Below are 57,671 nucleotides of genomic sequence, written 5' to 3' on the forward strand. Positions count from 1 at the left end.
TTTTACAGTTAATCGGCTCAAAGTGGGAAATACAGCAGAATTAGCTACATGAAATCCATTTATTTTAAATATCTCTAGTATGCGGGGGCGGATGGGGATGCTGAAGCTCCTCCACCACCGACAAAAAAGCCGAGCCCCATCCCTAGGATGAAGCTCGACTCTGTTACATCAGCTGACGTTCCTCGCCATAGCGGCGCTTGAGCTGATTCAAGAAAAATTGCAATGAAAGGAATAACAACGCAAAGCTTGTCCCTGCGCTGAGAATAATCCAAGGGTGCAGCCGGATATATCGCGCGCCGTAAGCGATCAGCGACAGCCATTCCCCAGAGGTGCTGATCGTGATCTGGAAGCCGGCTTCCTCGTCGCCAATCGTCTCGGTACCACCGAGCACGATATTGAAAACGGCAAGCTGGCCCAGCAGGAACAGCACCTGCATGAACTCGCTTAAGAAGATGAACATCATTTCATTCCGCATCGAAGGGAATATGTGCCGAAGCGTCCGATGCCAGAACGAACCGCCCATGAGGCGGGACGCTTCAATGAACATTTTGCCACTATAATAGCGTGTCCGATCTGCGATCTGATGTGCCAACGGGAACATCCCAATCAGTGTAATTAAGATAATAAAGGTGATGCTAAACAACAACTTGTTGTGCGGATCCGCTTTGGCCCCGAGATCGAGCCTTAGCCCGTAATACATCCCCGCCAGCGGTGGATAAAGGAAAATAAATGCCGGCACTGCGGCAACCGCCCACTGCAAGGAACGTAGAAGGCCTCTCCCCTTGCCCGTCATTCCGCTCCATAATCCCCAAGGCAACGCCACCGCAAACCGAAGCAAAGTCAGACCGAGCGCCGTGCCTAGTGTGTACTTTAACCCATTCAATAATAAGCTGAGCATGTCGAACCCACGGTGATCGGTACCAAGCAGGAAGGTGCTATTGGGAGCGTACGGCGGGATTGCGTACCTGGTTTTCCCGTCTTCTTGGTATTGGATCATGTTGATTTTGTCCTCTGGAGAGATTCCATGCGGCTTCAACCAAGACCCGAACACCATCACCAGCAGGAATAGCGCCATGAAAGCAATGGATATATAAAAGGCTGTAGAAGGACGCTTTCTCATGGTCTAGCCACCTCCTCCGCACGAACCACGAACCGCTTCCGCAGCAGCGCATACAGGATATGAAAAGCCATGGCAACCACACCAAGCACCACACAGATCGCCGACATGGAAGTAATCCCCTGGTAGATCGGCAAAATGATGAAGCCACCTAAACCTCCAATGCCACAAATCGCCTCCGCAACTGCCATACTAGCAAGGGCTAATGTCGTAGCTCTTGGCAAAATAGCCAACACATCCTCCATCACATTCCGCAGCACATGGAAAAAGAGCACCTCGCGCCGCGTCAGTCCTTTGGCCAGTGCAGTGACAACATAATCCTGCCCCAGCTCACGTACAATGGCGACACGCAGTGTCCCATAAATCGTAACCGACGGAATCAACGCAATCGTAAGAAACGGAATGAGAAACGGCGTTCGGTCTCCCACTTGAACGATCAACAGTACATAATGACCGAGGAGCTTAGTCGCGTAAATCGCCGCCAATTGAATCAACACGATCAAGAAAAAGTCTGGTAATCCAACAAGCAGCGCATGAATACCATCCAGCACGACGCCAACCCGCCTTGATATGGACGCCCACAGAGCAACTAGCATACTGAGCAGGATGGCGAGCAGCAAGCCAGGTATGAAATAGGTGCAGGTTTTGAGCAGCATCTTAGGAATAGCCGTTGTCATCGCAACTTCCTTACGCGTATAAGGATCACGATATTTCCCAAAATCGCCATGCAAGAAGCCTTTAAGCTGATCTTTGACGGTGTAACCATAATAGCGCCACGAAATGATCGGCTTTTCTAGCGGAACGACCGAGGATCGCAGCACACCTTTGATCGTCATAGCCGTACCTTGGTACTCCCAGAACTTGCCGTAGGGGACTTCTATCAGACCACTTTTCTCATTCAAAATCTTACTGCCAGGCAGCATCTCACTTAGCTTCTGCATGCTAATACTGGCATTGACCGACACTTTGATCTGATCGGGCTGGACGGACAAGAACATCTGCCTAATATTACTCAGCAAAAAAATACCGATCAGCGTGATCGCACCCAGCAATAGCCATCGTCCTATTGACTTCACTCCGTGCCACCTCTTTTGTAATTTACCTTAGGTAAATAATCATTGTATGGTCATAGTTTATCACGAAGGTTTTGGGCAGGACTAGTCTATTCTATTGAAAAAAGAAAAAGCCTCCGCCTCCCCTAACAAACAGGGAGGCGAAAGCTTCCTAAGAACTGAACTGCGCCTGATGCAGGCGGCTGTACACACCGCCAACAGCGATGAGTTCCTCATGCGCGCCTTGCTCGGTGATGCCCTCTTCCGTCACAACGACGATGCGGTCCGCGTTCTTGATCGTCGCGAGTCGATGCGCAATGACGAGTGTCGTGCGGCCCTTCGACAGCTCCGCCAAGGACTGCTGGATCGCCGCTTCGGTCTCGGTATCCAGCGCCGATGTCGCCTCATCTAAGATGAGAATCGGCGGATTCTTCAAGAACATGCGCGCAATCGCGAGGCGCTGCTTCTGCCCGCCGGAGAGCTTGACGCCGCGCTCTCCGATGACCGTATCCAGTCCCTTCGGCTGGGACTGGATATAACTTTGCAGCTGCGCGCGCCGCGCAGCGTCCCAGATCTCCTCATCCGTCGCGCCTAGCTTGCCGTACGCAATGTTCTCCCGCATCGTGCCGGAGAACAGGAACACATCCTGCTGCACGATGCCGATTTGGCGGCGCAGCGATTCCAGCTCGATATGTCGAATATCGACACCGTCAATGGCGATGCTGCCCTCGCTGACATCGTAGAAACGAGGCAGCAGGGAGCAGATCGTCGTTTTGCCTGCGCCAGACGGGCCGACGAATGCAACAGTCTCCCCTGCACGAATGGAAAGGGAGATGTTATTCAAAACACGAGCTTCGTCCCCATACCCGAAGGACACGTTGTTGAATTTGATTTGGCCGTCGAGATGATCCACCTTCCGAGCATTCGGATGATTGGCAACCTCCGGCTCGGTGTCGATAACCTCTACATAGCGTTTGAAGCCAGCAATCCCCTTCGGATAGCTCTCGATGACATTATTGATTTTCTGAATCGGGCCTAAGAATACATTCGTTAATAGAACAAAGGCAATAAACTCACCATAGCTAATTTGCTTATCGATAACAAACCACGTACCGCAGATCAGTACGAATACCGTTACGGAACGCATTAAGATATAGCTTAAGGAAATGTTCCACGCCATGATTTTATAAGAAGCCAGCTTCGTCAATCGGAATCGGCCATTGTTCACCTCGAACAATTTCTTCTCATGAGCTTCGTTCGCGAACGCTTGTACGACACGAATACCGCCGATGTTATCTTCCACTCTTGCATTAATATCCGCGAGATCTCCCATCATGCGACGGAAGGTTTTGGTCATTTTCTGATTAAAATACACCGCAATCCACAGCAGGAATGGCACAATAACGAACGTTAGCAGCGCTAGCTTCACATTAATTTGCAGCATCAGCAGAAGTGCACCAATGAGCGTCATCACGGCAATGAACAGATCCTCCGGACCATGATGCGCGACCTCGCCGATTTCAAGCAAATCATTCGACATCCGTGACATGAGTTGCCCTGTTTTGTTGTTGTCATAGAATCGGAAGCTCAGCTTCTGCAGATGCGTGAACAACTTTTTCCGCATATCCGTTTCAATGTTAATCCCCAGCATGTGACCCCAATATGTAACGACAAAGTTCAGCAGTGTGTTCAGCACATAGACGGCCAACAACCCCACGCACGCCCAAATAATCCAAGCCCAATTCCCTGCAGGAAGCAATTTATCGATAACCTGATTGACGGCTAGCGGGAACCCAAGCTCCAGTAACCCAGCCACCACCGCACAAGTAAAATCCAAAATAAATAAGTGCTTATAGGGCCGATAGTACGAAAAAAACCTTTTCAACATGTGTCTATACCACCTTTCGTATCGTTGACAACCAACATGACTTCGAGCTTCTAACGGTTGCAACACTGCCTATTATACCTGAAATCCTCCACAAATAGGCAGTTGTCGGAGGACATGTATCCAATATTTTCATATGAATAGGTATATCATATCCTGGCTGTGGAGGCATGTCATCATGTTCAACAACTCTATGGATACGCGAACTGCTCTTCGCCTCGCAGCGATGTGCGGCCAAAGCTATACCCAACTGGAACAAGGTACGGAAGGCGTCATCTTACCCGCTGCCTATCGAATCGTGACTCCGTTTACGGCGAATTCTGCCTTTGGCGGGCGCGAGCTATTTGGCTTTATTGCAGAATCCGATAGTCAAATTGTGATTGTATTTCGAGGCACGTCCACCACATCGGACTGGATCTCGGATGCCATTGCCAGACAGACTGATTTTCCCTATGCCAAAGCAGGCGGTCTCGTACACCAAGGGTTTCTAGATATTTACGAATCCGCCCGTAAACAAATTGTAACGGCCATGAGCAAACTATCCTCTCACAAACAACTCTACCTCACGGGGCACAGCCTCGGTGGCTCGCTCGCCACGTTATGTGCTTCAGACTTGGCTACGAACACCAAGTTCAAAGATCCCTCCATCTATACGTTCGGTTCGCCACGGGTAGGTAATACGACATTCGCAGGCCAGTTTAACCGCAAAACAGGTCCCCACTATCGCGTATATAATCGTAACGATATGGTTCCTTCCCTGCCGCCGCTCGTTTACAAATCGCCTCGTACGGGTGACCTCTATCACTATATTCATGTAAAAAAGGCCGTTGAGCTCGACTTTCCAACCGGATCATTCGCTGGTAATCATGCCGTTAGCAGCTATTTCACAGAACTGGCTAAGCTCGATCCGAAATATGCGAAGCTCCTCTGCGCCAAGACGCCGGGCTTCTGTCCGAATTGAAAGAGACTATGGGAAAGTCCCCATAGTCTCTTTTTTCACCATATAAGTCTATTAATGCTGCGCGGGGGCTTCTGCCGCATTCTCTTTTACAGCGAAATGCTTCTGAATCAACGAAATTTGACCTGAGTGAATACCTGTGTGGTACATCAATCTGCCAACTGCTTCCAGCGGTGTCGATGGGCCCATTGGGGATTCAACTGGCACGCTCCAAGCCTCTTCAGGCAGGTTACGCATCGCTTCAATTAGAAAATCATTCGAAGCTGTCAGATCATCGACCAATTCTTGTAGGTTGGTGAACGCAGGTTTTACCTTCGGGCCATTCGGACCACCTGCTGTATACAGCTTAATACCTTCTGGAATTTTCACACCCAAAAACCAGTTAGCAAACATATATTCAACCTCAGCATTATGACGAAGCATATAGCCGATGGAAGCTGAACCCAATTCAAGGGTCAAATCAGCTTCAGGGAGCTTTTGGACTGTTTTATGAAAACGACCTTGGATCGCGTTCCAAATTGGCAATACGGTTTCAAAACTCATGTTTACGCACTCCTTCGGGATTCGGGATTCGAGATTTGGGTTTTGGGATCGTACTAGGATGTTTTCGCTGGTTGGTGACCATCTCTAGCTACATGCTCAAACTTCGTCGCTGCCAAATCAATATCGTAGGCCTGACCAAAGCCAGCTACATAGCGGCCTTCCGTCGTCGTAAGCTCGAATAAGGAGAAGTCAAGCGTTTTCAATACATGAATCATTTGCTTACCAAAACGCTCACCGAACAGCTCGAAAATATCTTCTTTATCTTCATTCCCAATATTAGTTGCCGTACATACGAAACGAGCACGTTGTCTTGCAAATAGATTCTCTGTGGAAGCTTCATCTTCAATTAACATCACATCAACCGAAGGGTTCTTCTCCATATAACGGAAGTGGTTCGCAATTCGGCTAATAAAGATATACAGCTTACCATCTTTCTTTACGAAAGGGGCATAGGATGTGAATGGTTTACCTTTATCATCTACCGTACTTAGCATTAACGTTTTCAAACCTTCGGAGAACTTCAAATACTGCTGCTTGCTGGTTTCCAGATCCTGTTGTTTCATTAGGACACGCTCCTACTTTTCTTTAGAATATGTATGCGGGGACCCGCACCGTGCTCGCCATATTGAATGTCAGTTTCTACCTCGTACACATGTCGGAGCAGATCGCTCGTCATCACATCGTTCGGCTTACCATATTGATAACGTTGTCCATTCTTCAGCACACAAATGTTATCGCTATACGCGCTGGCATGATTCAAATCATGCAGAACCATGACCACGGTAAGGTTAAGTTCACGATTTAACTTACGGACTAGCTCCAGTACATCCAATTGATGCGCGATGTCCAGGTAGGTTGTTGGTTCATCGAGCAGTAGTACTTTGGGACGCTGTGCCAATGCCATAGCAATCCAAGCACGCTGTGCCTCGCCACCGGATAACGAATTTACAAGGCGATCCTTGTAACCCATCATGCCTGTTTGCTCTAATGCCCAGTTAATGATGTCGTAATCTTCGCCATTAAAGCGTTCAAACCACTTCTTGTGCGGCATCCGGCCGTAACCAACAAGCTCTTCAATCGTCATGTCGGCTGGGCTTGTGTTGGATTGACACAACATGCACATGATGCGCGATACCTGCTTCGTGCTGAGCGATTGCAACTCTTGCTGTGCAATGCAGACGCGACCGCTCTCACACGGGATGAGCCTGGACACACCTTTGAGAATCGTCGATTTCCCAGAACCATTGGGTCCGATAATCGTAACGACTTCTCCTTCTTTCACATCCAGCGAGAAATCGTTGACGATTGTTCTTTCCCCATATCGAATCGTTAAGGACTGTACATCAAGCACGGGCGGATTCCCCCTTTCGCATCAGATACAGGAAGTAAGGACCCCCAACCATCGCCATAACAATGCCGGAGGGTATTTCTAAAGGAGCGAATACCGTGCGTCCGAGCGTGTCTGCTATCAGCAGAACGAGCGCTCCAAGCACAACACTCAGCGGCAGCATAACGCGATAATCGGAACCAATCAGCATGCGTGCGATGTGCGGGACGACAAGTCCTACGAACCCGACAAGCCCAACTGTCGATACCGAAATAGCAGCTAAGTAAACAGCAACGAAAGAAAGTGTGAAACGGATGCGCGTCAGGTTCTGACCTAAGTTATGTGCTGCCTGTTCGCCTAGTCGCAAGATATTCGCTTGGCGAATACACAGAAGCGCAGCTATCCATCCGATGAGGGAATAAGGGAGAATTGTCGTAACACCATCCATTCCCTTACCAGACAAGCTGCCGTTCAACCATTGAAGTGCAGTCGGAAGCTTGTCGCTATATAGAATAGAGAGTAGTCCGATTACACCGCCGAAGACGGCATTAACGGCAACGCCGGATAGAATAACCCGAATTGGTGCAAAGCCTGTTTTTTTACTCCACGCCCATACATAGACCATGATGGCAGCTACGGAGCCTCCAACGATGGCGGCTAGCGGGACTAAGGAGTACAAGGTAGGAAAGGCCAATAAAATAAGCAATACAGCAACCGCTGCACCACTCGAAACGCCAGTCAATCCAGGATCTGCAAGTGGATTGAGCAGGACAGCTTGGAGTAATGCACCGGAAGCTGCAAGATTGGCCCCGATTACTAGGGCTAGAAAAACCCTGGGGATACGAATATCCCACAGAATGGTTATATTGGACTCACTTCCATGACCAAAAACGGTGAGGAGGGTATCCATTGGTGAAATACGGACGCTGCCCAGGCCGATGGAAAGCAATGTGCCCACGAGAAGCAGCACACATGCGATCCCTATATACGTGACTTTTCTTTTCTGCTTCTCGACCACGAATGCATTCCCCCGTGCTTATTTATACAAAACTTGCGCTAGATCTTTGAATGCTGCAGGTGCATTGACGATGGATGCAATCCCGAAAAGATTATAATCTAGAGGTTTGAATTTACCGTTCTTGAACGCGTTCAACTTCTCCCATGAACCGTTCTTCTTCAAGTCTTCTTCTAACTTCTTAGATACAGCTGCAGGGTCGCCATGAGCTACCAGCAAAATCACATCTGGATTCGCAGCAACAATGCTTTCCATGTTCAGTGGCACATACGCTTCTTTCAGCTTAAGAACGTCGGAGACTACGTTGGAAGCTCCCAGTTGCTTCACCAAGCTGCCTGTGAACGTGTTCTCGTTCATGAACATCAGGGATTCAGCGGATCCGAAAAGAATAAGGACTTTCGGCGCTGGTTTCCCTTTGCCAAGCTCACGTGCTGCTGTTTCCTCGGTGATTGTTTTCTCAAGCAATGCTGTTGCTTTCGCTTCTTGCTTGAATAATCGACCCAAGACGACTGTAGAAAGCTTCAGTTCTTCTAAGGAATCTACCGGAATGTAGGCAGATGGCAGCTTAGCCGGTTGGAATTTCTTCTCTAGACTATCTTTGATGGACGCTGGCGAAACAATCACATCAGGCGTTAGTTTAGCAATTTGCTCTAAATCAGGTGCGTGTGAGCTGCCGATTTTCGTCACATTCGCATAAGCTGCTGGCATCTTGCTCGTTGTCGTTGGTACGCCAACTGGCATTACGCCAAGCTCATTAAGGATCTCCGAGATCCCTACAGAGACGGTAACGACTTTCGCAGGGTTTGGTGTTTTGAACTGAGCTAGCAGCTCAGTCGCCTTAGCTTCATCAATCGCAACCTTCGGCGCTGCTGTTGGTGCTGCAGTTGGAGCTGGCGTTGCGGCAGCTTTCGCTGCGGCACTTGCTGCTGGTGATGCAGCTGTTTCAGTGGAAGTCCCTTGACCGCAAGCGACAGTCAACGAGAGTAATAGTACGGCCATGCCTATTTTTACGGATGCCTGTTTCATAATATGTTGAATCCCCCTGTTTGTAATTGATAATGATTTTCATTATTATTATAGTGATAATGATAATTGTTTTCAATAGAAATTTTATTGTCGTATTTTAGTCAGCCGAATTCCGCTAAAATTCTGCATGCAAAAAACCGTGAAAGGTGCGAATTCGCTACCTTTCACGGTCTATTGGACTTTGTTAGTACGCCTATTCGAGCTCTGCAAAGAGCGCCGATGACAAATATCGCTCGCCGGTGTCCGGCAGAATGACGACGATTGTCTTCCCATTATTCTCAGGTCGCTTTGCCAGTTGAACGGCTGCAAAGGCTGCAGCCCCAGACGAAATGCCGACGAGAAGCCCTTCGCTTTTGGCCAATTGGCGCGCCGTCTCCATCGCCTCTTCATTGCTAACGGTGAGGATTTCGTCCACAATGGCCCGGTTGAAGTTATCCGGCACAAAACCTGCGCCGATCCCTTGGATCTGGTGCACACCACGTGTGCCGCCAGACAACACGGGAGAATCCGCAGGTTCAACAGCCACAATTTGAACATCGGAATGCCGCTGCTTCAGAATCTCTCCTACACCCGTAATGGTGCCTCCTGAACCTACGCCTGCTACAAAAATATCAACCTTTCCGCCCGTATCTCGCCAAATTTCTTCTGCCGTGGTCGTGCGATGAACCTCAGGGTTGGCTGGATTGCTGAACTGCTGCGGGATATAGGAATTGGGCAGCCCAGTAGCTAGCTCCTTGGCCTTGCGAATGGCACCTTGCATGCCTTCCGCAGCTGGCGTGAGCACAAGCTCTGCGCCTAGCGCTCTTACAATTTTGCGGCGCTCCTCACTGAACGAATCCGGCAAAATAATGATCAACCGGTAGCCCAATGCAGCTGCTGCAAAAGCCAGACCTATGCCCGTATTCCCACTCGTCGGCTCGATAATGACGGTGTCCTGATTGATTTTCCCCTTGCGTTCTGCGTCCTTCAGCATGGCATAGCCGATGCGATCCTTCACGCTGCCCGCCGGATTGAAATACTCCAGCTTCGCGACAATGCGAGCTTCAACCCCTTGCCTTTTATTAAAATTCCAGAGCTCCAGCAACGGTGTATTTCCGATGAGTTCTGTTAAATTATTATATATTTTGGTCATAGGAGACCCTCGCTTTCGCAGGTGTAATATTAAACCGATACGTTTAGTGGGATATTTATCAAGTATAACACCTGTTTTGAGGGAACTTAAATCAATAATCCTGATGAGGAGGTGTGGTATTTTCTTATATTGGGGGATTTAGGCGACGGGTCGTTGCGCATCCCCGTGTAGCTGAAGGGTGGTGATGCCACCTGTATTGGTAATGATAATGGGAAGCTTTACCTGTATAAACTACAGCTAATTCCCGTGATTTCTCGGGAAAATCGGTTTTAAATGGAAAATCTACAGTTAATAATAGCCGAACTTGCCTTTACAGCCTCCTCGGTCAAAATTAACTGTACAAAATCCATTTATTGCGATGAATTAGAAAAATGCGGCGAAATTCACATCATAAAATCCATCTAGTTCGACTCTGAAGCATATTAAGCGAAATTCGACGCAAGTCAGTGTGGATTAGAAGAGAACTATGACTCGAACATATGGTACACTGATTTTTAGATGATAACTATCATAAATAGAGTGCAAGGAGAACCGACAATGAAACTGGTATCTTGGAATGTGAATGGCTTGAGAGCCTGCGTGAATAAAGGGTTTACGGATTATTTTAAAGAGGTGGATGCGGATCTCTTCTGCTTGCAGGAAACAAAGCTGCAGGAGGGGCAAATCGACCTCGATCTAGGAGAGGGCTATAAGCAATATTGGAACTATGCGGAGAAAAAAGGGTATTCCGGTACGGCTGTTTTCTCGAAAGTGGAGCCACTTTCTGTCCGATACGGTATCGAAGAAGATTCCGAGCCTGAAGGTCGCATCCTGACCTTAGAGTTCGAGAATTTCTACCTCGTTACTGTGTATACGCCCAATGCGAAGCGTGATCTATCCAGATTGCCCTATCGGTTAGAGTGGGAGGATCGGTTCCGTGATTATTTAGTCGGTTTGGATGCGGTTAAACCAGTGCTGGTTTGCGGTGATTTGAATGTTGCCCATCACGAGATCGATTTAAAAAATGCCAAAGGCAACCACAACAACTCCGGCTTCACCCTCGAAGAGCGTGGCAAAATGACGGACTTGTTAGCAGCAGGCTTTCTCGATACGTTCCGACATCTGTACCCGGAGAGAACCGACGTGTATTCGTGGTGGTCCAATATGCCTGGCGTTCGTGCCCGGAATGTGGGCTGGCGGATTGACTATTTCCTCGCATCAGCCCGATTAGCACCGAAGATCACGGAGGCATCCATTGCCTGTGATATTCTAGGAAGCGATCATTGTCCGGTGGTATTGGAGCTGGATTTAGCCTAGAGCACGTGGCTGCTCCCAATCCCCGACTTAAGGAGGAGCACCCGCTCCGACCATGGTCGCTTCTGGAAATAACTCCCTGAATGGTAAAATCGAATCAACAAGAATTCGATGAGAGCTGTGAGGGATGCAAAATGAAGAGAAACCGAAGAAGACGACGGAATTGGGTGTTTGGTATTCTAGCTTTCCTAGCCGTTGGGATCGCGGCTTATGCCTTGCTACTGTATGGTAACCCCGACGATATCAAGGATCAAGGCTTCGTTACCGCGAAAGGTACCATGCCTGATCTATGGTATACCGTACTATGGTTCCACGCCGTTTCTGGCGGCATTGCGCTCGGCATTGGTTGGCTGCAATTCATCAAGAGGATCCGTCTCCGAACACCGAATGTCCATCGCGCGATTGGCTATGTGTATGCAACGATGATTACGGTAGCAGGTGTGACTGGTCTCTACATGGCTTATTATACTAGCGGTGGTTTGAGCGCTCAGCTTGGCTTTGGAGCTCTATCTCTCATGTGGTTGTACACACTTTACCAAAGTTTAAAGAGCATTATGGCCGATCGCAATCCGCGCGCGCACGGTCAATGGATGCTGCGAAATTACGCATTGTCCTGCGCAGCGATCTCGCTCCGTGTTATGACGCCACTCGCAGCTGTGTTCTGGGGTCTCACGGATACGAACGATACGTTCGGCGTCATTGCTTGGATCTGTTGGTTGCCGAATTTGCTCTTAGCGGAGATGATCATTCGCGCTGGGCTTCGGAGAGTGGTGCGTCCTTTGAACGTGTAGGCATTAGATAGACAAGAACCCCCTTTAATTGCGAATGGGGTTCTTAGCTGTTTAAGTTGATTCAGGGTTAACCGCGAAAAGTGAATGGATATTCCCATCTGGATCAGCAAAGAAGGCCGTTACGTGCCCCCAGGACTTTACTATTGGCTCCATAATCGCCGTAGCTCCTTTGGAGACGTACTCCTCATAAAGAGCATGCACATCTTCTGGTGTGTCACATTGAAAATTAAACTCAAAAGCTTGCCCTTTGCGCTCTTCCAGAAATGAAGGATGATCATTCGTATTATTCGCCATAAGAGGAGTCGTGAAAATGGCTAGACGAACGCCGCTATTGTCGAATTCAACATAATCCGCTTCTTCCACAACAATACGAAATCCAAGCACATCCCGATAAAAATGAGCTAGTCGTGCCACATCCTGCGATAACATTGTGATGCCTTCTAATTGGATTCTCATTTGGCGATCCCACCATTCTTTCGTTTCCTAAAATTGTACCATGTACAACTATATGGGATCAAGTGTTCTTATTTGATTTCTACTCAATCAGCAGATCCTTAATGACAGTCCTCATCTGATTTTCTGTTAATGTACCTACTCGGTTGTAGGCAACCCTTCCCTGCTTATCTACGAAAATGGAAACTGGAATGGATCGAAGTTTGTAGGCTTGCGTGACCTTTTTATCGGGATCGAGCAACACACGGAAGGAATAAGGATGTTCTTTCAGATATTCGCTTACCTTCTCCTGACTTTCACCGACATCAATAGCCAATATAACGAGATTGTCATCTTTATAATCGTGATACACCTTCTCCATATCCGGCATTTCTTTGATACACCACTTGCACCAAGTTGCCCAAAAGTTGATATACACGTTTTTGCCTTTCAGATCGCTTAATGTTACCCGCTGACCTTGTAAGTCCGTTACTGTAAAATCGATCGCTTTCTCCCGCTCCTGAGTATCAAGTAATAGCGTGTCGGGCATCGCACCCCCCTCAATACTTTCCGTATTTGAAGCTGCTGGCTGCAAGCTGGAGGATTCTACGGCCGCTTTTTCACTAATGCTATATGAGCTTGTTAAAAAGGAAAGGGACTGATTAATCATCTCCATCCGATTCGTGAAAACGAGAAGACCCATAAAGATCATAATGACGCCGCTGACGATGGAGAAAATGGGCAAGTATTTGGAAACCTTTTTCAACAATCGGGATAAATGTTCGACCAAAAAGGCCGAAAGCACAAATGGCACCGCCATCCCTAGCGAGTAGGCTGTGAGGAGAAGGACTCCCTTCTGGATCGTTTCCATGCTGCCCGCATAGATGAGAATCGTAGAGAGCATCGGACCGATACAGGGTGTCCAACCCACTGCGAATGCCATCCCTACCAGAAACGGACCCGTTTTCCTCGCAGATGGGCCGCTAGTTAGGAGCCTTTTTTCGGAATACAACAATTTAATCTTAAATATCCCTGTCATATGAAGTCCAAACAGAATAATGACTACGCCGCCAATCTGTCTAAAAATCGATAAATTGGACGTAAATAATTTGCTGATCGAACTTACGGAAATACCTAAGCCTATAAACACAAGGGAGAAGCCCAGTATAAAGAACAAGGATTTATAGACGACCTGACTCTTCCCTTTGTTTGTAACTAGTTCGGTCAGAGATGAGCCTACAATATAGCTGAAATACACAGGAATGAGCGGAAGAACGCAAGGGGATATGAATGAAAGCAGCCCCGCTGTAAAAGCCAAGATGAAGTCCAAATCGGTTCTCCTCCCATGATCGTTTTGACCAAAATGGGCAAAATGGGCAGCCTTGCGGCTACCCATTTCACCTCTTATTTAAGTAAGTTGTATAACACTTGAGCTGCTTCTGCTCTCGTGGATAGGTTTTGTGGGTTAAGCTTTGCGTTATCCCCTGTTAGGATCCCACTCTCAACAAGTGACTTGAATGCTTCTTGCGCAAATCCAGCGATTTGGCCCGCATCCGTGAAACTAGATAATGTAGCTGCCCCATTCCCTTTTGGAAGCTTATTCAGTACACCTAACGAGCGATGTAACAGTGTGAACAGCTCCTCACGAGAGATGCTTTGATTCGGCGCGAATTGGTTATCACCAACACCACCTGCAATGTTCAGACGTTTAGCAGCCGCCAAATAAGGCGTGTAATACGTGTTGCCTGCATCCCCGAAATTGTCTTTCGCGTTCTCTTCCGGCGCTATGCCGTAGGCTTTTAATAGTAGCGTAATGAACTGTCCTCTTGTCAGCTTGTCGTTCGGGCTGAAATGGTTCTCGTCTGTGCCGCCAGCAATCTTATTGGCTGCTAAGAAGTTAATCGCTTGATAGTGCCATGCTGACTCTGGCACATCTACAAAGGCAGATTTCGTGTACGTGATCACAACATCCGTTGCTGGACTTGGGTTATAGCCATACTTGGCTGCATATCTAACTTGATAAGTGCCTGCCGATAGTCCTGTCGTTTCTGTCGCTTTGGCTACTGTGTACTTAGTGGTTCCGGAAAGCTTATATTCCAACTGCGCAGTTGTGCCTGTGATTTTTCCATCAAGACTCAACGAAGTTGTTGCTGCTGCAGCGCTTAGCCCAGATGGTGCTGCCGGTTGCTCCAAATTCAAGTCAATGATTGTGGATGGGCTTGGCTTGAAGCCTGCCTTCGCTGCTGTCCTCACGTAATAAGTGCCTTGCGTAAGTCCTGTAAGGGACGTGCCTGTTACTTGTGCATAAGCTTTGTCTTCTGCACGTTTGTACTCAAGAGCAGTAGACGTACCGCTGATTTGACCATCCTTGCTCGTGTCTGACTTCGGAGCTTTCCCAGTTAGACCTGTTGGAGCTGCTTGCTCAGCCGCACCTTGCAGTTCGGAGAAGGCACGATCTAGAGCCTCAATATAGTTGTTGTAATTGACACCTTTTTTACCATTCAGTTCATAATCCGGTTGAATATCCTTCCACGTGTACATTAACTCAACATGATCAAGAATTGGGGCTGGTTTTCCTTGCGCATCTTTATGATCCTTGTTGTAAATAAAGAAGTAAGGCACTTGCAGCTTGTTAGCTACATGATCAACGCCATTCGCGTCCTTGTAGCTGACGTTATTGCTTGCTTTTGCATAAAGCGTTTCGATATTTGTTAAGTATGTATTAACCAAATCTACGTAACGATCAGCAAATGGAGCTCCGGTTGCACGGATTTGAAGGAAATTGCTGCTATCCGTTCCTACTGGCACATCTGGCGTCCCGCCAATACCTCCGTCCAACTTCGTATCCCAGTTGTACACTTTGGATACATTGTATTTCTTGGCATATTCATTGACATACTTCGCAACTGCCCGTGTATTAGGGCACCAAGAGCATCCGAATAGGAAAACATAGTTCCCTTCGCTTTTCAACACACCATTAAGCTCATCATAGGTTACTGGATCAAGCACGATGTCTTTATCCGCTTCACCAAAGATTGTTTCTCCCGCGAATTCGTTATAGGAGGAGGCAATATAGTTGTTATTATTTTGATCGGCTTGCAACCCTGCTTTCAGGTTAGCTGGAACCGCATCAAAGGCTGCGCTGACTTTCGCTTTATACGCATCCACTTTGGCTTTATCCACAACACCATTAGTTAAAAGTGCGTCGATTCCCTCTACCGAAGAAATAATCGGTGCGTTGGCAGAGCCATTTTTGTTATTTTTGTTGTACACGAACAAATACGGGGTTTGAATCTTTTGAGCTGTCCCTGTCAGGGTTTTGGTAACGAGGTTAGGCGCCTTGCCTGACGTCACATCATTGCTGTACGTGACACTTTCCGAACCCTTGATTTGTGTGCTGAGATTGGTTAAATACTTATTAACCAGATCGACATAACGTCTCGAGATTGGATTATTGGCCGAGTCTGCAATATCTGTAGCCGGGTCTTTACCATCTAACCGCGTATCAAAGTTATAGATGGACTTAATTCCCTTCGCTTGTGCTACCTCATTTATGTATCCGACAACCGATTGTGTTTCTTTACTCCAAGCCCCGCCGAATAGGAATACATAGGTTCCTTCGGAGTCTAGTAAATAATCAAGTTCATGATAAGTTGTTGTTTTAAAAACGTTCTTATCGTCAACAAGATTATCATATTTTTGGTTGAAATAACTGGTATAAGTGCTGTTGATTGGGGCTGATGACGCTGCGGCGCTTGCTTGGTTACTCTGTAAAAAAGGTAATACTAGCGTAGCAGCCAGGACTAGCGTTAATGCTTTATGGGAAGTCGATGATTTGGTCATAGTATTCTCCTCTGTGTTGGTTTCGTTAGTGTAATGCTCCGATTAGCAACCCTCTTCTTCGATGTCGCAGTTCTCTTCATCTTGTGCAGCAGGTGCAGGAGTTGCAGCTGCTTTGGCTGGCGCCGGTGTAGCTACTGGCTTCACTTGAGCAGGCTGTGGCGTCTCAGCCACGGCAGCTTTGGGCTCTTCTTTCTTCACGGGTTCAGCCGTTGGTTTAGGCTCTTCCGCTTTTTTCGGTTCAGCCGCTGTGGTTACTGCTGCTGTTTTTACTTCAGGTGCCTTCGTATTCACGGTAGTAGTTGCTGCAGTGTTCGTTGTGGGCGCAGTTGTGGCTATTGGTGTTGCAGCAGCAGCTTGCGGCTGCGTCGCTTCCACAGCTGGTGTTGCAGCTGCTTGCGGCTTAGTTTCAGCAACTGCGGCTACCGCAGCTTGAGATGGAATCTCCACTTTCGGTGTTGCTGATGGAGCTTGCGTTGTTGTCACAACAGCAGTTGTTCCATTATTATCTGTGCTCTTCGAAGCGGATACGGTGACCGCGTAGATGACAATAAGTACAGCAATCGCTGCGAGTATTGCCAATAATTTAAATTTTGATAGTCCAATGTTAGCCATGTTTGAACATCCCTTTCCTTCTGTGGTTTTTAATTCCATGCCATTGCCATCATGCCAACTTGCTTCTTCGCTGTCATCCTCCTTGCACTTGTTTAGAAGATAAAAAAAAGAGACACAACGAAGAGCAATTACATCTGCTCCTGTTGAATCTCTGGCTGTCCAGTAGATCGCGATCCATATTATCTTGTTACGCAAACGGTGTGTTTGCCTCTCAATGTAAACCTATCTTAAATGGCATGGCGATATATGTCAATGATTTTTTAAATAATTCCCATAGGTTTTATCGGAATTAACTTATTCGCCTTGAAATTAGGCTCCCCATCCCCTGTCGCCAGGCTGAAGTCCGCATTTGGGAGCAGTACGATTACTATGGGAAATCGGTCGCACCACCTAATTCTTTCCGCCACCTTATTAACTGGAAAATCTCCATCTATTTTGACGTCAAACTGCTAATTATTCGCAATAGATGGAAAACGTACAGTTAATTTTTTGAATTCCTCCGTTTTCGAAGGCTAGCCTTGAAATTAACTGCGCTTTTTCCAGTTAATTGAACAAAAGCGCTTATTCGGGCGAAATTAACTGTATGTTATCCAGTTAGTGGCTCCAAGCTCAAGATGATGAGGCTCACGCTTCTCTCTAATAAGGCAACTCATGCCCCTCCAAGTAAGCCTTCAAATTCTCCAAAGACATGGCGTAGCCCTCTTCGGTCGGCTTCGCCTGCTCTTTGCTCTCATAACCCGTCTCCGTGATCGTCACACGTGTGCCGTCACCTTCCTCCGCAGTGAGAAATGTCGTGATCATCTCCGAATCTGGCACACTAAACTCCCATCGCAACGCGAAGCGTTCCAGATGCTCCACCGCCTCGATGGTTGCTCGCAAGGTGACAACCCCCGTCCCCTCATGGTACCCGTTCGGTGAATGATGAAAGTAAACCTCAGCCCCCGGCTCAAGCTCCAGTACGTCCCATGGAGAGCCCGGTGAGTACCACATCGTAAGCTGATCCCCTTCCGTCACCGCTTGCCATGCACGTTCAAGCGATACCTGAATCCAAATACTTTGTACAACAGTAAACTCTCCCACACGACCCTCTCCTTACTTATAAATTCTGCTCAGTTACCCCCGTCGCCGGGTCAAACGTCAGCATTTTCGTGCCGATTTTATCAATAAAGAACCGATCATGGCTGACCGTAATGACTGCACCTGGGAAATGAATCAGAGCCTGCTCCATAACTTGAATGCTCATGAGATCGAGATGGTTCGTCGGTTCATCCAAGATAATGACCGCGGCGCCAGAGAGGAGACACTTCGCTAGCGCGACTCTTGCCTTCTGACCACCAGAAAGGTTGCCAATAAACTTACTGAGGTCCATCTCCGAAAATTGCAGCATGGCGAGGAATTTGTTCACCTTTTTCCGCGGTGCATCCAGCCCTAGGCCGTACGTATTCACCGCATGGCTTACGGTATCCTTCGGATTAAGTTCTTCCCACATCCGGTTAAAATACGCGTAGCTGACGCCTTTCTCCCAGATCACCTCGCCGGACTCCGGCTTCTCCTGTCCTGTGAGCACCTTAATGAGCGTGGATTTCCCGCTTCCGTTCGGGCCCACGATGACTAGGCGGTCTTCCTTTTGAATATCGAAGCTGACGTCTTGGAAAATGGTCCGATCCTCGTAGGTCTGCCCGATCCCTTTTACCTCGCACAGCTTGTCCGGAAACCGCAGGCGCTCATAAATATCCGTGATCAGTACGTTAACAGGGTGTGGTTCGATCCTTTTCTTGTTATCTGCTAGCTGACGCGAGAGACGGTCCTTGGACATTTTCTTGCTGGCGCGGCTGTCGATAGCCTCCGACTCCATGAGGAGCAGCTCTTCTTCCCACTCAAATTGGCGGTCGAGCTCCTTTTTGCGCATCTTCTTTTTGCGGATATAATCGGTGTAATTCCCCTCATATTCCTGAAAACGATAGTTCTCGATCTCGATCACTTGCGTGACCACTTTGTCGATAAACTCCCGGTCATGGGAAATCAGAATCATCGCACCTTTGAACCGATAGAGCCACTGCTCCAACCAAGCGATCCCTTCGATATCCAAGTAATTGGTCGGCTCGTCCAGCAGAACAACATCAGGTTGCTCTATGAGCATTTTGGCAAGCGCCGCGCGGTTTCTCCAGCCCCCGGACAATTCATCGACAGGTTGATGACGAGAACGTTCATTAAACCCAAGCTTCGTTAGAACGGTATTGATCTCAACGGACACATTCCACCCGTCCAAATGCTCCATTTGCTCAAATAGCTCCGCTTGCCTCGTCAGCAGCTTATCCATCTCGCCGTCATCCGTGACGGTGCCAAGCCCTTCACCAACTTCCTGCAACTCGCGTTCAATCATCGCAACCTGCTCAAAACACATTTCCAACTCTTGCTGAACGGACAAGCTTCCGGTCATTTCCGAGAATTGCGAGAAGTACCCTATTTTAACCTGAGGATCAACTTCTACTTTGCCTGACGTGGGCTCTTCTTTCCCCATGATCAGTCTAAAAACCGTCGATTTCCCAGCACCGTTCCGACCAATTAAGCCAATTCGCTCACCTTGACTCACCTTAAAATAAATATCGCGAAAAATCATCGCGTCCTCATATTTCTTCGTAACGTTCTCCAAACGAATTACACTCATGGCTATCCCCTTTGACCTGCATCATTCATTCTAGGCTGATTATATCATGTTTAGGGTCACGACATTTTTAATTAAATAGTGTATTGTACAGTTGACTTGATGTATAGTATAAGTTACATTGTGTATAGAATACTTTACTAAAGGTAAAAATTAACATACAGGAGGCATGAAGGAAATGTCCTATCAAGAGAAAAAGCATATCGTCTCATTTATAAGCACGGTGCTGATTTTTGGTCTCTATTGTTGGTATGTGTTTCAAAAGGTGCAGAATACGAATATGGATACGATGGAAACTCTCCGCTTTTGGGCAGCTGCCATTCTCATCCTAATTCCCGTGTCTGTTGTAGCCAAAATCATCATCGCTATTGTCTTCAATATCATCTATCGCATAACGACGAAGGAAATTGAACCTTCTTTCTCGGATGAACTCGACAAATTGATTGATTTGAAAGCGACAAGAAATTCGCATTATGTCTTTACGATTGGTTTTCTTCTAGCCATGGGATCGCTGGTATTGGATATGACGCCTGCCACGATGTTCATCATTCTTATTTTCTCAGGATTCTTGTCAGAAATGGCCGGTGTATTCACGCAACTCTACCATTATAGGAAAGGAGTTTAAGATGGGCAAAAGTCTGATCAGCAATCACATACGGAAATTACGATTTAATCAGGATGAAATGACGCAACAGCAGTTGGCAGATAAAGTCGGGGTAACCAGACAAACCATTGTCGCCCTCGAACAGGGCAAATACTCCCCTTCTTTGGAATTAGCTTTTCGTATTGCAGGTGTCTTCAAGTTACCCTTGGAAGATGTTTTCTTTGTTGAGAATAAGCAGGTATGAGAATGACCAACGACAATCCATCCAGGAGGGATACGCATGAGAGCGATTGTATGTACGAAGTACGGAACACCTGAGGTTCTTCAGCTCACAGAGGTAGCAAAGCCGACCCCCAAAGACAATGAAGTACGCATTAAACTGCACGCGGCCATTGTCACCCCTTCGGATTGTGCTTTTCGCAAGGCTGACCCTTTCATCATCCGACTGATGTATGGTCTGCGCAGGCCCAAACATACGATACTCGGCGTGGAGTTCGCAGGTGAAATTGATGCAGTCGGTAAACGTGTAACGTCCTTCCGGAGTGGAGACCGTGTTAGTGGTATTAGTCCGACTACTTTCGGCGCCTATGCGGAGTACGTATGTCTGCCTGAAGCTGGTACATTGGCTAAACTTCCAATTCATGCGAGCTATGAAGAGGCTGCGGGTCTCTGTGACGGCGGCTTAACGGCATTGATATTTCTCCGAGATACGGCACGACTTCAACGTGGACAAAAGATCTTGATCAACGGCGCCTCTGGATCCGTAGGAGCTTACGCTGTGCAACTGGCGAAGTACTTCGGTGCTGAGGTGACAGGTGTATGCAGTTCCGCGAATGCCGCATTCGTGAAATCGCTCGGGGCTGATCGGGTTATTGATTATACGCAAGAGGATTTTGCCAAAAGCGGTCAGACTTACGATGTTATTTTCGATGCGGTAGGTAAGCGGTCATTCTCACAATGTAGAGGCGCGCTCTCTGCAAATGGGGTCTATCTCACTACCGTTCCATCGCTGGGCATTATGTTTCAGATGTTATGGACATCCAAAATCGGCAGCAAAAAAGCCAGATTCACAGCTTCGGGTCTACAGCAGAAAAAAGAGAATCTCGCGTTTCTCGCGGAACTTTTTGAGACGGGTCAGATGAAAGCGGTGATTGACAGGTGTTATCCATTGGAACAGATGGCTGAGGCTCATAGGTATGTGGAAACTGGGCGTAAGAAGGGGAATGTGGTTATAACGTTTGGGGGTAGGGAGCGGTAGTCCTGTAAGGACATAGAAAGGCCAGAATACCATTAGCAGATGGTTTCCCTGACCCTATATCATGAATTTAGGCATAGGCCCCCAAATAAACTGCAGCAGCCTCTTCCTTACCCGCACCGAGAGGCATAAATGTCATTTTAACACCCAAGGCCCTAGCTATCTTTAATACTGTGTCCATTCGAGGCATTGTAGAACCACCTTCAAAACGAGCAATCGCCGATTGCTTCATACCAACCTTACGAGCGAGCTCGTCCTGCGTCCAACCTTTATGTTCACGAATCGCAATGAGTTCCGTGACCATAGCCGCTCTTTCCCGTATGACCTCAATTTCACTTTGATTTTCCGGATCCATCTCTTGAAACATTTCATCCCATGTTTTCATTTCGATCACTCCTCTCTTAGTTCTCGGTTTTGGTTGCTTTATGTTCTAGCATCCACTTATCTCGGAGACGTCGTGCCTTTGAAAGTTCAATCGGGTCGGTCTCATCATCATCTTTTTTGTAGTGTGAAAGTAAAATAAAGTTGTTGCCGTCCCATAAACAGCAGAATATCCGTTCATCTAAAGGACGTAATTCATACAGGTTATCGTTTTCTTTTCCCTTAAGATTTTTAATAATCTTCTCTCCCGCGCGAGTCCCCTGAATTTCAACACGTGCCATGCAATAGTTGATCTTTTCAAACATGATTTTTGCATTCTTATCACCATTGTTTTTACGAACCAACAGCTCCTTATAGAAAGCTTCTACCTCAGGTGTGAAAATGAATTTATATTTAACCACCAGTGTGAAAATCCCCCTATAATTATTTTAATCAATCTCACACTCTTTATAACCTTCTCGTTATATTATAACGTATTCGTTATAAATAACACAGATAAATTTTATTACCTTACTCTAAATTCGCATACAAATGCTGCGTATACTCCTTAATAATCGCAGACACTTCAACATCCTTCTTCGTAATTCGCCAGAGATAGTTCGGATATTTTTTATATTTTCCAATCGGTATCGAGACCACCTCATTCTTGAATTTCTCGGGCATCGTAGTCACGATGTAATCCGTCGCGATGGTGATGGCATTACCGCGGCTTACCATCTGCATGATGGCTTGGGTGTTATTGGTCGTCAATGCAATTCGGTTGCCAGAATCTCCCGCAATTAATTCCGCTGCAATCCTCTCAATATAAGCATCTTTATAAATAACCAATACTTCATTATGTAATTCAGAGCTTGTTATCGCTGTTAAAAAACGCAAAGGGGATTGCTTATTCACCACAATGACCGCTTCCCCGCGAATCACAGGCTCCCACGTGAAGGAGTCGTCCTGACTCTCGCGCGACAAGGAGACGAACCCCATATCTGCCTCCCCTTTCATCACCTGATTCATAACCGCTGTATTATCGCCCTCCAAAAGTTGAACATTAATATGAGGATAGATCCCCATAAAGGTAATCGTGGTGTCCGTCACCAACGAAACCATGCCAGGTATGGTGGCAATTACGATATTCCCTGTATTGATTGGATTGGACTTGGAGAGCTCATTTCTCATATTTCGGACGTTAGTTAGTATGGTACGTGCATATTTCATAGCTTTAAACCCATCCTGTGTAAGAGCAATCCCTTTTTTGGAACGGGTAAAAAGCTTAGTTTCCAACTCATTCTCTAGTTGACTGATGGATTGACTGACGGCGGGGACGGTAATCCCGTGCTTTTTGGCTGTTTCTGTAAAAGAGCCCGACTCCGCCGAATCAACGAAATATTGGAGCTGTATAATATTCAAATGTCACTCATCCTTAATTTTTTGTTTATATTAGTAAATTAAACTTAAATATATTTTATCATCTGTCAGTGGTATTATACAGTAATCCTATTCACCTTGCCGAGTAACTCTAGATGGAGCCTTACATCTTTTGAATAATTGATTGGAAAAAGGGAACATCATTAACGACGATTGTCACAAGTAAAGGAGCATTGCAATTGAAAAAAAACATTTTAAACGTATTTGCCGCTGAATTTCGCCGCTTTATTAGGAACCCTATGATGATCATCACTTTCGTAGCTGTCGCCTTAGTTCCTATTCTGTATAGTGGATTCTTGATCAAAGGAACTTGGGACCCTTACGGTCAACTCGAGAAGCTCCCGATCGCCGTTGTGAACTTGGATCAAGGCGCTGAGTTTGAAGGCGAGTCACGAAATATAGGCAATGAATTCATGGATGAACTGAAGAAAAACAACGGTTTTTCGTGGGGATTTATGAGTGCGGAAGAAGCAGCACAGGGGATGAGAAATAATCATTATTATGCAACGATAACGGTCCCCCCTACATTTTCAACAGATGCAGCTTCCATTACGAGCACGACTCCGAAACAGGCAGAAATTATTTTCGAATCCAACAGCTATTACAACTTTGTAGCAGGTCAAATCGGAGAAAGCGCAACGAAGGAATTACGAAATAAGTTGTCCAAAACGCTGACAGAAGCCTATTCAACGAGTATTCTCTCGGAATTCGAAACTATTTCCAATGGGCTCAGCGAAGCTGGAAAAGGAGCCTCCGATCTTCAGGCTGGCGCACAAACCTTAAGTAACGGCATTCATGAGGTAAAAACCAATTTGGTTATTCTTGCGGATGGTACCAAGCAATTGGATGACAGTGCTGGCTTGTTGCAAAAAGGGGCAACTGGACTAAGCACAGGCGCATTGGAAGTTAGTAAAGGCGCCGCTACACTTGCTGGCGGGGTGAACCAATTGCAAACCGCAGGCGCTCAGCTGGAACAAGGCGCTCAAAAATCAGCAGCAGGCGCATCTTCCTTGGTTACGGGATTACAAGCCGCCCAAACGGGAGCCGATCAATTGGCCTCTGGCCTAGCCTCATCTTCCAAAGGCAGCACACAATTAGTAGAGGGCCTTACATCAGCCCTAAGCGCTAGTGATAAATTGGAAAATGGCTCCGCACAGCTCGCCTCGGGTCTTGAGGCATTCGTCGCTGCTCATCCCGATCTCGCTTCGAATGCGACAGTAACCAAGCTGCTTGCAGCCAGCAAGGATGTCGCAGATGGAAACAAGAAGCTGCATGACGCTGAGAAGAAGCTCCTCACAGGAGGGCAGGCTGTCGCTTCTGGCACGGAAAAGCTTGTCACCGGCGCCGAGAAGCTCCGTGATGGCAACAAGCAGCTCGTTGCTGGCGCAACGCAACTCCAAACGGGTGGGCAGCAGCTGACTGATGGCTTGCACACCTTCAATGCGAACTTGCCGCAGCTAACCGCTGGCGGCACTAAGCTGCAAAGCGGCGCGGCGCAAGTCAGCACCGGGGCTGGAGATCTGGCCAGCGGCATGACGCAAATGACCGCGGGTATTCACAAGGTAGCCAGCGGCGCGGCGCAGCTGAATGAAGGTGCGACTGCTCTCGACGCTGGTGCACCGAAGTTGGTGGATGGCAGCGGACAACTGGCAGCGAAATTAAACGATGCCGCGAAGCAAACCGCAGCTGTCAAAGCGGATGAAAATACGATCAAAATGCTGGCAGAGCCCGTGAAAATTACAGCCAACGATGACCGCAAGGTTGCGATCTACGCGAACGGCATTGCTCCTTACTTCATATCCATGGCGTTATTTGCAGGCTCGCTGGTGTTTACGACCATCTATGCAGCCAGAAGCACATCCACGCCAGGGGCACGGGGGCTTCGATTACTGGTAAGCAAGCTGCTTACTTTTAGTCTAATGAGTACTTTCCAAGCATTGATTGCAACGACCGTCCTCACCTATGTGCTGGATTTGAAGGTCCAGAGTGTTCCGTTGTTCTATGTCTTTACCTTCGTCGTCGGCTTAACCTTCATGCTGATTATCCAAATGTTCGTCACATGGCTGGATCAACCAGGCCGATTCGTTGTTCTGCTGCTGATGATCCTTCAATTAGCTTCAAGTGCTGGGACCTACCCGCTGGAGTTGCTGCCGAATTGGGCTCAAGCCATTCATCCTTGGCTGCCTATGACCTATGCGATCCAAGGATTCCGGTATGTGATCTCCAGTGGTCAGTATGCTGAAATGTGGCACCAAGTAGGCTACTTAAGTATCTACCTGGTAGCTTCCTTGATCTTAACAAGTGTTTACTTCCTTTCTCGTAAAAAGACGGAAAGTACTGATGATGAACATGAGCAGTTGATGCCTGTTACGGTGTGAGTAAATTTAAAAGGGCTAAGAATCCCCATTTGGGTGATTCTTAGCCCTTTTAGTTGTAACAAAAATCGCCAAAAAGCAACAAAAAAATGTCAATCTATGATACGATTTGTGTATCTAAAGAACTATCAATGGGTTTGGAATAGATATCAGTAGGAGAGAGATGTACATATGAGAAAGTTAAAGATTTTTATAAGCATTTGTTTACTGTCTAGCACTTTGCCAACTTCGGTACTTGCCAGCTATACACTCGATCAAGATGCTAATGGCGTTGATATTACGGATGTGGTGAAAGCCATTCAAGATCCACAAGCAATGCGTACGATTACAGGGAAAAATATATTTGATCAAGCCGATATACGAAATCTCTTAAGGCAAATTCAGCCTCATGATCAGAGGGCTATTCTTGGGACAATTACAGGCCTCGTGACGGATGAGAATGGAGCCGCGGTTAGTGAGGCTGAGATCAAGCTTGATGGGACCGACATGGTCACCCAGACGAATCCATCCGGTTTATTTGAATTAAAAGATGTACCTATCACTTATCAGACGACAGTTAGAGTTACGAAGGATGGTTACGACCCGACTGCTTCAGAGGTTTTTAATATACAGAGTGGAGACACTCGCAATTTGAATAACTTGATTTTGAGAAAAATCCCTACCTACGGTTCTGTTTCTGGCTATGTGTATGGACCTGATCAACACGCATTGGCATCGGCACTTGTTTCAGTCGATAACCTCACCAATCCTTTGACTGTGTATTCCAACGCAAGCGGCTATTTCTTCTTTAGCCATGTGCCGACTGGCAATCAAAGCCTCACCGTAACGATGGACACCTACACGCCAATTACACAAGCCTTTAACATAACGAAAGACAATCTAACCACGCTATCAACCATTCATCTTACAAAAGCAGGCAGTCCGCAACTGACGGGCAGTATTCGAGGTATGGTTACGTCAGACAATAATCAGCCGCTAAGTGATGCTTGGGTGAGTGTCACTGGTACCCCCTCAATCCCGACAGATCATAACGGGGCATTTACCCTCTCCAACATACCTGTGGGAATAGCTGAATTACATATAATAAAAGAAGGATTCCAACCTATACATATCCCGGGCATTACCGTTTCAGAAATTGTATATGATACAGGAACAATCCGGCTATCTCCTATCGTCATACTCAAAGGTTCGATTTCAGGTAAGGTAACTTCTGTGTATGGCGGTAATTTGCCAGCGATACACATCACAATCCTAGAAACCAACACTGCGCTAGAAACCGATGCAAATGGCAATTTTACAATCAACAACTTGCCGGTCGGCAGCTATACACTACAGTTTTCTTCGGCTGACTACGTCGTGGATGTCAGAACGGTGACAGTCTCACAAAATGAAGTTAGTTCAGTTCCAGTAAGCCTCACTCCTGTTAAAGGCATTGTAAAAGGAACGGTTATTGATGAGGATGGCCATTTCGTTATTGGTGCAAACGTTTCGCTTGATGGCGTTTCGCAAACCACTAATACTAGTGGGGAGTTTACGTTCAACGATGTTACAGCGCGCAACGGTGCGGCACTCATCATCACGAAGCCTACCTACGAGACGGTGACGGTTCCTGCCTTTGATTTAGCTAAGGGCCAAATCAAGGATCTTGGTAATGTAACCATAAAGAAAGCCAAAGGTTCTATTTCAGGTAATGTGACTTCTGTGTATGGCGGTAATTTGCCTGCGATACACATTACGATTCTAGAAACCAATGCTGTGTTTGAAACCGATGCAAGTGGCGATTTTACGATCAACAACTTGCCAGTCGGCAGCTATACGCTACAGTTTTCTTCGGCTGACTACGACGGTGATGTCCGAACGGTAACGGTCTCACAAAATGAAGTTAGTTCAGTTCCAGTAAGCCTCACTCCTGTTAAAGGCATTGTAAAAGGAACGGTTATTGATGAAGATGGCCATTTCGTTATTGGTGCAAACGTTTCGCTTGATGGAGTTTCAGCAACCACTAATACTAGTGGGGAGTTTACCTTCAACGATGTTACAGCGCGCAACGGTGCAGCACTCATCGTCACGAAGGCTACCTACGAGACGGTGACGGTTCCTGCCTTTGATTTAGCTAAGGGCCAAATCATGGATCTTGGCAATGTAACCATTAAGAAAGCCAAAGGTTCTATTTCAGGTAATATTACTTTACCGTTCGGCGGCAATCTAGCATCTGCCATAATTACACTAGTAGAAACTAATCATACGGTTGAAATCGATGAAGATGGGCATTTTGCCATTAGTGACCTGCCAGTAGGTGACTACACGCTTCAGGTTTCCGCGGAGAATTATGTGGGACAAAGCTTTACGGTGATGGTCACGAGAAACGAGATTACACCAGTTACCGTAAGCCTCACTCCGAACGCGAGCATTGTAAAAGGAAAGTTATTTGATGAGGAAGGACATTTCGTTAGCGGAGCCCTCGTATCACTCGATGGCGTCTCTACAACCACCAATGCAGTTGGAGAATTTACGTTCAACGATGTTACGCCTCGGAATGATGCGCGGCTAGAGATCAGGAAAGACAACTATGAGACTGTATTTTCACTACCATTTAACCTATCAGCTGGTGAAACCAAGGATTTTGGCAATCTGGTCATTCAGAAACTCCGAGGCAGCCTAACAGGAAACATTACTTCCGCGGGAAGCAACTTAGCATCCGTTCAAATCCGTGTTAAAGGAACCGAAACAACGGTATATACAGATGCATCTGGTAATTTTACAATTAATAACCTTCCAGTAGGGAGTCATACGCTTCAGATTTCAGCGGAGAACTATATCGGACAAGACATATCTGTAACTGTCCTGCAAGCTGGCACCCCGTCTGTCTCGGTAAGCCTCACGCATCAAACAGCGAATGTTCAGGGCTACGCCAGATCCACTACCGGTGAGATCATAGCGTATACACAAGCTACAATTCCAGGAACTAGCTACTCAGCTTATGTAAACGAAAGCGGTCAATTCACATTTTATAATTTGCCTGTTGGATATACGATTCAAGAGATCGTTATTGCGGACTACCAGCCGAAACCTCTGTTAACTGCAATCACGGTTACCCCGAATCTGAACAGTATCGGTACACTTGAGTTTCAACCAGTGGGTACAATAACAGGTGTTGTTCGAGCAAGCGATGCAACCAATAACAACCCCGTGCTATCTAATGTGACTGTCACTCTGCAGGCAATTGGCGATAGTTATGTGCAAACGACCATATCAGATGATAACGGCTCGTTCAGCTTTAGCAATATTCCTGCAAATGCAAGTTATACCCTTACTATTGAAAAAGCAGGCTATGTTTTATATCCGATGCAGCCGTTCACTGTTTCTAAGGGTCAAAATTATAAATATCTTTACTTGCAACAAGGTGTAGCAGTAACTAACGAATCCCAGCTACTAGCGGCATATGCTGATGCCAGTGTTCCTTATATTTTATTACTGAATGATATACATCTATCAGCACCATTCAATTTCAACCGACCTATCTCGCTCAGCGGAGTATCCGCATCCAATTCCAACATCAAGCTAACTTCTCCTAATTTTTTAATTTCATCCGTAGGTGTTGGGTGGAGTGGATTAGATATGTATTGTGATGTTGGCAGTGACGAAACGAAACTTCGGGCAGCACTTTACAGCTTCGTAGGTGCAATTAAATTAAACGGCCTAGGAAATTATGATGGATTCATTAAAATAGTACCTCAGAAGAATTACTATATCACGGATGGTACAAGCAACCTTACTGCGTTTGTAAACAACGCTGAAGGATTAGGAAATGCACTCGCTAATCCAAATGTTTCAACTATATATGTAGCTGAAAATATTTATTCCTACGGTAATTTGAATTTCCCAAACCGATCGATTCACTTTATTAGCCAATCGGAGAAAACAATTCAAAAGGATAGTTATTCCAATACTAGCCAAGTACAACTAACGAACGTCAGATTATTGCCCGAGCATGATACGATACCGCCTAAACTAACCGCGGTCTCCACAGGCGTCGTGGAGCTTGATCTACAAGATGTAACAGCCACTTTAAATGAGGCCGCTACAATTTACTTGGTGCCTGAAGGAACAACTCGCGTATTAGGGGAAATTACTTCACACGCAGTTACAAGTGTGTTTGCCTCTACGGACGGGCAAGCTTCGTTGAAGTTAACATCGGTCCCTCCAGGTGACTATGTGCTGTATGCCGTTGATAGCACTGGGAACATCTCAGTATCGTCTGCTGTGATCCATGTGCATAAATCCGTATCGAAGGTCTTGTCGGATATCCGCTATGGCTTAGAGATAGCAAACATGACTTGGATTACCAGCTATGATTTTATTAGAGCAGGACTTCAACATATAAACGAAGATCAGCTCGACTTGTATCAATTTGCTCTTAATATGGATAAGGACGCACTGCTTTCATCCTCAAGTGATCAAGATTTTGTTGCGATCATGCAAGGTTGGGTGGATGCCGTGAATGCCGCGCCAGTTATTCAACGAGCGTTAATGTCAGGCTTCTATAACTCTTACAATTGGTCAGTGCTCAACAATAGCGCTGAAACCATCCTCAATGCTTATCAGCTAACTGGGATTTCCTCCACCTCGCAGCTTGCTGTCGCAGAACATCTGATGGAACTTGAATTCCAGCGCGGCGCTTATAAGCTTTTGACTAGGACAGCGATTCAAGAGGCGATCAATGACACAGCACCGTCACCTGAGTTATCTAACTGGACAGGAACACCTATTCAACAAGGACTCGGAACACGGCGTGTAGCTCTCCGTTTGAGTATCAAAAACGCTAAAGGGGTTCCGTTGAAAGGCTACACGGCGAACGATCTCACAGTTAAGATTAACGGTGAAGAAAGTAACCTAAGCGCTCTCGAGATTTTCCCTTCGTTTGTATACGATACTGACAGCAGCTCCTATCAAATCGTGTTTGCGGGCGAAGAGAGCTCGACAACGTATACACTTTCGGATCTCTCACTTCGTGGAACAGTCATCCAAGCAGAAGCTTTGTCCGTAACGACACCAAGTCCAGGAATTCCTGTTACATCGATTAACTTGAGTATTTATACGAACTCTACTCGTATTCCTACCGGTAGTTCCAGTACAGTCACCTTAATTATTGCGCCGTTTACGGCAACGAATAAGGATATCGTCTGGCGTGTCGAACCAAGTGAGATTGCAACGGTTTCCCAACAAGGGAACCTGAACGTTACGGGCATTGGGCATTTCACAATCACAGCAACAAACCCGTTATCTGGGATAAGTCAGACACTGGAACTGGAAGCTGTAGATACTCAGTCTGCATTGAGTGCCGTACAGGCTTACGCAGCAAGCGGAGGAACTTCTTCCTTAACCTTGGAAGTTTTAAAGAATACATGTGTCGGTAACATCGTGGATAGTGCATTTGAGAATTACAAAAGAGCAATCGTAGCGAAACGCGGCGAATTCGTGGGCCTACAAAACTATCAAATTGCTAATTTACTACAAGACATATTTAGTGAGTACACCTCTACCGCAGCTCTTAACCAAGCTTTATACGCATATATCGATGATAACCCTGCGGCTTGGGATGCACTGGATAAAGATGCTTTAGCCACTTTTGGCGTTTATCAAGCGGATGCTACCAACTTCCAGTATGTAAAGCAAGTGATCTTGGATACATTTATGGAAGATGGCGGACCACTCGGTCGCACACAATTGAATACTTTGCTCTCTAAGGTGCCTAGCTTCTCCATTAGAGATTATAATCCAACTATTTATGCCACTCAAATGATAAGCCAACATTTGAAAAATGACGGCTCCAATGTTGTCGTGACATTCAAAGTTGCCAACTTATATAACGAGGGTAACACAGGCCTTACTTCGCAGGATGTGAAAGCAATCGTTGGCGGGGAGACAAGAGGTTTATACGACTCCGCATTGTTTTCGAACTTCCTGAATCTTGGAAACGGCGTTTACAGTTTTGAAGTCTTGCAATCGGCTTTAGCAAATCCGCTATCGATCGATGCATTAAAGGTTCGAGTTGGCTACTCGTATATTCCAATTGCAACTGAGATTTCAGTGAGTAGACAAGCCGCGTTGATCGAGCAAGCAGCCGCGAATCATACACTGAACATTGTGGATGAACTGTTATTTACTGCAGGCAACCTGCCAAGCTTGCTTGGACTTAACTTTACTACTCTTACAACTAATTTGGAATCGGCCTACGTTGCACATGGCAATGTGCTCACAGAAAGCTCGATCCGTCGAATTATTAATGGCATGGTTCTTGTAAGGTCTTATCATCAAACCCCGTCAGCGAGCACAGACACTTACAACCTTGAATTTCACCAAAATATAACTGGAAGCTTAATGGATTCGGTATTTGCACGTAACCAGAGCGGTTATCTTGCTATAAACGGTACGGGCTATTCCACCAATGTGTATAACTTCACATTCGGACACATGTCAACTTTCCCTGTTGTTTTTTCATATATTGCCACTCCAACGGAAAAGTTAAGATACAGCAGTGATAATTCGGTCGTGCTTGATTTTGAAATTATTTTTACGAACTCCTCTTCATAAAAACAAATAAATCCCACTCTCCTGTATTGGAGGGTGGGATTTATACTAAGTAGGACCAGAGCCCGCCTCAATCAACTCATACAAGTCTCTCACTTGGCAACCGATGGTATCCGCAACAGAAATAGCCACTTGCAAAGGCATAATTCTCTTGTTTTCCATATAATCAACAATCCGCTCAGGCTTATACAACAGGGCTCGAGCTAGTTCTTCCCTACCCATTCCGCGCTCATCCAATCGTTTTTGTAGTAAACAACGACCCAGTTCAAATTTCATTCGCGGCTAAACCCCAGTCCAAAAGATTGTTACCCACAGTCTCGCCAATGTTAATAACTTTTAGTCCGTCGTAATAAACCAATCCGCCTTTTGTGTGGCTAGCAGCTTTCGTTGACCTTGGAATTCGTCATAGATGCTGAGTGAATACTTTTGTAGAAACTTCGTATTGTAAATGAGACCTGGATCTGGAATTGAAATCTTGAAGTTATCTCTCTTACCAAGACGAATCTTAGAATCTTCATCCGCCGTTGAATCTCCGTTGATGACGTCAAAATCTTTGAAATCAAATCTCTTCTCAAATCGCTTAATTCCGCCGCCATCCTCAAAAACAAGCAGCAAGTTATGACCTTCGGTATTAATCTCCGTCATTTTCTCTTTGGTTAACTCGTAGTTGAATTGCAACGTAAATACACCGTCCGAAATGGATGTTCCTATTTTATCAATCGAGATCGTATACGGAAATAAATCCACATTTTTAAGTGTGGTTGCTACATTCGTCTTCTCGTCTGGCAGCCAGTAAGCTATTGGATTCACATAGGAATCTGGAACGGATTTCTCACCTTCCGACAGCTTGCCTTCCGTGACTGCTTCTCCTAGAAGTAAATTCATATTTGTCGTGGAGAATCCCTTGGGAACCGATGCCCAAACATTGAGCAGCGCTTTGCCAGTAGGACTAATCTTGTTCTTCACTTCAACAACGTTTGCCGGGAATACCGTACCGTCTGATGAACGGAAATTGGCAACGAGCTTGGACACATTCGTGAACCGCTTCTCTAAATTGGTGGCTTCCACCATCGCGGAGTACATGATATTCGTTTTATCCTCATAGGTCGATACGCCCCGAATCCCGTACTTCGCCTTTCGCCCAATGTCATTCGATGTATAAGATTGCCCCATACCGACGAATGGAATGGCTTGAAGTTCAGCTTGTGTCGTGAACTCTAGCACATCCGTTGCTGTAGTACTGCCTGTACTTGTACCTGTTCCTGCCCCTGGCGTTTCCCCCTCATTCTCTTGGAGAACTAATTTAATGCGGGAAAACTCGTACGTATAGGGTACTTTGCCTGCAATTTGTAGATTGACGCTTGCCCCCGCTCCCAGCCCAATCACTTTAGCTGTCTGAATAAGCTTTGCATCAATTTTCACTGCGTCATCCAATAAGAAATACCCGGATAATTTCGGGATAGGCAGCGATTCTTCCCCCTTATTGCTCAGTGTTAAATCGGCTGTAAGCAGGTCCTGATCTTCCCACGGCAATCTGTGTAAACCGTTAAGCTCAGTCGTATACACACCGGATTTGCTGGTGAAGGTATATGCCTTCCCTACGGAGCCTCCTTCCTGCTGAGAAACAGCTGGAAGCTGGAAATTCGCAACGGCGACATTCAATTTCAAATCTGGAATCGTCTCCGCAACCGCTAATTGCCAAGCATCTGCCGCAACTGCAACTGGAATCGAGCCGGAGAGCTGAATTTCTTTCGTCTCCTTCGGATTAATTTTCAAATCCTTCAATCCTTTGGCTTCCATCGGATACAGCAGCCCTTCTGAAGTGCGAATAGAGAAGAGGTACGCAGGAATAGTTACGGTATGATTTCCAATATTATCCAAACTCACATACACCGTTGGAACATGGTATTTCTCATTCTTGTTACTGACGAACTTTTTAATCGAAGCCTTCACGTTAGTTCCACCGACAGAAATCACGGATGCAAGATCAGCAGGGGTTACATCTGTATAGTTATCAGGAATGGCTACTTCGCCTAACACTCGTTCAAAATTAGCTTGGTTGAAATCCCACTTAATAAATTGCACAACGAGATCTTGTAAGTTCGTGCTCGTATTCACAGTGGCATAGAACGTTATATCTGTCGTTGAACCGGGAGCTACCCGATTCTTATCCTTATCTGCCGGAAGTAACCGAGCTGAGAATTGATTACCGGATTTGCTTTTCAGACGCACCCAATAATCGATAAATTGCAGTTCACTGCTACCCTCGTTATGAATAGAGATGGTAAATGTAGCCAACCTGCCACTTTGATCCTGTAGAAGATGAATCTGTTTCAACTCAAAGTAACTGCTTCCAGTCATGTTAACCTTTCCCACATCTAGAACAGGTGTGGAGGGACTGCTATCGGCCCAGACAGGTGCAATGGCTCCTAGCGTAAGCAGCGCTGACAAAGCTATAGTAGCTACATACTTATGGTGAGTTTTGATGATCATGATGGGTTATTTCCTCCTTCCATATCCATCTTATCCTGCGGGAACCGCTTGAACTTGATCCATCATCGGTTGCATGGGCGCAGCTGGGTTTTCTTTCATTTGTTTGAGCATGGCATCGCCATCCGTTTGCCATTTCTTAAGCGCTTCGCGAGCCGTTATTTTCCCTTGCAGGACATCAGCAAACAGCTTACGACCAATCTCTTGCACTTGATAAATATTAGGATTATTACGATAAATTTTCGAATTATCTTCGATTGGAGCCGGCGTTACATTATAAAAAGCTTCCATGTGAAAATCCAGTCCTTCTGTAGGTTTCAAGTATTTGGAACGTGCCACCAACATATTTTGACTGCGCGATTTTAGTTTTGCCCAATCATCGCCATTAATGAACTTGATGAACTTCCAGGCATCGTCTGGGTTTTGCGATTTGGCGTTAATGCCCATAATGCCATTCATATAAATAGAACCGCCAACACCTTTGGCTTCGGGGTGAGAAGGAATTGTGACAACGTCCCAATCGATCGGTGTGAAGCCTTTATAACTGGCTGCATTTTTATTTGCGTTCGTGAGCTGTTGAATTTGGCCATAATTGAGAATCCCCATAGCTAACCGACCCGACATAAAATCATCGTACGCAAAAGGATTATTCTGATCATACCTTTGATTCATTTGCTTCTGCGGATCTGCTACCGCTGGGAAAACATTATCTTTTTGCAACTGTGCCATTTTGGCCCATACTTTCTCCCATTGGTCCGTATCTACCGTCATCTTCTCGCCAGCATCATCAAACATTCTTAATTGCAGAGGAGCCGTATACATTTGCATGCCGTAGAACAAATCGCCCCCCTGGGCTTGTGTTGTAAAAGAGAACCCATTAATTCGCTTATCCCCTTCACCTTTCGCCAATCGTTTGGAAAGATCAAATGTCTCATCCCATGTCATGCCGTCTTTCGGATAATCGACTCCTGCATCTTGGAACATTTTCTTATTATAAATAAGTGCAGAGGAACTGAATGTCGGCGCAAGGGCATAAATCTTGCCTCCGCCTGCATTTTTCATTCCTTCTATCACAGCTGGAACAATACCCGTTGTATCGAATTTATCTTTCGTTATGCGAGAATCCAACTGTAATAGCAAGTTACTTTCGATGATTTCAGGCAGCTGTTCATAACCAAGCATAACCACATCCGGCGGATTATCACCCTGCATCACTTCTTTTAGCTTATCCATCGGATCCGGCATCTTCTCACCCGGCTGAATGTTTCCGTTCATGAACTTTTCATCCATCGTTGAAACTATTTCTAGCTTGATATTCGGATTAGCAAATTCAAATATTTCGGTAAATTGCTGTGTGAAATATTCATAATTACCACCATAGCCCATATTGGTCGCGATCTTCAGCACACGCTCCTGTTTATCGTCGGTTTTCTCCCCTTTGGTACAAGCAACAGCAAGTGGAGCCATCAATGCTAAGGTTAGGGTTGTAACAATTACTTTACGTGTCATTTTTATCATTTTAATTTTCCTCCGACCGCTCGCGAATTAGATGAATCTTTTTCCTCATTTGCCGGTAGTGCTCTCGGTGCTTTAATCATGATCGTATCGCCATCAAACTCCATCGTTGCTTTCCCGTTAATGTTCAGAGCGGCCAAATAAGCTTTGGGAACCTGTAGACGGCCCGCACGATCCAACACGACATATTCCTCATGAGCCTCGCCTGTGAGTCCTGTCGAAATTCCCTCTACTGTTGAAATCGAAGGGTTGCGGGCAATAAACTCCGAACTTGTCATCCCATCTCGAATAGCAACGACGCGCCCTACTTTGCCCGCCATAGACATATCGTGGGTAACAATCACAATCGTGACACCCAGTTCCTTATTCAATCGTTGAAAAATAGAAAGAATCATATCCGCCGTCTTCGTATCTACCGACCCCGTAGGTTCATCTGCCAGCAGCAATCGTGGACGGTTTGCTAATGAAATCGCAATGGCCACGCGCTGTTGCTCACCACCGGAAAGCTCTTGCAGTTTATTATTCAAGCGGTGGCTAAGGCCAACCCAGTCCAGCAATTGCTTCGCGTAGGCAGGATCATAGTTCCCGCTAAGCATCATAGGCATTTCCACATTTTCAAGTGCAGTCAAGTAGGAAACAAGATTCCGCGCATTATTTTGCCAAATGAAGCCTACCGTATGTCGTTTGTAATCAACGAGCTGCTTATCTGTAATCTTAAGCAAATCCCAATCTCCGACTTTCACTTGGCCTGCGGAAGGGCGATCAAGACCTCCTAAGATGTTTAGCAAGGTAGATTTACCGCTTCCGCTATTGCCAATAATCGCCATTAACTCCCCGTCGTCAATCTGGATATTAAGTCCTTGCAACGCGACAACTTCAATCTCGTCTGTTTTATAAATTTTCACTAAGCCCTCGCAAGTAATCACGCTATTTCTCCTCCCCCAGCTTCACTGCCTGATGAACGCGCAGCCTTCTAATGTGTAAGAACAGCAACAGTGCGCCAGTTAGCATCATGAAAGCAACCACGAAATATAGCTGATAGGTGTCTTTGGAATCGAATACGACTCGGAATGGCGGCACCTGCGTCTTTACATTCTGGGAAGTTTGCAGAAAGGGTAGAAAGAAATAGCTCGTTAGCTTGCCAATTACGATACCTAACACGATGGATAGTCCAGCGGTGAAACCCTGCTCGAGCAATAACATCCCCGTCAATTGCTTGCGGGAAAGCCCCATAGCTCGCAGGACACCGAATTGTACGACCCTGCTAGATAAGTTAAAGAACCAATACAGCATATATCCGATCAAAGACACAACGACAGAAACGAGAAAACCCAAGCTAAGGATACCGAATACGCCACCTCTTGCTGGGAGCTTCTTCTGGACGATGAGCTCGTTGCGAACATCCTTGATGGAAGCAATTTCAATTCCTTTGCCCTGTAAAGCTGTAACGATCGGAGCCACTTTAGCGTCCGGTTTCATTTTGAGCCATACCTCATAGGGTAAAATTGGTGCTTGATCGTAGATGTAATCCAGATTTGCTACGAAAAATGGTGTTTGATCCGGATATTGAGCCGGCCAATACGGTAATATCCCAACAATCACGAATTCCAAGGGCTGCTGTCCGATTGTAATGGATAGCAAATCACCCTCCTTAAGCGCATATTTGCTGGCATAACTGGATGGAATGATAACGGCTTGCTCATAGCTGCCTAGCAAATTCAAATATTGATTCGGATGGGCAGGGAATAAATCAGGTCGGAACCACGCTACTTTAGCGAAGTCCGTATTATCGATCCCCATGATCGTTCCCTGCCCAGTGGATTTACCGGAAACGACGACATTTCCTTTGGTTTGCATCACTCTGGCAGCAGCCTGAACGCCTTCCAAATCGCGGAATACTTGAAATGGCGGCTCTACATAACGTATTTTGGTGGGGGTTTCCTCACCAGGCTTCGGGCCACCTTGACCTTGACCCTGGTTTTGGCCACCTCCTGAACCGGATCCGCCATTTGCCCCATTTCCTCCTTGAGCTTCGCCGCCTTTTCCACCGGCGTTCGGATCCTGCGGCAAATCATCGGAGAAACCTTCCCACACGGTTTGTATCACAACGTCGGTACCATACTGGTATAAGATTCGCTCCGAAGAATTCAAATCTATCGTACGTGCAGCCGAGGAATTGTACACACCAAGACCGAGTGTAAGAATGAGCAGCAGCATTAACGGATAATATGCTTTAGCTGAACGGGACAGCTGAACAAGCGTTAAATAGAGCGGCACAGGCAGGAACTTTCGGCCAAACCAACCGAACAACCGCAGCAGCCACGGAAAGATGCGTAGAAAGAACAGCCCCAGTGCGAAGATCGAAAGTGCTGGTACGAAAAACAGCAGCGGGTGCACCTGAAGTTGATCAGTTGTCATTCCTGTTTGCACGGATAGTACTTGACGTTGGTCAAATAAGTAGAATCCATAACCGACAACCCCCAGCAGGACAATGTCGAGGAACCACCGCTGCCATAATGGCGAACGGTCTGACCTTGCAAGCTGCTGCTTATAGTTGACGATTGAAGATCTTGCGAAAAGCACAGCTGGAATAACGCTGGCAAGAATCGCAATGAGAACAGCAAGCCCACCGTAAAGCATCGCTTCTGGCGTAAAGCTAATCGGAATCGATTTGCGATCCACGAATGTTAGGAACCCACTGGTAGAACCAATGCTCTTCGCCATGAACCAGCCCATAAACGGTCCGATCAACAGCGCTATCACGCCTAGTATCAATCCTTCTAGAAAGTAAATTCCCACAATTTGCTTCGTACTGCCCCCACGACTTCGCAAAATCGCAATCACGCCTCGCTGCCGATCCAGCGATTGTCTGGCATTCATCATAATGTAATAGAAAACCATGGCAATCATGGGCGCCGCCAATGTAAATAATAAAATCTGCATCTGCAGGCTCTGAGCTTTAAACTCGGTTAGAATCGGCTTAAAGGATACATCTACCTTGGTATTCTTAAGTTTCTGGAACAAGTTAATATCTAGTCGTTCCAAACGACTCTCTAGCGGCGACAATTGACTTGTTTGAATGTTGCGCAGATCGAAGGCATAATACCAATTAGCAAGTTGCAGCGGAATTTTCTTCTCCGTCAGCAACGTCTTCATGAATACATCATCACTAATAATAAGTGCATTAACTAACCCCTCTAACCCTTGGAACCAATACGCACTCGTTTCGTTCTTCGGTTTGAAGGAACCTACGATCTTCACCTTGAGCAATTGACTGCCGCTTGCACTCGCAACGGAATAGTTAAACACGTCACCTACGTGCAAATCATTACGAAACAAAGCTTCTTCTAGGACGACGGCTTCCAATTGGCCATTCTGTAATTGTCCAGAAGGCATTTGTCCATTGGACCAATCGACTTGATCCTTTAACCCGCTTATTGACGTTAACGTCATTTGACGACGTTTACTAGGATCTGCTTTTGTACCCTCAGCGGGAGTTAATTGTGCTCCTTTAATTGCATAACTACTTGCATATGTATGTATGGGAAAAGCGATATCTTTGGGAACATCCTGTTGTATATACGTCTTGATGCTCTCCAGATCATTCAAATCTGCACGTTCTGTTCCTACTGCTTGATAGCGCATAAGTAGTGAGCCTGCGGGAAGTCCCTCGCTCTTTTCTTCTAATGATTTGGCGACGACACGCTTCAGAGACCCATCGGCATACATGGGAATGCTTGTGGTGAAGGCCACGGCCATGACAAGACCAAGCAGGGTGCTGAGCGTTAGCCAGCGGGTATTCCACATTTTCCGAAATAAAAACCGCAGCATCGGCATGGACATTAGCGACCTACTACTTTCTGTCCGGCTGTGAGACCCTTAATAATTTCCACATCCGTTGACGTCTGCTGACCGATTTCCACGTCCACTTCTTTCTTATTTCCTTGCGTATCAACGACTTGCACATAATTTCGGCCCGAATAGGAACGAAGTGCCGCAAGCGGGATCGTCGTGGCGTTTTCTTTTCGCTGGGTAATAATCGTCACACTTAGCGGCGTACCGCGGTTCAGCCCTTTCGGAAACTCATTCAACTGAACAACCAAATAGTTATCAATCGTGTCCTGTTCCCCTTGTTGCCCCTGACCCGGGAACCCACCGTTATTATTGTTGTTTCCAGCTTGCGGGTTTGGAAGCTGCTTTACTTTCCCTTTGTGCTGACCAGCTGAATTGATATCTACCTGAACTTCCATGCCGATAGCCACTTTCTTCGCATCATCAGCACTAATGCTTGCAGCCACAGTTAGTTCTTTCAAATCAGCAAGAGTTGCTACGGATTCCCCTGACTTCACGGTATCACCTTTCTTAGCAGATACGGTGACAATTGTTCCACTGAACGGTGCGAGCAGTTTCGCTTTACTCACTTGTGATTCAAGCTTCGTCAGCTCCTCACGTTTCAGTTCAAAATCAATCTTCGCCTGCTCGACTTGTTCAGGCGTCATTTCGTCAGCCTTGCGAAGCGTTTCGATCATCGTCAGCTCATCCTTGCGTGTTTGAAGCTTCTTTCGCTTCAAATCGCTCTCTATATCCGATACGTCGAGTTCTGCAATCGGCTGTCCCTGTTCAACGGAATCTCCATTTTTCACAAGTATGGCACTTATCCGTTTGGCAGACATATCTTCGGAGAAAAACAATTTCTCTTCTTGCAAAGCCATTAATCGCCCGCTCCCTCTCACTTTCGTCTCAAGGGTTTCTGTTTTCACCGTATATTCAGGCTTTTTCGAAAGCTTAGGTGGATTAATCGACGGAAGCGCTTCTTCATCTTGTTCCTTGGGCAACAGTGAGCATCCCGAAGCAAGAAGGAGTGTGGAACTTAATAATAGTGCTGCTAGCGGTCTCATCGCCCACTTACGTGACGAATCTTCCGTCCACCATTTCATAAACATGATCGGCAACCTCCAAAATTGTAGGGTCGTGTGTGGTCATACAAATCGTGATTTCCTCTGTAGCGATGATGCTTCGAAAAACAGACATAATTTGGGCGCCCATCTGAGAATCCAGCTCAGCCGTTGGTTCATCCGCCAGTATGAGCGATGGCTTATGTGCAATAGCTTTGGCGATCGCGACACGCTGCTGTTCGCCGCCGGAAAGCTCATAGGGACGATGATGCATCCGTTTACTAAGCCCAACAAGGTCTAGGCAATGATTGACCCGCTCTTTCCACTGAGAACGTGGCGTCCCTGCCATGCGCAGCGCCAACTCAACATTTTCCCATGCAGATAACAATGGCATTAAAGCATAAGATTGAAATATAAAACCAATCTCTTTACGACGGATCAACGTCCTCTCATCATCACTGCTTTGGTGAAAGGCATACTCTTGAAACAAAATCTCCCCCTTCGTTGGCATATCCAGCCCTCCGATTAAGTTAAGCAGCGTTGTTTTCCCCGAACCCGATCGACCTTTGAGCATGACAAGTTGCAGCGGCCTCAGCTCCATTTCAATCCCTTTCAGGACATCTAGCTGCTGACCTCCAACTTGAAAGGAGCGATGTACATCACTTACCGTCAACAAAGGCGAATGGGGCCCGATAATGCGAGAGGAAGCCACGTCAGATAACGGTTCTTCTTCGACAGAAAAAGCCTCCAATGTGCTTTTTTTACGCAACCAGCTTGTCATATGGTTGATTTTCCTTTCATTTCCAAAATATCCGTATGATAAAGTAGACGGCGCAAGATGTTAAAAAGTTGCAGAAAAATTGGGGATTTCATCTATTTATTTGGATGATACTCCCATTTCGATGAATATATTGGAATATACTATTAATTGGAAAATACATCCATACAACTAATTACCTATTTATTACAAAATAAAAAGACCGCCCACTGCCAATTTCTTAGCAATGAACCGTCTCTTGAATGAATCGATGATTTTCATTTTTTTTGAAAAATGACTACTTAAAGGATTTAAATACAGCCTCGCCGCCACTGGCACTCCCTCTACGCGACCAGATCACAACAGGGATCAACAACAGAGATAGGAATCCCCCCGCCAAAGACAACCAAGCAAAGCTTGAATGCGCAACAACCATGCCTGACAAAGCTCCGCCAGATGCTCCCGCTAACGAGACTAAGACATCGACAGTCCCTTGCGTCCTCGCACGTGTTGCCGGTGTTGTCGCATCAATAATCTGCGCAGTACCGCTGATTAAACCGAAATTCCAGCCAAGTCCGAGCAAGGCCAGCGCGACAATGAGCCAGGGCATCGAATCCGCTGGCGCCCATGCAGCAAACAGTCCGGCCAATAGCAGCGTAACCCCAGATGCACAGGACATAAAGATGCGCCCTAGTTTATCCACAAGTATACCCGTTACCAAGGAAGGCAAGAACATCGCTGCGACATGGATGCCAATTACCATGCCGACCGCATCTAAGCCGTGTCCATGATGCTTCATATGGATCGGCGTCATCGTCATGATTGCTACCATGACAATCTGCGTCAACACCATCACCGTGGTCCCGATGAGGATTCCTCGGTTACGCCCAGCTGGCACTGACGGATTCGCAGAAACCGCCCCCTGCGCTTGATTCGTTTCCTGTGCCTCGGCAATCGCTTTAGCTACGATATAAGGATCGGGCCGGAGCCATACCCACAACACCAAGCCCGCCAGCACAAAAGCCGCAGCGGCTAGCATGAATGGCCCTGTCAGCGCTGGTGCACCGACGGATGTCGCGAATTGCCCCATCACTCCCACTAAATTCGGCCCTGCGACTGCACCAAACGTCGTGAAGACCATGGCTAAGCTAATCGCTCTTGCCCGCTGCTTAGGCCTAGCCAAGTCGGTTCCCGCATAACGTGTTTGGAGATTCGTTGATGTGCCTGCGCCGTAAATCAGCATCGAGAGAAACAGAAGTGGCAGGCTATTCGCAATAGCTGCGAATACGACGCCCATAGCCCCTACTCCTCCTGCGAGGAAACCGGCTGTTAAGCCTACCCTCCGGCCATAACGCCCAGACAGTCGTCCAACTATCCAGGCGGACGAAGCAGCACCTAGCGTCAACAATGCCGAAGGGATACCAGCCAAGCTGTCCGTTCCAAGCATATCTTGTGCGAGTAACGCTCCGACCGTCACACCTGCCGCGAGCCCTGCCCCGCCGAATAGTTGAGCGACGATGACTGTGCGTAAAGTTTTACGATAGAGGTGCTGCTGTTTTTCTGGAGAATGCTTATATGCTTGAATCCATTCGCTGTCTTCAGCCATTTCCTAATCTTCCTCCCCTGCTACAAAACGCCTTTTGTCACTATCATACCTGCGTCAGGAGTTATTGGCTATGTTAAATCCCTTTTTCTCATTGCCTTATCCCGCCGGTCGCGTTACGTTGTTTCCTAGGAAACTAGATGTCAAAGGAGCTGTTCCTATAGGAATTTCAGAAAACTTAGGTTCACGAATTTCGCATAAAACTATCGTCATGAACAAGCAACAAATTGCTGAGCATACCTTTATAATCACACTTAAGCTGGATCGCTTACTTTCAAAATCAGAAGATGCCGACGCTTAAGAACGCTGATCTACACGAATAAAGTGCTGTCCCAAAAAACAGCCCTGAGAAAGGTTTGAGGTTGATTTGTAGCTTGCGAACGCAAGGTGAGTGCCGATTCGTCTTTAGATGCATAAAATACAGCTAATTTGCTCGAATTTGACGTATTTCCGTAAATATATGGAAAAAGCACATTTAATTTGTATGAAATTTAAAGAATCGAGCAAATCGAAGGAATTTAACTACAGGAAATACAGTTAATCTTTGGAATTCGAGAATTCCACTTCAAATAGATGGAGAAAATCCAGTTAAATTGCGGGAAGCAGGTTCCTTGATCATCGGTCATTAATGAAAAACGAGGCTGTTTCAAAAAGCCTAAATTGACTTTTGAGACAACCTCTTTTCGTTATTTTCACCCGATTAAAGGGGCTGTTTGGCCAAGCGTTCCTTCGACCTCATTCCCTTCTTTCCTCCAGTACTCGATACCGCCTAACATTTCTTTCACCTTGAACCCTAGACCTGAGAGACGAGCTGCTCCTTTCGTTCCGCCATTGCAAGCTGGTCCCCAGCAGTAGACGACAATTGTTTGATCTTCGGAAAAGGAAGCCGTCGTTTCGACGTTGATTAGGTTGGAAGGAAGGTTAATCGCACCCGGAACATGGCATTCTCCATAGGCTTTTGCACTGCGAACATCGATGAGCAGGAAGTCATTGTAGCCATGCTGCATGTCGTAACGTACATCCGCAACGTCCGTTTCCACCGAAAGCTTATTCATATAGTGCTGGTGCGTATACTCCGGTGATGCAGCAGGCGTCTCAAGAACGAGCGATTTGGTTGTTTGAATAGTCATTTGGGTTACCTCCAGTGGGTTTGTCGATTTCTTGATGTTAATGTATCACAACCCTAAACACTGGAGTTATCGATAGTTATCGAACCTATACTTCAGTCATTTCGATAGTTGGCGCCGCCGAGTACCTCTAGAAATCCTAGATAGGCTTTCGATTTCCATTTTTTCTTAGCGATAATCAATTGCGTGTAGAACTTACATGCCGGATGAACAAAAGGAATCGCGACGATCTGGCCTTTGCGCATTTCCTCGGCGACGGCAATTCGGGGCAATAATGCAATACCAAGACCGTAGATCACGCACTGCTTGATCGCCTCCAGGTTGCCGAATTCGTAAGATAAGTTGTAACTTACCTGATGTCCTTTCAACACCTTAAGTAACATAGCGCGGTATGTACAGCCATCCTCCGTCAGGATCAGGGATTCATTCTGCAGATCTTCCACGTGAACTTCATTTTGCCCAGCTAATTTATGATCGGGACTAACAATGATGACAAGTGGTTCTTCCCTCAAAATACGGCTCTCCAGCTCAGGATCCGTAAATGGCGGGTCCAGAATGATCCCGATGTCCAGTACGCCTTCTTTCACCGATTCAATAATGAAGGGCTCATTCCCCGGTTGAATGACAATGTTGACGTCTGGGTAATCGCGGCGATAAGCCTGTAGATACGGGGGTAAATAGAAAGCCGCTAGCGTCTCAATCGTCCCGATCGTGAGCGTCCCTTTGGATTGCTTGGATACGACTTCCTTGGACTCTTCATGTAACCTATGAATATCATTCGCGTATTGCAGGAGTGCTTCTCCAGCCATCGTTAATTTCATACTCCGTCCAAAACGTTCCAAGAGAACAACCCCATAGGATTCCTCAAGCTTCTGAATTTGGGCTGTGATGCTTGATTGCGCATAACCTAGCGTTTCCGCTGCCCGCGTGAAACTTCCCCACTTCGCCACTTCCCGAAATGTCCTCAAATACGTCATTTCCATAGATCTCACCTCCACCTAGGAGCATTCCTCTATTTGAAATATAACAAGGACCTACGGTCTTATCAACTATCATGATTTCACATCGAATCGACTTCTAATAAACTTTTTACGTGGAGAATGGGTCGCACAAAGGATTTCCACGTATTGATCGAACGTCTCTGTGAGGACTTCATATTGGAAACTGGACTTCGCACGTCTGTAACCACCTTGTACAAGCCTTTCTCTGAACGCCTCATCCCTTGCCAACTGGAGAACGCTTTCTACAATTTCGGCATGTGAATTTGGATCCACGAGAACGCCTGTCACTCCATCAAGTACCGCTTCTAGAGCACCACCGGATCTTCCAGCAATAACCGGGATACCCGTCGATGCCGCTTCCAGATATACAATGCCAAACCCTTCTGCATCCCCCGTCTCCAGTTCCCTGCATACCATAACGAACTGATCAGCCAAGTTATAATAGTCATTCAATTCCTCACCGCCGCTTACGCTTCCAATGAACATGACAGCATTCGTAACGCCTGTAGTACTGGCAAGCTGCTCGAGGCGGGCCCGATCTGGACCATCACCAATAATGACATACACCGCATTGGGAATGTGTTGGATAATTTGGGGCATCGATTCAATGACCCGATCTTGCCCTTTTCGCGTGACTAATCTCCCTACGGATAAAATAATATATTTACCTTCAAGCCCATGCCGTCGAAGTAACTCCACATTGACAGGTTTCCGCTCAAAAACGGCCTCTACGCCAGGATGCACAAGACTAATACGAGAAGGATTAACCCCATAATCCTCCACGAACCTTTTAGTAAATAAACTATTCGTCAACACGCCATCAGCATGTATCAATATTTGTTTAACTAAATAATTTAAGCCGAAAAAACGGCGAAACATTAGCATATCCATGCCATGTGTCGAAATGACATAGCGCCGCCCGCCAAACACTTTAAACAGCAATCCAATGAAACCGATTAACACATAGCCATATACTGTGACATCTGGTTCTTCAACCGTCATCATCTTTTTCACGTGGCTGAACAGTCGTCCCCAACTTAAAAAGTGTGCACGTTCTCCACGCATAAATGACCCACGCACTGTCCGAAAGGTCTGTTCGTCATCGAATGCTTCACTCCCCGGATACTCAGGAGCCAGCACGGTAATGTCATGTTTGGTATGTTTGGACAGGTTGAAGTAATAACTTTGCATCCCACCGATTCCTGGTGGAAATACCCCTGTAACTAGTACGACCTTTTTACGATTCATAACTTCTCACCTTCCTCGCGAGTCTGCTGACCATTTGAATACTCATCCAGAATGTGATTTCTGCCATCACGTTCCATAACCGAGCAATGATCGATATCTGCACCGCCACATCTGTAGGTAACTTAAGCGAATAAACCAAGCAATCATGCCGTTGCGAACGTACCCGCAGCATATAAGATGCTGATACATCGCCTCGTTTCCTCTCGTTAACTTAGCGTAATCCACACATTGTATTACTTAATTGTAAGGGGTATAACAGGTAAATATTTTTGTTTTGTTAATTTAGCGAGAGGTTAGCTAGGCATGAAAAAAAGCGCTCTCTCACCCTCCGGCGGAAGAACGCTTTTACTTATGAATGCAATGTCATCTTCCGTCGACGATGGAGGAAGGATTTGATGCATCTGTACATGTAACATGCCAGCAGAGACATCTCAAGTCCCCAAATGATATAGATCGACGTATCACTTACTTCAATTTGCAAATAGTCAAAGTCCGCAAACTGCTTTCTCACGAATTGATCCGCCACCATCTGAGCTACATGATCCACGATCGGCGCAAAATCCTTGCCATACCCCTGCTCCGTCATATAATCCTGCACCTCAAGCTTGAGCATATCCACTTCACTCCATGAGAAAGCATGCACCCAATTCATAGAGCCATCCGAAGCCGGGCTAAAACTCACGATGAAATCATTCTTGTTGCCGTTCTTCCATTTATCCTGGAGGGCATAGCCATATTCTTGCGGCAGATCCATCCCCATATTCACAAAAATCAAATTCACCTGCTTCCACGACTTCGTCTCTCCAGGTTGTTCGGGATCTGGCACTGCTTTGTTGAGTTCGGAATTCCAAGCTTGCAACGCCGCCAACGCTCTGGGCTTGTTCGGCACTTCTCCCACTATTCGATCGACTTGAAGCACCTCCGAAACGTGGCTTGGGTATCCAGGCAGTCCAGGGTAATCTTTTAGATCAATATCGTTATGCTTAAAAAGGCTGTAAGAGCTTCTCACCTTATTCACATACCTGTGTACAGAGGCCGAAGGTGTCCCAAGTGGATAGTATTTGGCCAACTCTCTTGTCGAATTAGGGGAGCGATTGGTGAAAGTAGTTCTTCCATCCATGGATTCATTGACCTCAAACCATCCGTTGTCCGAGGTTTTAATCTTGTTTATTTCCTTATGGTGCTCGAAATGCCCCGGCCTTTGGGTACACCTCTTGCGCCCATTGTCATCAGTCGAGCATTCTTCCTTACCTGGGATCCACTCGTCCCACTCTTCGATGTGCTCTAAGTCCGTTACACGCCCAGACCAGACCTCCGTATCCACTGTCCGTAGATAGAAATCACCGGCTACCACACTTGCGAATAGGATTACGGCGAGTAGCGATACTAGCACGTACCGCCACCATTTACGGGCCGTCACAAGTTCGATGGCAAAACCAACAATCAGTACGAGGAATAACGCTGTCCAATACGCCATCTGCTACCTCAGCTTCACTTCGTTATCTTTGCCTGTCTGATACGCATCACTCGTGCGGTCTGAGGTAATAATGAATTTCTCCGCGTCCATCGTTTCGAAATGGAAAATCGCATTCATCAGCACATGCTTCCGAATATGCGTATTATACTCACGGACTTGATCGGCAATTTTCTTCTGATTCCGGTCGAATTCAGTTCGCGCAGAAGATACTTCATTTTGCAGCTTCGTATACAACGTACTGCTCATCTGTGGGTTCTGCTCTTGGATCGTTTGGAAAAGAGCTTGTGTATTCGTGTAACGACCCGCGATAAGGTCGGTATATACCTTTTTGATATCATCAGCTTGCATGTCGGTGACTTGCGCCATCTCTTTGAATCGTTTCCACATGTTATCGTAGTTCGACTTATTCGCGACGTGCTGCGACTTGATCTTCTCATCTAGTGCAATCGCCGTCCCCCGTTGCCCCCATACAACTGCTGCTGTAATGATCGCAATTAATACCAGTATTCCAATGAAACCAAGACAACCCACCACGAGAATCCCACTCTTGTTCCTCATCTATAAGCCCCTCTGCCTAATTATTCCATCTAATTCTCTTATTCTAGCATATTGAGGGGACAAAATAGATCAAAATCTCACAAAAATTGCAGGGTGGGAGAAAGTCGGGAACGGATGACGAATGACCTTATCATATGCCCAGCATGGGAAGATGCTTTCTGGTATGGTAAGTGAGAGACGATGAAATACATTGTTTTAATTCGTCGACAGGTATTTCATCGTTCTCCTCGAACACAATCGCTCGATTGCCTTCAAATTTAAATTTATCTCTAAAAAGTTCCTTGAATGTGTCAACCAACATAGTATGACAGTTAAAATATATGGCATACTGATGCGGGTTAGATTTTTTCCAGTTTATTCTAATAGCACTCCCATTTTTTGTTAGGTAACTAGGCTCGCCCCATTTTAGTGTCTCTTCTACGGTACCAACGCCCTCGGTCTCAGCTGCAGTATCCAGAATTAGGTCGCGAAGAAACCACATCTTCTGTTGAATATGTTTGGGATAATGTTCAAATACAGCGGCAACTTTCATGTTTTCAATCGAACTCATATTGATCCTCCCTTTCCTTATTATTATAAAGCCTCCAAATCCAAGCTTATGCTGGTTTGGAGGCTTTGTCGTTGCAAGCTGGAATATCCTCGCATCATATTTTTTCGGGTGACGGCAACAGGCTATTGGCGTAAAGCGATATAAATTTCGGCTTGCCCGTCATTCGGATTGATATTCTGTTTATAATACTCAAAATCGCCTGTGAACGCTCGTTCATTGCCGGATTGTCGCGACCATTGCCAAATATCGCCCCAAGCTCGCTGCACCATCTCTATAATCGGTCCCCGCTCTGTAACGAATACGGCGTATTTCGCAGCAGGAACTGTGAACGTAGAAACGGAATCTGGATATTGATCCTGCAATTCTTCCCGAACGTTTACGCCAACCATTACTTCATACCGTCCGGCATCGCCCTGTTCGTAGTTGAAGTAACAGCTATAATGACCCTGTTGCTTAACATACGCGGCCAGTTGTCCGCCAATATCGTGTAAGTAGTATTGTTCAAATAGCTTGCCGATTTTGCCTTTATCACTAAATTCGGCTTCATTTGTTGTGACGACGCTAATTCCGGCTAGCGTGAAAGAGGGAAGTTCCTCTATACGTGCAGGCTCCATTGGTTTGCGGGTAGCCGATTCTACCGACAGTGAGTGTTTCAATTCAGATTGGTCTTGTTTCATTACTAATCATTCTCCTTTAATTGGAATGCATTTAGTATAAAACAACAAACCTGACATCTTTCTGTCAGGTTGATTTCTCTCTGCGATATATTTTCGCAACTTGCTCTGCACGACTAGCAATAATATCCCGCAGATGGGGTGGCTCAAGAACCTCTGCATGGTGACCCAAGCCGAGAATGAATCTATACAACCAATCATCTTCCGGGTATGCCTTCCTTACTAGCCAACTACCGTGTTCATCTGGCACAAGCCCTTCGATGCCAAACCACTCCTCAGCCAAATGACGAGAATCAGCATGGAAACGCAAGACGATCTCTGTCACCTGGGACGGCTCGCTTGGGTTTTGACCCGTGTCACGTTCTTGCATCGGAAGCTCTCGGCGAATAAATACTCTTCCCGGGGCTATCTCCAGCTCCTTCATTCTCTTTAGCTTGAACAGCCGAAACTGCTCTTTCTCCAGGCAGTAGGCTTGCAGGTACCACTGTCTCCCTTTTAAGATGAGCATATACGGCTCTACCGTACGGTATGATATTTCACCTTCGGCATTGGAATAGGTAAATCTAGCTATCAGACACTTATCTACGGCTTCCTTTAATAGCTGAAGTTTCGGTTGCAACTCTTCATTGCCGTCCCAAGGCGAGTAGTCAATCAACACGCTGTTCGTCTTATGTTGGAAATCTTCGGAGTATGCAGGCGGGACAACGCTATGGATTTTCTCCAATAACCGCAGTTGTTGCTCGTTGCCGTATGAGGTTGAGATGCTGCGGAGGGCGGTAACGATGTCCGCAAGCTCATTGTTGGTAAGTACATTATGATCCAAGCGGTAACCATCCATCAATCCAATGCCACCATTCGTTCCCTGATAGGTGACGATAGGGATGCCAGCCCCATTAATTACTTCAACATCTCGATATATCGTTCGTATGGACACCTCGAACCGCTCCGCGAGCTCCTTGGCTTGCACCACACGGCGGTTCAGAAGCAGAATAATTATGGATAAGAGCCTTTCCAGCTTCACTATATGTCCCCCATCACAAAGAATATGCAAGCAGTTTGTTTCAATCGTATTGTCTCATAGGAATATACGCCTGTGAATGATTATCTGCGTTGCACTGCCTCCGAAGCATCGCAAAAAGGCGTACAGTGATATTACACTGTACGCCAATCTTCCGTCCCGCGCGGTCTTTTCGCTATTCCTCTTTACCAGTGGCAATCGGGTTATCTGCCCACGAAATCCAGTCGCTCCAATTGGAGGATTTTCTCTGCAAATGGTTTCAGGGCATACGTCGGGCTACACCAGAAGTGCCATGATGCATTGTTGTTTAGAGCTTTAAGTTCAATTAGTTATAGAGTGGATAACCTACTCGAGAAAGGCATATAAAGTCACCTTACTGAAGAGTGAAAACAGGAATTCCTCAAGGTAGTTTATAGCTAAATAAATCACCAGACCCCTGTTTCAAGAACCCGGGGCCCGGTTTTGTGGATCAGATGAAACTTTACTTGCTGGCAAACACATGTGCTCTAATAAGGACGACCGTCGCCTCGGCTCTTGTCGCCGTTTGATTCGGTGAGAATTTGTTGCCGTTAATTCCCTGAACGATACCTTGCTCTATAGTTGCCGCAACTGCTGCTCTAGCCCATGCAGGGATCTCGGCGTCATCTGCAAACGTGGTTGCCGCTTTGGTGTTATTGGCGATACCAAGCGCATTCGCGATCATCGTCACCATCTCCGTGCGGCTAATGTTCGCGTTCGGCCTAAAGCTGCCATCCCCGTAACCTTTCACGATTCCGGCTTGCACAGCCTGTGCGATGCCTTGCTTCGCCCATTGGCCGATGCTAGCCTTATCGTTAAATTCTAGGGCAGCTCCGTTTCCTTGCAGCTTCAGCATGCGAGCCAGCATGACCGCAAACTCGGCGCGGGTAACCTCGCCGTTCGGCTTGAATGTACCGTCAGAATAGCCGCTGACAATGCCCATCGCCGCTGTCTGTTTGATGCTTGCTTCCGCCCAGTGGTCTGCAATGTCGCTGAACTTTACTTCCAAGGTCTCTTCTGGCTGGCTTTCAGTATTTTCTTCAACTTTCTTATCTACGGTGAATACCGCAAACTTCGTGAAGTGATCGACTTCCGCCGTAATCTGGTCGCCGTTAGTCTTGCCTCCGATTTCCACCCAAGTCTTTTTCACCTCATCATAGTAGAAGAGAGATGCGGTTTGATTCGCGCCGACCATTTTCGGATCGAACGTGAAGATCAGCGTGATCGGCTTCGAGAAATTTCCCGTGAAGTTTTTCAAAATTTCATACACTGGGCTAAGAAGAACGTCTTTATTGCTTACGAGCTGAGAAGTATTCAATACCTTCTCAACTGTAATCGTCAATTCTTTCTCTGATGCCCCTGCAGGAACTGCGATCGTAATGGCGTTATTCACAAATTTAGCTATACCACCGCTACCTGAAGGCAGCGTTTGTTTGCTGTCATTGCCATTACCATTATCATAACCATTGTCGTTACCGCTGCCTCCGGTGGAAGAAGGATTGGACAGCTTAAACGTGACTTGAATATTGTGCGCCGCTGTCAAATTTTCAAACATATACTCACCTGCCGCCGCCGCAGCATCATTTACCACGTTATCAACTCTTACGGTGTCAATTTCATAATATTGATTCGGTGTAAATGTAAACTTCTGACCCTGTCCGCGCTCGACCAAAACATTTCCTTCTGGAGTAATTTTACCGCCTTGGTCTGCCGATGCAATAATGGTTAAGAAGTTATCTTCTTCCTCGTCGCCGAGCTTAAGCGCTCGAGGCACGGGTACGTTTTTCGTTGTATCCCATTTCCAAATGTCCGTAAAGTCCCATCCCAAAGCCGTGTAAGTTGCTTGCAGTGCAAAATCAGCTACCGCCTTTGATTTGAATGCAGGAACAGCCGTTGTAGTCACTCCACTTGTGCTTAACTTCGCGCCGTCATAGTAATTGACTTGATTGGTGTCGACGATCGGCCTGCTGCTGGACCAATAGCCTGCGATTGGTCCGGGAGGAGTAGACCCAACAATGGAATTGGCTACCACATTACCGGTTAAGGTTTGAAGCAGATTGCCTGCAGAACCACCCATATCCCCAACCAAGGCGCCGGAATAGGTGCCAACCTTATCAAACGTTCCCCCCACATAGTTATTCAGAATTACAGTTGGCGATAATTCATGTCGTAGGGTAATAGGCGAACCTCCGCCGTTCCAGCCAGTACCGCCAATCAAACCTCCAACTGTAGTTCCAGTCACTTCGGCAAGTAAGAAGTTATTTTTCAAAGTAGCCGCATGGAGCGTACCTACAATACCGCCTGTATAGTTGCCACCTTTTACTTTACCGTCCACATAACTGTTTTCAATCGTTCCCAACAGGGAAGCTCCCGCTATGGCACCTGTGCTATTACCACCTGCGATATCGACATTCGTCAATTTCAGATTAACGACTTTGCCTCCTTCGCCGATATAAGCGAAGAAACCTGTGCTATTTTTACTGGTCGATATTTTGAGATTACTTATCGTATAACCTTTTCCGTTAAATGTGCCTATAAATGGCTTTGAAGTGTCGTTTCCGCCGATCGTTGCAAACTCCACATCCTTCATATCAATATCCGCCGACACCTCGTAATTTCCGTCTAACGGATATTCAGCTGAGCCAAATTTCTGCGACAGTGCTACCAAATCACTTGCTGTTTTGATTTTTATTTGTGCTGGAGCGCCGCCAAGATCAAGCACTCGAGGCAAGGGTACGTTTTTCGTTGTATCCCATTTCCAAATATTCGTAAAGTCCCATCCCAAAGCCGTGTAAGTTGCTTGCAGTGCAAAATCAGCTGTCGACTTCCCTACAAAAGCAGGAATGGTTCCAGAAGGTATTCCAGTTGTATTTAGCTTGGTGCTGTCATAGTTGTTCACTTGATTGGCGTCCATGATCGACCTGCTGCTTGACCAATAGCCTGCGAGCAGCTTTTTATCATGAGCAATAACTGCTGATGAGACTGCGTTACCATTTAAGGTTTTAAGCAAGCTACCCGAACTGCCGCCCATATCACCAATGAAACCACCGGTATAATCAGTAACACCGATCCTTGTAACCGTACCTCTTACGTCGTTATTCAAAATTACATTCCCAACAGTTGGTTGTTGCGTAAGTGACCAACCGGAGCCGTTGTAATTGGTGCCTCCAATTAAGCCACCTACTGTGGTTCCGCTAACAGCTGCGTTCATCACAGTGTTTTGCAAAGTACCCGCATAGAGCAACCCTACTATACCGCCTGTATAGCCGGTGCCAGTTACTTTGCCGTCCACATAGCTGTTTTCAATCGTGCCGCTGGATACCCCTGCTATGATCCCCGTTCTATTGCCGCCGGCTATGTCTACATTCCCCAGATTCGTATTTACGACTCTGCCACCCGATCCGATATAAGCGAAGAAGCCAGTACTGGTATCTGTGGACGAAATTTTGAGATTGTTAATGGTATAACCTTTTCCGTTAAATGTTCCAATAAATTGTTGTGGAACTGCAGCTCTGCCGATCGATGTAAACGCCACATCCTTCATATCAATATCCGCCGACAGCTCGTAATTACCGTCAACCGGATATTCAGGCGTGCCAAATTTCTGCGAAAGTGCAATCAAATCACTTGCTGTTTTGATTTTTATTTTTGCTGAGCTGTTGCCAGCGAGAGGAGTGACCTTGGCTGTGGCCGTGCTGGTCACGACTCCGTTATAAAAACCTGTACCCGTTGCAACGGCTCGCAAATATGAACCTGCGTCCGCCGCTTTGATCACGTAACTAGCAGCAGTTGCTCCTGCAATAGCCGTCCACGCAATACCGTCCTTCGAGCTCTCCCACTTGTAAGATGCTGTAGCGCTCGTCGGGGTAATTGAGGTATTCAATGTTTGTCCTTCTTTGGCAATTCCATTAACGGCAATATTCGTGATCGTAAACTCGTTGACTACTTGCGGTTCCGCAGGATAGTTCCACGCCTGCAAATCATAAGTGCGCGGCTTGTTGGTTACAAGCGCGTCGACATCCCCGGTTTGCAGTACATCGCTTTTATCAAAACCCTTGCTTGTTACTTTAATTTGAGTAGGTGAAATCGAAATGTTGGCATATCCCCGTCCGACTTCTCTAATATCAATGTACGCAATGGCTGTGTTTCCAGTGTATAACGCTCCGCGGTTGTCCTTATTTGCAGAGTAGTTCGTTAGATAGGTTGTTCCGTCTCCGTAGTCCGCAACGACTTTGCCACTCGCGAAAAGCTTGGTGCGGGCATAAATATGGTCATGTCCCATCAGTACCACATCAATTCCCGCTGCATCAAAAGCGTCCGTCCAGGAGGATACAGGGGTAGCCATCCGATATCCGAACAGCGTTTTGTGGAATATTCCAACACGCCATTTGGTCGGATTTTGCTTCACGACGGCCTTCATCCAGTCTTGCTGTGCTTTGATCTGTGCAGAAGTACTCTGATCCTGATAATCCATAACTAAGAATAGCGTGTCGCCATATACATAATAGTAGTTGCTGGACTCGAGCTGCAATTTCGTCGTACCTGAAACTATGCTCTTCGTGCCGTCGCCGCCACCGTAGAAGGAAGCGCCATTTTTAGGCGGATTGTGGCGACCCAAAAAGTTCTGCAGTGTGGGGTCTACAGGAGTCCAGCTGTTGTTTGCCCAGCTGTTACCCGCTCCATCAAACTCATGATTGCCCGTCGCCATGTAGAGCGGCGTGCTTGAGAACAAACTCTGGTTGGCCTCGAAGAATGCATCCCATTCCCAAGTGTCGAAACCAAAGTTGACCTGGTCGCCTGAGCTCACAACAAACGCCGCATTCGGAAAATCTGTAAAGGCTTGGTCCAGCGCTTTTTTGCTCATACTTTTATAGCTATTGAGTGTTGCTTCATAGCCTTGCGTACTGTTTGCTTGGGCGTCTGAAATCCAGTTGAAGTTAAACGTATTGATATTGCTGGCAGGTGTCTTGAAGCTGGCCGGCGCTGTAACGCTCGTTACATTTTTAACGCCGTCGCCTACGCTGTACACATATTCCGTATCCGGCTCAAGGACGGCCGTTTGTGCCTTATGGCTTTGGATAGGATCGACGGAGTATTGTGTCCCTGCACCTGTATAATTTAAGTTCTCAATGTTGCTCCTCAAATCTACCGTGAAATTGGTGCCCATCACAAAATCGGTGAATTTGTGGCCATTACTGTCAAATTCTGACTTTTTCGCATAAAAGAGCTGCGTCGTCGTTGTTGTTACCGGAGTTACCCAGTTAAAGCGAGCAATATACTTGTCCTTTTCTGGTTTGCGTGTTTGTTCATTAAAGTTGTCGAACATGAATGTCATCGAGGTAGGCGCTGTGCCGCCACCTATCGGCTGGGTGATTTCGTCTCCGGACTTGAAAATCGTGAATTCATCGATGACACGGAATGGATTCGCCGAGCCAGTCGCCTTATAGTACGTTTTATAAATGATCGAGTTGCTTGTAACCTCAGCTCTGCTGTATACGCCTGGCGAATAGATGGATCCGCCACCTGTACCCGTTTTGTTGATACGAAGATCATAGAAGAAGTCGTTCCACGTAGTATCTTTGGTGCCATTCAAGCTGTACGCGTAATTGTACACCGATCCGCCTATGACATAGGTAGGCGCTTCGCCGAACTTCGCTTTTTGAATGCTTCCGGTGCCCGACGCAGTAGACGTTGTCTTTAAAGTAGTTCTAGCGTAGGCATGCTCGTGACCGGCGAGAACCAGATCGATGCCGGCATCGGTAAACTTTTTACCGATTACATTGTCCACTGCATAGTGGCTTGCACCTGGGTCATAAGGCGAAGCATGAAGATCTACAATCTTCCACTGCTTAGTCGATGCTGCCGCCTCATCGGCCAGGAATTTCCACTGAACAGCATCATCGCTGGGATTAAGACCAAAAGAATTAAGAGAGATAAACAAAGCGTCTCCATATTCAAAGGAATATACGGTCCCAACAGCAGCCGCGGACAGACCGCTTGGTCTCTGTAAAGATGAATAATTAAATCTGTTGGTATATTGAGCGGAATCTTGGTCATAGATTGAATTGTCATGATTACCAGGGGTAGCCATGATTGGCATCGTACTAGAAAGGTTTTGCGCAGCATCAAAGAAATACTGCCAGTGATCCGAAAAGCTCGCATCCTCTACTACGTCGCCATTATGGACGAGAAATGCGGCATCTGGATGGTTCGCCTTGATATAATCGTACAAGTCGGCGGTGTTTTGATACGTGCTTGGAGATGTTCCCTGTGTGTCAGGAGTAACGATAAAAGAAAATGGTTTTTTTGCCGCTGGATCTGCAGGAGCGTTAAAGCTGGAGATCGCCGAATAACCGTTGGTTGCGTTACCTACTTTGTAATAGTACTTGGATTCAGGTATCAGATCCTGAACAACTACACGATA

At 46.4% G+C, this 57,671-nt stretch carries 44 protein-coding genes (1 of these 44 running past the window's edge); 9 read left to right on the plus strand and 35 right to left on the minus strand.

Features of this window, described 5'->3' with window-relative positions; genetic code table 11:
* Positions 1-163: 163 nt before the first annotated feature.
* The 3 genes from GC096_RS37020 to GC096_RS37030 form a co-directional block, all read right to left on the minus strand.
* Positions 164-1,120 (minus strand): ABC transporter permease subunit, encoded by a 957-nt coding sequence (locus tag GC096_RS37020; protein ID WP_171638097.1) that lies wholly within the window; start codon positions 1,118-1,120, stop codon positions 164-166.
* On the minus strand, positions 1,117-2,193 hold the full coding sequence (locus GC096_RS39445; RefSeq protein ID WP_171638099.1) for an ABC transporter permease subunit: 1,077 nt from the start codon (positions 2,191-2,193) through the stop codon (positions 1,117-1,119). The genes GC096_RS37020 and GC096_RS39445 overlap by 4 nt, the downstream gene beginning before the upstream one ends.
* 148 nt (positions 2,194-2,341) lie before the next feature.
* Positions 2,342-4,057, minus strand: coding sequence for an ABC transporter ATP-binding protein (locus GC096_RS37030; protein WP_171638101.1), 1,716 nt, complete (start codon positions 4,055-4,057; stop codon positions 2,342-2,344).
* Positions 4,058-4,232: 175 nt separating this feature from the next.
* Here GC096_RS37030 and GC096_RS37035 point away from each other — a divergent pair, with 175 nt between their 5' ends.
* Positions 4,233-5,015 carry a lipase family protein gene (locus GC096_RS37035; RefSeq protein WP_246303267.1) on the plus strand — a complete coding sequence of 261 codons (783 nt, stop codon included), beginning with the start codon at positions 4,233-4,235 and terminating at the stop codon, positions 5,013-5,015.
* A 51-nt stretch (positions 5,016-5,066) separates the two neighbouring features.
* Here the strand turns inward: GC096_RS37035 and GC096_RS37040 are convergent, their stop codons facing one another.
* The 6 genes from GC096_RS37040 to cysK all read right to left on the minus strand — a co-directional run bounded on the left by GC096_RS37040 (position 5,067) and on the right by cysK (position 10,055).
* Positions 5,067-5,555: a DinB family protein gene (locus tag GC096_RS37040; protein ID WP_171638104.1), complete on the minus strand. Its 489-nt coding sequence runs from the start codon at positions 5,553-5,555 to the stop codon at positions 5,067-5,069.
* Between the two features lie 53 nt (positions 5,556-5,608).
* Entirely contained in the window at positions 5,609-6,118 is a 510-nt protein-coding gene (locus GC096_RS37045) for a HugZ family pyridoxamine 5'-phosphate oxidase (RefSeq protein ID WP_171638106.1), read from the minus strand.
* The gene (locus tag GC096_RS37050; protein WP_171638108.1) at positions 6,118-6,906 is read right to left on the minus strand and encodes an ABC transporter ATP-binding protein; all 789 of its coding nucleotides are present in this window, start codon (positions 6,904-6,906) and stop codon (positions 6,118-6,120) included. The genes GC096_RS37045 and GC096_RS37050 overlap by 1 nt, the downstream gene beginning before the upstream one ends.
* Positions 6,899-7,900: a FecCD family ABC transporter permease gene (locus GC096_RS37055; RefSeq protein WP_171638110.1), complete on the minus strand. Its 1,002-nt coding sequence runs from the start codon at positions 7,898-7,900 to the stop codon at positions 6,899-6,901. Before GC096_RS37055 ends, GC096_RS37050 begins: the two co-directional genes overlap by 8 nt.
* 18 nt (positions 7,901-7,918) lie before the next feature.
* Positions 7,919-8,923 carry a helical backbone metal receptor gene (locus tag GC096_RS37060; RefSeq protein WP_171638112.1) on the minus strand — a complete coding sequence of 335 codons (1,005 nt, stop codon included), beginning with the start codon at positions 8,921-8,923 and terminating at the stop codon, positions 7,919-7,921.
* Between the two features lie 193 nt (positions 8,924-9,116).
* Positions 9,117-10,055, minus strand: coding sequence for a cysteine synthase A (gene cysK, locus GC096_RS37065; RefSeq protein ID WP_171638114.1), 939 nt, complete (start codon positions 10,053-10,055; stop codon positions 9,117-9,119).
* 537 nt (positions 10,056-10,592) lie between these two features.
* Between cysK and GC096_RS37070 the strand changes: the two genes are divergently transcribed.
* Both GC096_RS37070 and GC096_RS37075 read left to right on the plus strand, forming a co-directional pair.
* Entirely contained in the window at positions 10,593-11,351 is a 759-nt protein-coding gene (locus GC096_RS37070; RefSeq protein WP_171638116.1) for an exodeoxyribonuclease III, read from the plus strand.
* A 131-nt stretch (positions 11,352-11,482) separates the two neighbouring features.
* Entirely contained in the window at positions 11,483-12,139 is a 657-nt protein-coding gene (locus GC096_RS37075; RefSeq protein ID WP_171638118.1) for a DUF2306 domain-containing protein, read from the plus strand.
* Positions 12,140-12,190: 51 nt separating this feature from the next.
* Here the strand turns inward: GC096_RS37075 and GC096_RS37080 are convergent, their stop codons facing one another.
* The 6 genes from GC096_RS37080 to GC096_RS37105 all read right to left on the minus strand — a co-directional run bounded on the left by GC096_RS37080 (position 12,191) and on the right by GC096_RS37105 (position 19,694).
* Positions 12,191-12,595, minus strand: a complete 405-nt coding sequence (locus GC096_RS37080; RefSeq protein ID WP_171638120.1) for a VOC family protein — start codon at positions 12,593-12,595, stop codon at positions 12,191-12,193.
* A gap of 79 nt (positions 12,596-12,674) precedes the next feature.
* Complete coding sequence (locus tag GC096_RS37085; RefSeq protein ID WP_216626381.1) at positions 12,675-13,901, minus strand: redoxin domain-containing protein; 1,227 nt, start codon at positions 13,899-13,901, stop codon at positions 12,675-12,677.
* Positions 13,902-13,975: 74 nt separating this feature from the next.
* Positions 13,976-16,414, minus strand: a complete 2,439-nt coding sequence (locus GC096_RS37090) for an S-layer homology domain-containing protein (RefSeq protein WP_171638124.1) — start codon at positions 16,412-16,414, stop codon at positions 13,976-13,978.
* A gap of 42 nt (positions 16,415-16,456) precedes the next feature.
* On the minus strand, positions 16,457-17,026 hold the full coding sequence (locus GC096_RS37095) for a hypothetical protein (protein ID WP_171638126.1): 570 nt from the start codon (positions 17,024-17,026) through the stop codon (positions 16,457-16,459).
* Positions 17,027-17,662: 636 nt separating this feature from the next.
* Positions 17,663-18,106 (minus strand): SRPBCC family protein, encoded by a 444-nt coding sequence (locus GC096_RS37100; RefSeq protein ID WP_171638128.1) that lies wholly within the window; start codon positions 18,104-18,106, stop codon positions 17,663-17,665.
* A gap of 16 nt (positions 18,107-18,122) precedes the next feature.
* Positions 18,123-19,694 carry an ABC-F family ATP-binding cassette domain-containing protein gene (locus GC096_RS37105; RefSeq protein ID WP_171638130.1) on the minus strand — a complete coding sequence of 524 codons (1,572 nt, stop codon included), beginning with the start codon at positions 19,692-19,694 and terminating at the stop codon, positions 18,123-18,125.
* 175 nt (positions 19,695-19,869) lie between these two features.
* Here GC096_RS37105 and GC096_RS37110 point away from each other — a divergent pair, with 175 nt between their 5' ends.
* Genes GC096_RS37110 through GC096_RS37120 form a run of 3 tightly spaced genes read left to right on the plus strand, consistent with a single transcriptional unit; the run spans position 19,870 to position 21,553 of the window.
* Positions 19,870-20,316, plus strand: a complete 447-nt coding sequence (locus GC096_RS37110; protein WP_171638132.1) for a hypothetical protein — start codon at positions 19,870-19,872, stop codon at positions 20,314-20,316.
* Between the two features lies 1 nt (position 20,317).
* Positions 20,318-20,539 (plus strand): helix-turn-helix transcriptional regulator, encoded by a 222-nt coding sequence (locus GC096_RS37115; protein ID WP_171638134.1) that lies wholly within the window; start codon positions 20,318-20,320, stop codon positions 20,537-20,539.
* A gap of 36 nt (positions 20,540-20,575) precedes the next feature.
* Complete coding sequence (locus GC096_RS37120; protein WP_171638136.1) at positions 20,576-21,553, plus strand: NAD(P)-dependent alcohol dehydrogenase; 978 nt, start codon at positions 20,576-20,578, stop codon at positions 21,551-21,553.
* A gap of 67 nt (positions 21,554-21,620) precedes the next feature.
* Here the strand turns inward: GC096_RS37120 and GC096_RS37125 are convergent, their stop codons facing one another.
* The 3 genes from GC096_RS37125 to GC096_RS37135 all read right to left on the minus strand — a co-directional run bounded on the left by GC096_RS37125 (position 21,621) and on the right by GC096_RS37135 (position 23,332).
* The gene (locus GC096_RS37125; protein WP_171638138.1) at positions 21,621-21,935 is read right to left on the minus strand and encodes a helix-turn-helix domain-containing protein; all 315 of its coding nucleotides are present in this window, start codon (positions 21,933-21,935) and stop codon (positions 21,621-21,623) included.
* A gap of 16 nt (positions 21,936-21,951) precedes the next feature.
* Positions 21,952-22,332 (minus strand): type II toxin-antitoxin system RelE/ParE family toxin, encoded by a 381-nt coding sequence (locus tag GC096_RS37130; RefSeq protein WP_171638140.1) that lies wholly within the window; start codon positions 22,330-22,332, stop codon positions 21,952-21,954.
* A 109-nt stretch (positions 22,333-22,441) separates the two neighbouring features.
* Positions 22,442-23,332 carry a LysR family transcriptional regulator gene (locus tag GC096_RS37135; protein WP_171638142.1) on the minus strand — a complete coding sequence of 297 codons (891 nt, stop codon included), beginning with the start codon at positions 23,330-23,332 and terminating at the stop codon, positions 22,442-22,444.
* A 197-nt stretch (positions 23,333-23,529) separates the two neighbouring features.
* Between GC096_RS37135 and GC096_RS37140 the strand changes: the two genes are divergently transcribed.
* Positions 23,530-25,728: a YhgE/Pip family protein gene (locus GC096_RS37140; protein ID WP_246303268.1), complete on the plus strand. Its 2,199-nt coding sequence runs from the start codon at positions 23,530-23,532 to the stop codon at positions 25,726-25,728.
* A gap of 168 nt (positions 25,729-25,896) precedes the next feature.
* Entirely contained in the window at positions 25,897-32,319 is a 6,423-nt protein-coding gene (locus GC096_RS37145) for a carboxypeptidase regulatory-like domain-containing protein (protein ID WP_171638144.1), read from the plus strand.
* Positions 32,320-32,364: 45 nt separating this feature from the next.
* Here the strand turns inward: GC096_RS37145 and GC096_RS37150 are convergent, their stop codons facing one another.
* The 8 genes from GC096_RS37150 to GC096_RS37185 form a co-directional block, all read right to left on the minus strand.
* A complete protein-coding gene (locus tag GC096_RS37150; RefSeq protein WP_171638146.1) occupies positions 32,365-32,592 on the minus strand; it encodes a helix-turn-helix domain-containing protein in 228 nt (75 codons plus the stop codon).
* A 60-nt stretch (positions 32,593-32,652) separates the two neighbouring features.
* On the minus strand, positions 32,653-34,809 hold the full coding sequence (locus GC096_RS37155; RefSeq protein WP_171638148.1) for a hypothetical protein: 2,157 nt from the start codon (positions 34,807-34,809) through the stop codon (positions 32,653-32,655).
* Between the two features lie 30 nt (positions 34,810-34,839).
* Positions 34,840-36,324, minus strand: a complete 1,485-nt coding sequence (locus tag GC096_RS37160) for an ABC transporter substrate-binding protein (protein ID WP_171638150.1) — start codon at positions 36,322-36,324, stop codon at positions 34,840-34,842.
* Positions 36,321-37,247, minus strand: a complete 927-nt coding sequence (locus tag GC096_RS37165; protein WP_171638152.1) for an ABC transporter ATP-binding protein — start codon at positions 37,245-37,247, stop codon at positions 36,321-36,323. The genes GC096_RS37160 and GC096_RS37165 overlap by 4 nt, the downstream gene beginning before the upstream one ends.
* 1 nt (position 37,248) lies before the next feature.
* Entirely contained in the window at positions 37,249-40,158 is a 2,910-nt protein-coding gene (locus tag GC096_RS37170) for an ABC transporter permease (RefSeq protein ID WP_171638448.1), read from the minus strand.
* Between the two features lie 5 nt (positions 40,159-40,163).
* Positions 40,164-41,264, minus strand: a complete 1,101-nt coding sequence (locus tag GC096_RS37175; RefSeq protein ID WP_171638154.1) for an efflux RND transporter periplasmic adaptor subunit — start codon at positions 41,262-41,264, stop codon at positions 40,164-40,166.
* Positions 41,227-41,997: an ABC transporter ATP-binding protein gene (locus GC096_RS37180; RefSeq protein WP_171638156.1), complete on the minus strand. Its 771-nt coding sequence runs from the start codon at positions 41,995-41,997 to the stop codon at positions 41,227-41,229. Before GC096_RS37180 ends, GC096_RS37175 begins: the two co-directional genes overlap by 38 nt.
* Positions 41,998-42,271: 274 nt before the next feature.
* A complete protein-coding gene (locus GC096_RS37185; protein ID WP_171638159.1) occupies positions 42,272-43,579 on the minus strand; it encodes an MFS transporter in 1,308 nt (435 codons plus the stop codon).
* 70 nt (positions 43,580-43,649) lie between these two features.
* On the opposite strand from GC096_RS37185, the gene GC096_RS37190 reads away from it, so the two are divergent.
* Positions 43,650-43,877 (plus strand): hypothetical protein, encoded by a 228-nt coding sequence (locus tag GC096_RS37190; RefSeq protein WP_171638161.1) that lies wholly within the window; start codon positions 43,650-43,652, stop codon positions 43,875-43,877.
* 391 nt (positions 43,878-44,268) lie between these two features.
* Here GC096_RS37190 and GC096_RS37195 read toward each other — a convergent pair whose 3' ends face one another.
* The 9 genes from GC096_RS37195 to GC096_RS37235 form a co-directional block, all read right to left on the minus strand.
* Positions 44,269-44,706, minus strand: a complete 438-nt coding sequence (locus tag GC096_RS37195) for a rhodanese-like domain-containing protein (protein ID WP_246303269.1) — start codon at positions 44,704-44,706, stop codon at positions 44,269-44,271.
* 92 nt (positions 44,707-44,798) lie between these two features.
* A complete protein-coding gene (locus tag GC096_RS37200) occupies positions 44,799-45,686 on the minus strand; it encodes a LysR family transcriptional regulator (protein WP_171638163.1) in 888 nt (295 codons plus the stop codon).
* A gap of 69 nt (positions 45,687-45,755) precedes the next feature.
* The gene (locus GC096_RS37205) at positions 45,756-46,952 is read right to left on the minus strand and encodes a glycosyltransferase family 4 protein (protein WP_171638165.1); all 1,197 of its coding nucleotides are present in this window, start codon (positions 46,950-46,952) and stop codon (positions 45,756-45,758) included.
* A gap of 349 nt (positions 46,953-47,301) precedes the next feature.
* Positions 47,302-48,429 (minus strand): hypothetical protein, encoded by a 1,128-nt coding sequence (locus GC096_RS37210; RefSeq protein WP_171638167.1) that lies wholly within the window; start codon positions 48,427-48,429, stop codon positions 47,302-47,304.
* Positions 48,430-48,432: 3 nt separating this feature from the next.
* Positions 48,433-48,987 carry a hypothetical protein gene (locus GC096_RS37215; protein ID WP_171638169.1) on the minus strand — a complete coding sequence of 185 codons (555 nt, stop codon included), beginning with the start codon at positions 48,985-48,987 and terminating at the stop codon, positions 48,433-48,435.
* A 130-nt stretch (positions 48,988-49,117) separates the two neighbouring features.
* Entirely contained in the window at positions 49,118-49,537 is a 420-nt protein-coding gene (locus GC096_RS37220; protein WP_171638171.1) for a DUF1801 domain-containing protein, read from the minus strand.
* 122 nt (positions 49,538-49,659) lie between these two features.
* Positions 49,660-50,214: a GyrI-like domain-containing protein gene (locus GC096_RS37225; RefSeq protein ID WP_171638173.1), complete on the minus strand. Its 555-nt coding sequence runs from the start codon at positions 50,212-50,214 to the stop codon at positions 49,660-49,662.
* A 64-nt stretch (positions 50,215-50,278) separates the two neighbouring features.
* Positions 50,279-51,232: a helix-turn-helix transcriptional regulator gene (locus GC096_RS37230; RefSeq protein ID WP_171638175.1), complete on the minus strand. Its 954-nt coding sequence runs from the start codon at positions 51,230-51,232 to the stop codon at positions 50,279-50,281.
* 478 nt (positions 51,233-51,710) lie between these two features.
* Positions 51,711-57,671 carry the 3' portion of an S-layer homology domain-containing protein gene (locus tag GC096_RS37235; RefSeq protein ID WP_171638177.1) on the minus strand. 348 nt of this gene lie beyond the right edge of the window, so 5,961 of the gene's 6,309 nt are visible here — the last part of the coding sequence; the start codon falls outside the window, past its right edge — the gene reads right to left on this strand; its stop codon occupies positions 51,711-51,713.

Source organism: Paenibacillus plantarum (assembly GCF_013141695.1).
Lineage (GTDB): Bacteria > Bacillota > Bacilli > Paenibacillales > NBRC-103111 > Paenibacillus_E > Paenibacillus_E plantarum.

Excerpts from the sequence above, each read along its gene's own strand:
- GC096_RS37020 (WP_171638097.1), bottom strand. The coding sequence starts at position 1,120 with ATGAGAAAGCGTCCTTCTACAGCCTTTTATATATCCATTGCTTTCATG.
- GC096_RS37030 (WP_171638101.1), bottom strand. The coding sequence starts at position 4,057 with ATGTTGAAAAGGTTTTTTTCGTACTATCGGCCCTATAAGCACTTATTT.
- GC096_RS37035 (WP_246303267.1), top strand. The coding sequence starts at position 4,233 with ATGTTCAACAACTCTATGGATACGCGAACTGCTCTTCGCCTCGCAGCG.
- GC096_RS37040 (WP_171638104.1), bottom strand. The coding sequence starts at position 5,555 with ATGAGTTTTGAAACCGTATTGCCAATTTGGAACGCGATCCAAGGTCGT.
- GC096_RS37045 (WP_171638106.1), bottom strand. The coding sequence starts at position 6,118 with ATGAAACAACAGGATCTGGAAACCAGCAAGCAGCAGTATTTGAAGTTC.
- GC096_RS37060 (WP_171638112.1), bottom strand. The coding sequence starts at position 8,923 with ATGAAACAGGCATCCGTAAAAATAGGCATGGCCGTACTATTACTCTCG.
- cysK (WP_171638114.1), bottom strand. The coding sequence starts at position 10,055 with ATGACCAAAATATATAATAATTTAACAGAACTCATCGGAAATACACCG.
- GC096_RS37070 (WP_171638116.1), top strand. The coding sequence starts at position 10,593 with ATGAAACTGGTATCTTGGAATGTGAATGGCTTGAGAGCCTGCGTGAAT.
- GC096_RS37075 (WP_171638118.1), top strand. The coding sequence starts at position 11,483 with ATGAAGAGAAACCGAAGAAGACGACGGAATTGGGTGTTTGGTATTCTA.
- GC096_RS37080 (WP_171638120.1), bottom strand. The coding sequence starts at position 12,595 with ATGAGAATCCAATTAGAAGGCATCACAATGTTATCGCAGGATGTGGCA.
- GC096_RS37090 (WP_171638124.1), bottom strand. The coding sequence starts at position 16,414 with ATGACCAAATCATCGACTTCCCATAAAGCATTAACGCTAGTCCTGGCT.
- GC096_RS37095 (WP_171638126.1), bottom strand. The coding sequence starts at position 17,026 with ATGGCTAACATTGGACTATCAAAATTTAAATTATTGGCAATACTCGCA.
- GC096_RS37105 (WP_171638130.1), bottom strand. The coding sequence starts at position 19,694 with ATGAGTGTAATTCGTTTGGAGAACGTTACGAAGAAATATGAGGACGCG.
- GC096_RS37110 (WP_171638132.1), top strand. The coding sequence starts at position 19,870 with ATGTCCTATCAAGAGAAAAAGCATATCGTCTCATTTATAAGCACGGTG.
- GC096_RS37115 (WP_171638134.1), top strand. The coding sequence starts at position 20,318 with ATGGGCAAAAGTCTGATCAGCAATCACATACGGAAATTACGATTTAAT.
- GC096_RS37120 (WP_171638136.1), top strand. The coding sequence starts at position 20,576 with ATGAGAGCGATTGTATGTACGAAGTACGGAACACCTGAGGTTCTTCAG.
- GC096_RS37125 (WP_171638138.1), bottom strand. The coding sequence starts at position 21,935 with ATGAAAACATGGGATGAAATGTTTCAAGAGATGGATCCGGAAAATCAA.
- GC096_RS37145 (WP_171638144.1), top strand. The coding sequence starts at position 25,897 with ATGAGAAAGTTAAAGATTTTTATAAGCATTTGTTTACTGTCTAGCACT.
- GC096_RS37150 (WP_171638146.1), bottom strand. The coding sequence starts at position 32,592 with ATGAAATTTGAACTGGGTCGTTGTTTACTACAAAAACGATTGGATGAG.
- GC096_RS37155 (WP_171638148.1), bottom strand. The coding sequence starts at position 34,809 with ATGATCATCAAAACTCACCATAAGTATGTAGCTACTATAGCTTTGTCA.
- GC096_RS37160 (WP_171638150.1), bottom strand. The coding sequence starts at position 36,324 with ATGATAAAAATGACACGTAAAGTAATTGTTACAACCCTAACCTTAGCA.
- GC096_RS37170 (WP_171638448.1), bottom strand. The coding sequence starts at position 40,158 with ATGCCGATGCTGCGGTTTTTATTTCGGAAAATGTGGAATACCCGCTGG.
- GC096_RS37175 (WP_171638154.1), bottom strand. The coding sequence starts at position 41,264 with ATGTTTATGAAATGGTGGACGGAAGATTCGTCACGTAAGTGGGCGATG.
- GC096_RS37180 (WP_171638156.1), bottom strand. The coding sequence starts at position 41,997 with ATGACAAGCTGGTTGCGTAAAAAAAGCACATTGGAGGCTTTTTCTGTC.
- GC096_RS37185 (WP_171638159.1), bottom strand. The coding sequence starts at position 43,579 with ATGGCTGAAGACAGCGAATGGATTCAAGCATATAAGCATTCTCCAGAA.
- GC096_RS37190 (WP_171638161.1), top strand. The coding sequence starts at position 43,650 with ATGTTAAATCCCTTTTTCTCATTGCCTTATCCCGCCGGTCGCGTTACG.
- GC096_RS37195 (WP_246303269.1), bottom strand. The coding sequence starts at position 44,706 with ATGACTATTCAAACAACCAAATCGCTCGTTCTTGAGACGCCTGCTGCA.
- GC096_RS37200 (WP_171638163.1), bottom strand. The coding sequence starts at position 45,686 with ATGGAAATGACGTATTTGAGGACATTTCGGGAAGTGGCGAAGTGGGGA.
- GC096_RS37205 (WP_171638165.1), bottom strand. The coding sequence starts at position 46,952 with ATGAATCGTAAAAAGGTCGTACTAGTTACAGGGGTATTTCCACCAGGA.
- GC096_RS37210 (WP_171638167.1), bottom strand. The coding sequence starts at position 48,429 with ATGGCGTATTGGACAGCGTTATTCCTCGTACTGATTGTTGGTTTTGCC.
- GC096_RS37215 (WP_171638169.1), bottom strand. The coding sequence starts at position 48,987 with ATGAGGAACAAGAGTGGGATTCTCGTGGTGGGTTGTCTTGGTTTCATT.
- GC096_RS37220 (WP_171638171.1), bottom strand. The coding sequence starts at position 49,537 with ATGAGTTCGATTGAAAACATGAAAGTTGCCGCTGTATTTGAACATTAT.
- GC096_RS37225 (WP_171638173.1), bottom strand. The coding sequence starts at position 50,214 with ATGAAACAAGACCAATCTGAATTGAAACACTCACTGTCGGTAGAATCG.